The 57,671-nt window shown below is 59.2% G+C and carries 45 protein-coding genes (2 of these 45 cut by a window edge); 23 read left to right on the top strand and 22 right to left on the bottom strand.

The annotated features are described in order from the left end of the window. The 3 genes in view from AC1RP7_RS13870 to AC1RP7_RS13860 are tightly spaced (at most 1 nt apart) and all read right to left on the bottom strand, a layout consistent with a single transcriptional unit that may run on beyond the window. Window positions 1-747: the beginning of a glucosyltransferase domain-containing protein gene (locus tag AC1RP7_RS13870; RefSeq protein WP_218495010.1), read on the bottom strand. It extends 762 nt beyond the left edge of the window; 747 of the gene's 1,509 nt are visible here — the first part of the coding sequence; its start codon is at window positions 745-747; its stop codon lies off the left edge, out of view. Window position 748: 1 nt separating this feature from the next. Beyond that, window positions 749-1,690 (bottom strand): glycosyltransferase family 2 protein, encoded by a 942-nt coding sequence (locus AC1RP7_RS13865; RefSeq protein ID WP_340315414.1) that lies wholly within the window; start codon window positions 1,688-1,690, stop codon window positions 749-751. Beyond that, window positions 1,687-2,061, bottom strand: coding sequence for a GtrA family protein (locus AC1RP7_RS13860; protein ID WP_057716240.1), 375 nt, complete (start codon window positions 2,059-2,061; stop codon window positions 1,687-1,689). The genes AC1RP7_RS13865 and AC1RP7_RS13860 overlap by 4 nt, the downstream gene beginning before the upstream one ends. A gap of 244 nt (window positions 2,062-2,305) precedes the next feature. On the opposite strand from AC1RP7_RS13860, the gene AC1RP7_RS13855 reads away from it, so the two are divergent. After that, on the top strand, window positions 2,306-3,430 hold the full coding sequence (locus AC1RP7_RS13855; protein WP_493181967.1) for an OpgC family protein: 1,125 nt from the start codon (window positions 2,306-2,308) through the stop codon (window positions 3,428-3,430). A gap of 240 nt (window positions 3,431-3,670) precedes the next feature. Here AC1RP7_RS13855 and AC1RP7_RS13850 read toward each other — a convergent pair whose 3' ends face one another. After that, window positions 3,671-5,092, bottom strand: coding sequence for an amino acid permease (locus AC1RP7_RS13850; RefSeq protein ID WP_429520719.1), 1,422 nt, complete (start codon window positions 5,090-5,092; stop codon window positions 3,671-3,673). A gap of 529 nt (window positions 5,093-5,621) precedes the next feature. Here AC1RP7_RS13850 and AC1RP7_RS13845 point away from each other — a divergent pair. From AC1RP7_RS13845 to AC1RP7_RS13835, 3 genes are all read left to right on the top strand, one after another. After that, window positions 5,622-6,080 (top strand): REP-associated tyrosine transposase, encoded by a 459-nt coding sequence (locus tag AC1RP7_RS13845; RefSeq protein ID WP_218495120.1) that lies wholly within the window; start codon window positions 5,622-5,624, stop codon window positions 6,078-6,080. 292 nt (window positions 6,081-6,372) lie between these two features. Then, window positions 6,373-9,486, top strand: coding sequence for a transglycosylase domain-containing protein (locus AC1RP7_RS13840; protein WP_493181966.1), 3,114 nt, complete (start codon window positions 6,373-6,375; stop codon window positions 9,484-9,486). A 171-nt stretch (window positions 9,487-9,657) separates the two neighbouring features. Beyond that, window positions 9,658-14,334 (top strand): NEL-type E3 ubiquitin ligase domain-containing protein, encoded by a 4,677-nt coding sequence (locus tag AC1RP7_RS13835; RefSeq protein ID WP_493181965.1) that lies wholly within the window; start codon window positions 9,658-9,660, stop codon window positions 14,332-14,334. 145 nt (window positions 14,335-14,479) lie between these two features. Here the strand turns inward: AC1RP7_RS13835 and AC1RP7_RS13830 are convergent, their stop codons facing one another. The 6 genes from AC1RP7_RS13830 to AC1RP7_RS13805 form a co-directional block, all read right to left on the bottom strand. Then, window positions 14,480-15,682: a hypothetical protein gene (locus AC1RP7_RS13830; protein WP_493181963.1), complete on the bottom strand. Its 1,203-nt coding sequence runs from the start codon at window positions 15,680-15,682 to the stop codon at window positions 14,480-14,482. 264 nt (window positions 15,683-15,946) lie between these two features. After that, window positions 15,947-16,435, bottom strand: coding sequence for a CS1 type fimbrial major subunit (locus AC1RP7_RS13825; protein ID WP_057716247.1), 489 nt, complete (start codon window positions 16,433-16,435; stop codon window positions 15,947-15,949). A 63-nt stretch (window positions 16,436-16,498) separates the two neighbouring features. Continuing rightward, complete coding sequence (locus AC1RP7_RS13820) at window positions 16,499-17,242, bottom strand: molecular chaperone (protein ID WP_407514222.1); 744 nt, start codon at window positions 17,240-17,242, stop codon at window positions 16,499-16,501. Between the two features lie 59 nt (window positions 17,243-17,301). Beyond that, a complete protein-coding gene (locus AC1RP7_RS13815) occupies window positions 17,302-18,492 on the bottom strand; it encodes a hypothetical protein (RefSeq protein ID WP_241781145.1) in 1,191 nt (396 codons plus the stop codon). Window positions 18,493-18,593: 101 nt separating this feature from the next. After that, on the bottom strand, window positions 18,594-21,116 hold the full coding sequence (locus tag AC1RP7_RS13810) for a CS1-pili formation C-terminal domain-containing protein (RefSeq protein ID WP_493181962.1): 2,523 nt from the start codon (window positions 21,114-21,116) through the stop codon (window positions 18,594-18,596). A 108-nt stretch (window positions 21,117-21,224) separates the two neighbouring features. Further along, entirely contained in the window at window positions 21,225-21,713 is a 489-nt protein-coding gene (locus AC1RP7_RS13805; protein ID WP_057716250.1) for a CS1 type fimbrial major subunit, read from the bottom strand. A gap of 501 nt (window positions 21,714-22,214) precedes the next feature. Here AC1RP7_RS13805 and AC1RP7_RS13800 point away from each other — a divergent pair. Continuing rightward, complete coding sequence (locus AC1RP7_RS13800) at window positions 22,215-22,790, top strand: PadR family transcriptional regulator (RefSeq protein ID WP_057716251.1); 576 nt, start codon at window positions 22,215-22,217, stop codon at window positions 22,788-22,790. Next, the gene (locus tag AC1RP7_RS13795) at window positions 22,787-23,572 is read left to right on the top strand and encodes a siderophore-interacting protein (RefSeq protein WP_489339806.1); all 786 of its coding nucleotides are present in this window, start codon (window positions 22,787-22,789) and stop codon (window positions 23,570-23,572) included. Before AC1RP7_RS13800 ends, AC1RP7_RS13795 begins: the two co-directional genes overlap by 4 nt. A 171-nt stretch (window positions 23,573-23,743) precedes the next feature. Here the strand turns inward: AC1RP7_RS13795 and AC1RP7_RS13790 are convergent, their stop codons facing one another. Together AC1RP7_RS13790 and AC1RP7_RS13785 are read right to left on the bottom strand one after the other, a co-directional pair. Continuing rightward, window positions 23,744-24,388 carry a Pr6Pr family membrane protein gene (locus tag AC1RP7_RS13790; RefSeq protein WP_218495004.1) on the bottom strand — a complete coding sequence of 215 codons (645 nt, stop codon included), beginning with the start codon at window positions 24,386-24,388 and terminating at the stop codon, window positions 23,744-23,746. A 2-nt stretch (window positions 24,389-24,390) separates the two neighbouring features. Continuing rightward, entirely contained in the window at window positions 24,391-24,621 is a 231-nt protein-coding gene (locus AC1RP7_RS13785; RefSeq protein ID WP_007985772.1) for a VF530 family protein, read from the bottom strand. Window positions 24,622-24,978: 357 nt separating this feature from the next. On the opposite strand from AC1RP7_RS13785, the gene AC1RP7_RS13780 reads away from it, so the two are divergent. From AC1RP7_RS13780 to cmoB, 10 genes are all read left to right on the top strand, one after another. Then, on the top strand, window positions 24,979-26,361 hold the full coding sequence (locus tag AC1RP7_RS13780) for a carbohydrate porin (protein WP_407514227.1): 1,383 nt from the start codon (window positions 24,979-24,981) through the stop codon (window positions 26,359-26,361). A gap of 224 nt (window positions 26,362-26,585) precedes the next feature. Beyond that, window positions 26,586-28,997: a glucose/quinate/shikimate family membrane-bound PQQ-dependent dehydrogenase gene (locus AC1RP7_RS13775; RefSeq protein ID WP_493181959.1), complete on the top strand. Its 2,412-nt coding sequence runs from the start codon at window positions 26,586-26,588 to the stop codon at window positions 28,995-28,997. Window positions 28,998-29,295: 298 nt separating this feature from the next. Beyond that, window positions 29,296-31,713: an endopeptidase La gene (gene lon, locus AC1RP7_RS13770; RefSeq protein WP_493181957.1), complete on the top strand. Its 2,418-nt coding sequence runs from the start codon at window positions 29,296-29,298 to the stop codon at window positions 31,711-31,713. A 194-nt stretch (window positions 31,714-31,907) separates the two neighbouring features. Then, the gene (locus AC1RP7_RS13765) at window positions 31,908-32,366 is read left to right on the top strand and encodes a hypothetical protein (protein ID WP_493181956.1); all 459 of its coding nucleotides are present in this window, start codon (window positions 31,908-31,910) and stop codon (window positions 32,364-32,366) included. Window positions 32,367-32,556: 190 nt separating this feature from the next. Next, window positions 32,557-32,949 carry a protease inhibitor I42 family protein gene (locus tag AC1RP7_RS13760; protein WP_493181954.1) on the top strand — a complete coding sequence of 131 codons (393 nt, stop codon included), beginning with the start codon at window positions 32,557-32,559 and terminating at the stop codon, window positions 32,947-32,949. Between the two features lie 2 nt (window positions 32,950-32,951). Beyond that, entirely contained in the window at window positions 32,952-33,587 is a 636-nt protein-coding gene (locus AC1RP7_RS13755; protein WP_349733818.1) for a lysoplasmalogenase, read from the top strand. A 137-nt stretch (window positions 33,588-33,724) separates the two neighbouring features. After that, entirely contained in the window at window positions 33,725-35,188 is a 1,464-nt protein-coding gene (locus tag AC1RP7_RS13750; RefSeq protein WP_493181952.1) for a M66 family metalloprotease, read from the top strand. Further along, entirely contained in the window at window positions 35,142-35,867 is a 726-nt protein-coding gene (locus AC1RP7_RS13745; protein ID WP_493181951.1) for a TagA domain-containing protein, read from the top strand. Before AC1RP7_RS13750 ends, AC1RP7_RS13745 begins: the two co-directional genes overlap by 47 nt. Window positions 35,868-36,154: 287 nt before the next feature. Next, window positions 36,155-36,898 carry a carboxy-S-adenosyl-L-methionine synthase CmoA gene (gene cmoA, locus AC1RP7_RS13740; RefSeq protein WP_008053199.1) on the top strand — a complete coding sequence of 248 codons (744 nt, stop codon included), beginning with the start codon at window positions 36,155-36,157 and terminating at the stop codon, window positions 36,896-36,898. Beyond that, on the top strand, window positions 36,895-37,851 hold the full coding sequence (gene cmoB, locus AC1RP7_RS13735) for a tRNA 5-methoxyuridine(34)/uridine 5-oxyacetic acid(34) synthase CmoB (RefSeq protein ID WP_154947054.1): 957 nt from the start codon (window positions 36,895-36,897) through the stop codon (window positions 37,849-37,851). Before cmoA ends, cmoB begins: the two co-directional genes overlap by 4 nt. Before the next feature lie 106 nt (window positions 37,852-37,957). Here cmoB and tadA read toward each other — a convergent pair whose 3' ends face one another. Both tadA and AC1RP7_RS13725 read right to left on the bottom strand, forming a co-directional pair. After that, window positions 37,958-38,455 (bottom strand): tRNA adenosine(34) deaminase TadA, encoded by a 498-nt coding sequence (gene tadA / locus AC1RP7_RS13730; RefSeq protein ID WP_492625036.1) that lies wholly within the window; start codon window positions 38,453-38,455, stop codon window positions 37,958-37,960. Then, window positions 38,455-39,831 carry a multicopper oxidase family protein gene (locus AC1RP7_RS13725; RefSeq protein ID WP_493181949.1) on the bottom strand — a complete coding sequence of 459 codons (1,377 nt, stop codon included), beginning with the start codon at window positions 39,829-39,831 and terminating at the stop codon, window positions 38,455-38,457. Before AC1RP7_RS13725 ends, tadA begins: the two co-directional genes overlap by 1 nt. Before the next feature lie 190 nt (window positions 39,832-40,021). On the opposite strand from AC1RP7_RS13725, the gene AC1RP7_RS13720 reads away from it, so the two are divergent. After that, window positions 40,022-44,731, top strand: coding sequence for a membrane-targeted effector domain-containing toxin (locus AC1RP7_RS13720; RefSeq protein WP_493181948.1), 4,710 nt, complete (start codon window positions 40,022-40,024; stop codon window positions 44,729-44,731). A 190-nt stretch (window positions 44,732-44,921) separates the two neighbouring features. Here AC1RP7_RS13720 and guaA read toward each other — a convergent pair whose 3' ends face one another. The 8 genes from guaA to AC1RP7_RS13680 all read right to left on the bottom strand — a co-directional run bounded on the left by guaA (window position 44,922) and on the right by AC1RP7_RS13680 (window position 52,508). Next, window positions 44,922-46,499 carry a glutamine-hydrolyzing GMP synthase gene (gene guaA / locus AC1RP7_RS13715; protein ID WP_008053207.1) on the bottom strand — a complete coding sequence of 526 codons (1,578 nt, stop codon included), beginning with the start codon at window positions 46,497-46,499 and terminating at the stop codon, window positions 44,922-44,924. 99 nt (window positions 46,500-46,598) lie between these two features. Further along, the gene (guaB, locus tag AC1RP7_RS13710) at window positions 46,599-48,068 is read right to left on the bottom strand and encodes an IMP dehydrogenase (protein ID WP_008053208.1); all 1,470 of its coding nucleotides are present in this window, start codon (window positions 48,066-48,068) and stop codon (window positions 46,599-46,601) included. A 239-nt stretch (window positions 48,069-48,307) separates the two neighbouring features. Beyond that, on the bottom strand, window positions 48,308-48,856 hold the full coding sequence (locus tag AC1RP7_RS13705) for a sugar ABC transporter ATPase (protein WP_154861742.1): 549 nt from the start codon (window positions 48,854-48,856) through the stop codon (window positions 48,308-48,310). A gap of 195 nt (window positions 48,857-49,051) precedes the next feature. Continuing rightward, on the bottom strand, window positions 49,052-50,233 hold the full coding sequence (gene purT / locus AC1RP7_RS13700) for a formate-dependent phosphoribosylglycinamide formyltransferase (protein WP_046040988.1): 1,182 nt from the start codon (window positions 50,231-50,233) through the stop codon (window positions 49,052-49,054). A gap of 77 nt (window positions 50,234-50,310) precedes the next feature. Further along, window positions 50,311-50,778 carry a VUT family protein gene (locus AC1RP7_RS13695; protein ID WP_057716267.1) on the bottom strand — a complete coding sequence of 156 codons (468 nt, stop codon included), beginning with the start codon at window positions 50,776-50,778 and terminating at the stop codon, window positions 50,311-50,313. 322 nt (window positions 50,779-51,100) lie between these two features. Beyond that, window positions 51,101-51,316: a DUF1289 domain-containing protein gene (locus AC1RP7_RS13690; RefSeq protein ID WP_090453267.1), complete on the bottom strand. Its 216-nt coding sequence runs from the start codon at window positions 51,314-51,316 to the stop codon at window positions 51,101-51,103. Next, the gene (locus AC1RP7_RS13685) at window positions 51,313-51,837 is read right to left on the bottom strand and encodes a gamma carbonic anhydrase family protein (protein ID WP_493181945.1); all 525 of its coding nucleotides are present in this window, start codon (window positions 51,835-51,837) and stop codon (window positions 51,313-51,315) included. Before AC1RP7_RS13685 ends, AC1RP7_RS13690 begins: the two co-directional genes overlap by 4 nt. A gap of 71 nt (window positions 51,838-51,908) precedes the next feature. Further along, on the bottom strand, window positions 51,909-52,508 hold the full coding sequence (locus AC1RP7_RS13680) for a CoA pyrophosphatase (protein ID WP_150813638.1): 600 nt from the start codon (window positions 52,506-52,508) through the stop codon (window positions 51,909-51,911). A 147-nt stretch (window positions 52,509-52,655) separates the two neighbouring features. Between AC1RP7_RS13680 and AC1RP7_RS13675 the strand changes: the two genes are divergently transcribed. The 6 genes from AC1RP7_RS13675 to ptsP all read left to right on the top strand — a co-directional run. Continuing rightward, the gene (locus AC1RP7_RS13675; protein ID WP_057716272.1) at window positions 52,656-53,207 is read left to right on the top strand and encodes an NUDIX hydrolase; all 552 of its coding nucleotides are present in this window, start codon (window positions 52,656-52,658) and stop codon (window positions 53,205-53,207) included. Between the two features lie 121 nt (window positions 53,208-53,328). Beyond that, window positions 53,329-53,832 (top strand): L,D-transpeptidase family protein, encoded by a 504-nt coding sequence (locus AC1RP7_RS13670; RefSeq protein WP_007982819.1) that lies wholly within the window; start codon window positions 53,329-53,331, stop codon window positions 53,830-53,832. Between the two features lie 296 nt (window positions 53,833-54,128). Continuing rightward, window positions 54,129-54,860 carry a GntR family transcriptional regulator gene (locus AC1RP7_RS13665; protein ID WP_057716273.1) on the top strand — a complete coding sequence of 244 codons (732 nt, stop codon included), beginning with the start codon at window positions 54,129-54,131 and terminating at the stop codon, window positions 54,858-54,860. Window positions 54,861-54,899: 39 nt separating this feature from the next. Continuing rightward, a complete protein-coding gene (gene nagA / locus AC1RP7_RS13660; RefSeq protein ID WP_493181942.1) occupies window positions 54,900-56,006 on the top strand; it encodes an N-acetylglucosamine-6-phosphate deacetylase in 1,107 nt (368 codons plus the stop codon). Then, window positions 55,987-57,009 (top strand): SIS domain-containing protein, encoded by a 1,023-nt coding sequence (locus AC1RP7_RS13655; protein WP_489845296.1) that lies wholly within the window; start codon window positions 55,987-55,989, stop codon window positions 57,007-57,009. Before nagA ends, AC1RP7_RS13655 begins: the two co-directional genes overlap by 20 nt. A gap of 156 nt (window positions 57,010-57,165) precedes the next feature. Beyond that, window positions 57,166-57,671, top strand: the 5' end (the start) of a protein-coding gene (gene ptsP / locus AC1RP7_RS13650) for a phosphoenolpyruvate--protein phosphotransferase (protein WP_493181940.1). The gene runs 2,011 nt beyond the window's last position; only the first 506 of its 2,517 coding nucleotides appear in the window; its start codon is at window positions 57,166-57,168; the stop codon falls past the right edge of the window.

Raw genomic sequence — 57,671 nt, 5'->3', positions numbered from 1 at the left:
GACCCGGCCAATGTTGATCTGGATCTGCAATGAGGGATGCGCCGTCCAATCGAGCAGCAATGTGCGGTTGGAGCCCATGAAAGGATAAGCACTGACGCTGTAGATCAACCCGCCGAGGATGACCTGAGCGGCTTTCCAGCCCAGTAGGTCGCGCCATGGTACCGGGGTGGTTTTATCGTTGGCGGCCCTGAGCAACTCCAGGCAACACAGACCCAGGAACACATTCAGGCTGACTTGATACAGCCCCAGCGCCAAGGCAATCAGGAACGACGGCACCAGCCACTGCACGCCGCGCCAAGGGTGGCGAAAGGTGATCGCATAGATCACCGCCACCAGGCTCAGGGTCGTGGTGGGACCGTCGTATTGATAAGACAGGTTCTGCAGGAAGAACGGGTTGTACCAGAGCGGCAACAGCACCAGGCAGCAAGCAACGGTGGGCTGACGGAAGTAATGGAACGTCAGGCTTGTCAGCGCCGACGCCATGGCCAGCGTGGCGATCAACAAGGGCAAGGGAAAGATGTTCGGCGCGGCATGGCTGAAGGTCAGCGCGTTGTAGAAAAGCTGGGCGAAGAGTCGGCCCTGTTCGGCCCAGGCCATGCCCGCCGCCAGCGAGCGCCAGTTGTCATCGATGTAGGGATAATCGGCGAGGATCAACGGCAGGACATACACCAGAGTAGCGGCCAGAAAAAACCGCCAGACCTGATGCCGGCTGAGCTCGCGAACGAAGACGTCGCTGAACCGCCCCATTCTAACGCCCGCCCCGGTCTTTACCGCCGACGATGTCCTTGATCACATAACGCGGCCGGTGCTTGGCCTCGATATAGATGCGACCGATATACTCGCCGAGGATGCCGATGCCGATCAGTTGCACGCCGCCGAGAAACAGGATCGCAGTCATCAGCGACGGATAACCGGGAACGCTGTTGCCGAAGAAAATCTTGTCCAGCACCATGTACACCGCATAGAGCACCGCGAACATCGAAATGCCGCCACCGACGTAAGTCCACAAGCGCAGCGGCACGGTACTGAACGAGGTCACGCCTTCCAGGGCCAGGTTCCACAGTTTCCAGACATTGAACTTGCTGCTCCCCACCACCCTTCCCGGCCGCTCGAACTCCACCACCACGGTGTTGAACCCGGCCCACGACAGCACGCCTTTCATGAATAACTGGTGCTCCGGCAAGGAACGGATCACATCGACCACCTTGCGATCCATCAGCCGGAAGTCCCCGACGTTTTCCTCGATGCGGGTGTAGGCGATGCGATTGAGCACATGGTAGAAAATCGACGCGCTGTGGCGCCTGAGGTAGCCGTCGGCGGCCCGGCTGCGGCGCTTGGCGAGTACCACGTCGGCACCCTTTTGCCATTGCTCGATCAACAACGGAATGACGTTGATCGGGTCCTGCAGGTCGACATCCATGGGAATCACGGCATCGCCGCTGGCATGCTCCAGGCCGGCAAACAGTGCCGGTTCCTTGCCGAAGTTGCGCGAGAAATTGATCAGCATGACCTGATCATCCGCCTGGGCAAGTGCCATAGCCTGTTCGGCCGTGTTGTCGGAGCTGCCGTCGTTGATGAATACGATCTCGACTTCGGTGTCGCCTAATCTCAACTCCCTTCGCACCGCCTGATAAAACAGGTTGATGGACTGCTCTTCGTTGAAGACCGGGACAATGAGCGAGATTTTCATTGATCACGTCCGCGAAACACCACGTATTTGGAATATAGAAAACCGAACACCAGGCTCAACGCCGAAAACAGGACCACCGTGAGCAAGCCGTGCAATCGCCAGAGGTCACCCAGATGGCCGATACCCAGGCTCAGTGCCCCCATGCCCAAAAGAAACAGCAGATAACCCGCGACCGTGGCACTGGCGGCGAAAGTAAATTGCGCGTTCATGTAGAAGGAAAATGACGCAGCCACGCAGAAGGCGGCCAGGTTGCTGATCGCCTGACTGAGGCCGGCTGCCACGCTCAACAGGAAAAAGATCTGCCAGTGAATCAGGGTATTGGCGACCCCGATCACCGTGTAACTGGACAGCCCTTTCCACAACAGTCTCATGTGAGGCTCCCGTTTCAAGAACGTTGCACTTATTGATATTTGAGCCTGTTTACTGTCATAAATCGCAGGTCAAGCGGTCTTTCAGACCAGCGGTTGAGCCTTGGGGCAATGCCCGAGACATCCGGTAATATCCCGGTTTTGCAATTGCCCGCGAATCAGTCCACCCTGCGCGCCGCCGATTGGGCGCGTGGCCTTTGCGCCAGCGACCAATCCCATTTTTACCCGCTGTTACGAGCCTGCTGTCATGACCTTAGCGCGCGATCACCGGATCGACTTTTTTCGTGGTCTGGCACTGATCTTCATCTTTTGGGATCACGTGCCCCACAACCCTTTGGGGCAAATCACCCTGCGTAACTTCGGTTTCAGCGATGCAGCCGAGGTCTTCGTGTTTCTGGCAGGTTTCGCATCCGTATTGGCGTACGGCAAAGTCCTGGCGCGCGAAGGCTTTCTGATCGCCTGCGTAAAAATCCTGCGCCGGGCGTGGGTGCTCTACGTGGTGCATATCTTCCTGCTGGCGATGCTGATGGGCATTGTGTTTTTCGCCAACAGCCACGTGGAAACACGGGATCTGGTGGAAGAAATGGGCATGCATCATTTCATCAGCAACCCGCAGCAGGCCCTGATCGATGAACTGCTGTTGCGCTTCAAGCCGAACCTGATGGACCCGTTGCCGCTGTACATCGTGCTGTTGGCGGGCCTGCCCCTGGTGCTGCCGCTGCTGGTGCGCAAGGCCTGGGTGGTGGTCTCGATGTCATTGGCGCTGTACCTGATGGTGCCGCTGGCTGGCTGGAACCTGGCGGCCATCAAGGACGGCGTGTGGTATTTCAACCCGGTCGCCTGGCAGCTGCTGTTCGTACTCGGCGGTGCCGCTGCGATTCACAGCCAGCGCCCGCGCCTGCCCCAGACCCGCCCATTGGTTCGCCAGCCGTTGTTTGTCGGTGCGGCGCTGTATGTCGTGGTCGCGGGTGTGTTGACCGTGCTGTGGCGTTGGCCGGAGCTACACGATGCCGTGGTGCCGGCGAGCCTGCAAACCATCCTGTACCCCATCAGCAAGACCGACCTTTCCCCCGTGCGCCTGCTGCACTTCCTGGCACTGGCCTACGTCACGGCGAAACTGATTCCCGACAGCGGATGGACACAAAACTGGCTCGCGCAGCAAAGTTGCCGCATGGGCCGTTTCTCGCTAGAGATTTTCTGTCTGGGCGTTCTGCTGGCGCCATTGGCGGACATGGTCAATGCGTTGACCGACGATGCTTTTTCCATGCAGATCTTCACGGCGTTGGTGGGTGCCGGGTTGATGGCGTTGCTGGCGACCTGGCTTGAGTTCAACAAGCGGTTGACTGGTCCAAAGCAGGTGGTAGTCGCTTGACTGATACCTGTGGCGAGGGGGCTTGTCGGATCGCCGCACCGCCCCGTTCGGCTGCGACGCAGTCGCAAATCCGATATTTGCGGTGTGTCTGGCACAACTTTAGGGCCTGATCTAGGGACTGCTTTGCAGTCCAACGGGGGCAAGCCCCCTCGCCACAAAAGCCCCGGTTCGCAGATAAATGACTTTCAACAAAAAGCCCCGGCCAATCGACCGGGGCTTTGGCTTTTCAAGCGTTACAACTTACGAAGCCGAACGCGCCGCACCTTGCGAAACATTGGTCGGTTGCAGCTTGAACACGTAGAACAGCACCGTCAGCAGCACCAGGAACGCAGGCCCCACATACAGCGCCACGCGGGTGTCCGGGAAGTACGCCATCAGGCCGACCACCAGCACCAGGAACGCCAACGCCAGGTACGAACTGACCGGGTACAGCCACATGCGATATTTCAGGCCGGCCGCTTCGCTGGCGCTCAGGCCTTTGCGGAACTTCAGCTGGGCCAGCAGGATCATCACCCAGGTCCAGATCGCGCCGAAGGTGGCAATTGCCGTCACCCAGACAAACACCTTTTCCGGCACCAGATAGTTCAGCAGTACGCCCAACAGCAACGCGCCAATCGACAGCAGCAATGCACGACGCGGCACGCCGTTGTTCGAGGTCTTGGCAAAGCCCGCCGGAGCCTGGCCGTTCTGCGCCAGGCTGTAGAGCATGCGACCGGTGCTGAAGATGCCACCGTTGCAGGACGACAACGCCGCGGTGATCACCACGAAGTTGATGATGCCGGCGGCGGTCTTGATGCCCAGCCGCTCGAACGTCATCACGAACGGGCTGCCCTGGGTGCCGATTTCGTTCCAAGGGTAGATCGACAGGATCACGAACAGCGCACCGACGTAGAACAGCAGGATGCGCCAGAACACCGAGCCGATCGCGTTCGGAATGGTCTTCTGCGGGTTCTTCGCTTCACCGGCGGTCAGGCCGATCATCTCCACGCCCAGGTAGGCGAACATCACCATTTGCAGCGACATCAACACCCCCTGTACACCGTTGGGCATGAAGCCGCCGTGGGTCCACAGGTTGGAAATACCCAGGGCCACGCCGTCGTTGCCGAAACCGAAGGCGATGATGCCGATGCCGCCGAGCACCATCGCAATGATGGTGACGATCTTGATCAAGGCAAACCAGAACTCGAACTCACCGAAGGCCTTGACCGCGATCAGGTTGATCGAGCCCATGCTGATCAACGCAGCGAGCGCCCAGATCCAGCGTGGTACATCGGGGAACCAGATACCCATGTACACCGCCACGGCAGTGATTTCCGCGACGCAGGTCACCAGCCACAGGAACCAGTAGTTCCAGCCGGTCAGGAAGCCCGCCAGCGGGCCGAGGTAGTCTTGGGCGTAACGGCTGAACGAGCCGGCGACGGGATTGTGCACGGCCATCTCACCGAGAGCGCGCATGATCACCAGGATCGCCAGACCGCCAATGATGTAAGACAGCATGATGGCCGGACCGGCCATTTCAATGGCCTTGGCCGAGCCCAGGAACAGGCCGACGCCGATACAGGCACCGAGTGCCATCAGGCGAATATGCCGCTCGCCGAGTTCACGTTTGAGCGGACCGCCCTGAGCGGTCTCGCCTTGGGGCAGGTGATTGCCTACGGGCATGGGGGACAACCTCGTCTTGTTATTGGATATGACCACCGAGTGGCGAAGCGCTGACCGATAAGCCATCGCGTCCCGAACCGGTTCTGCTTCGTGGGCAGAGTCGTCTTGTAGGAAAAACCCGCAAGATCAGTGGGAAAAACGGCGCCGAGTATTGCACAACAATGGTGCATCGTCATGCCCCTGCCAAAGTCGTACTTACCCTCGAAAAGGCTCTACTTCAGCCATTACAGACCGCCCCCTTTCTCCAGGTGCGATCACAACTGTGGCGAGGGGGCTCGCCCCCGTTCGGCTGCGCAGCAGTCGCAAAACAGGAAAACGCTGTGTGCCAGACAACCACCAGTCGCAGGTTTTAGCGCCGCTTCGCAGCGCAACGGGGGCAAGCCCCCTCGCCACAAAAACAACAACAGGTTTCTCACGCCGTCATTCCTTCACAGGTATCAGAGCTTTGACTCAACACATGCAGATCTACCCTGGACAACCGGGTACTAGCCTTGAAGGTGCAATTGATCCCCTCAAGGGAAGCAATGGAATGCCAACTCAACCCAACTCCCACCGCTTGCGTCTGGGCCGATATTCCGAGAGCGGTCGGGCATATCTCGTCACCGCCGTTGTTCATGGTCGCCAACCGATCTTTTCGGATTGGCATTTGGGACGCTTACTTGTTTCAGAACTACGTCGAGCTCATGAAACCAACGTAGTGAACTCCATCGCATGGGTGGTCATGCCCGATCACTTTCATTGGCTGATGCAGTTGGAGGAAGGCAATCTTGGGCGTGTCATCGGAGCCATCAAGTCACGTTGCACCCGTGAAGTGAACGAAATCACTGGCCGCCGTGGCCCACTCTGGCAAACCGGCTACCACGACCGGGCCATTCGCGATGGAGAAGATCTTCTGCCGTTCGCTCGCTACATCGTTGCCAATCCACTCAGGGCGGGACTTGTGGATAAAATTGGCGACTACCCGCTCTGGGATGCGTGCTGGCTGTAAACAGGCAGTCCATACGCCGAGCGTTTTGTGGCGAGGGGGCTTGCCCCCGTTGGACTGCGAAGCAGGCCCCTCAATCAGGCAACCACTGTTGTATCAGACACACCGCAAATACCGGATTTACGACTGCTTCGCAGCCGAACGGGGGCAAGCCCCCTCGCCACAAGTGCTTCAATCAGCCTGATTATCGGTGCGTCCGTGCATCATTTTGCCCTTCACATTTTCTTCACCCTCGCCAACCACCGTCTAAGCTTGAGTCAAGTCCGATCAATCTGCGTGAATGGATCAGTCGACTATGGGCGCTTTGTGGCAAACAGATTCGAGTAAAACCGTGGTTCCGAATGAAAGTGAGGATGAAGCGCCGTTACCTGAAAAACCCCGTCGTTCCAGACACGGATGGGGTGCGTTCTGGCTATTGCTGTTGATTATCGCGATTGTCGTGGGGCTGGCCGCCATGAGGGAGATGCGCACCTCGAAGTTCCAGGCCCAGGAAGTCAGCAAATACGCCGCGTCACTGAGCTATGAGCTCAAACCCGGCCCCAGCGATGCGATTCGCTATCCGGGGGAAGGTCCATTCGATCGGCGCCTGGGCTACAGCTCATTGGGTGAGTTCCTGCCGCGCCTGATCAAGCGCAATTTCATCGTTGAGGCGCAAACCCGCTTTTCTCCGGCGTTGCTGAAGTACAGCGACAAGGGCCTGTTCGTGCCTTATGCCGAGAAAATCCAGGCCGGGCTGTCGATCACCGACTGCCGCGCAGCGCCGCTGTACCAGTACCACTATCCGCAGCAGCTTTATTCAACCTTTGCCTCGATCCCGCCGGTGGTGGTCAACAGCCTGCTGTTCATCGAAAACCGCTTCCTGCTCGACCCCAGGCAACCGCTGGCCAACCCGGCGGTGGACTGGCCGCGGTTCGGCATGGCGGCGTGGTCCCAGTTGGCGAAGATGTTGCACGTGCCCGGCCAATCCGCCGGTGGCAGTACCCTGGCCACGCAGTTGGAGAAGTACCGGCATTCCCCCGATGGCTTGACGGTCAATGGCGCGGAAAAGATTCGCCAGATGGTTTCCGCCACCGTACGCGCCTATCAGGCCGGGCCACAAACCCTCGAAATCCGGCAGAACGTGGTTCGTGACTACCTCAACAGCGTGCCGTTGTCAGCGGTACCGGGCCACGGTGAAGTGCACGGCATGGCTGAAGGGTTGCGCGTGTGGTACGGCTCCGACTTCAAACAGGCCAACGAAGCGCTGTCCAGCACCGCTACGGATCCAAAAACCATGGCGGAAAAAGGCCTGGCCCTGCGTGAAATGCTGTCGTTGATGATTGCCCAGCGCCGCCCGTCGCACTACCTGACCAAGGGTCACGATGAACTGGCCGACCTCACCGACAGCCATATACGTCTGCTGGCACAAAACCATGTGATCGACGCCGAGTTCGCCGCCGCCGCCCTGGCCAGCAAAGTGATCTACCGCGACTGGGCCACCCAGCCGACCATTCAACCGATTGAAACCAACAAGGGCATCAGTGTCGCGCGCAGCCGTCTGGCCGGCATGCTCAATCGCCCGCTGTATGACCTCGACCGCCTTGACCTCTCCGCCACCAGCACCCTGCAAGGCCAGTTGCAAAGCGAGGCCACCGAGTACCTGAAAAAACTGGCCGACCCTGAGTTTGCCACGCAAATCGGCCTGATCGGCGAACGCCTCCTGACCCCCACCAGCACCACCCAGGTACGCTACAGCTTCACCTTGTTCGAACTGACCCCGGACGGCTCGCGGGTGCGGGTGCAGACCGACAGCACCGACCAGCCATTCGATATCAACGAAGGCAGCAAACTGGAACTGGGCTCCACCGCGAAAATGCGCGTGCTGACCACCTACCTGCAAATCATCGCCGAGTTGCACGACAAATACGCCGGCATGGCCGTTCCGGAACTGAAGAAAGTTGACGTGCCGGATCAGGATCGCCTGAGCCGCTGGGCGGTCGACTACCTGATCGAAAACAAGGACCGCGACCTGCAAAAAATGCTCGGCGCCGCCCTGGACCGCAAATACTCCGCCGGCCCCGGCGAGGCGTTTTTCACCGGGGGTGGCCTGCACACGTTCCACAACTTCCGCAAGGAAGACAACGGCCGGATACCGCCCCTGCGCGACGCTCTGCGCGAATCGATCAACCTGCCGTTCATTCGCCTGATGCGTGATCTGGTGCGCTACACCACCTACTCCGGCCCGAACAGCAGTGCCGAACTGCTCAAGGATGACCGCAACCCGCGGCGTCAGGAGTACCTGGCCGAATTCGCCGACCGCGAGGGCACTTCGTTCCTGCTCAAGTTCTGGAAGAAGTACAAGAACAAGGACACCCAGGACCGCCTCGACACCTTCCTCGACAGCATGCGCCCGACCCCGATCCGCATGGCCGCCGTGCACCGCTACCTGCTGCCGCAGGCCAGCCAGGAAAGCTTCAACGCCTTTGTGCGCTCGCACCTCAAAGGCGCCAAGCTCACGGAAAAGCTCACCGACGAACGTCTTGTGCGGCTCTACGAGGCCTACGGTCCAGGCTCCTACGACTTGCCGGACCAGGGCTTCATCGCCAAGGTCCACCCCCTGGACCTGTGGCTGATGGGCTACCTGCTCAATCACCCCGACGCCAAGTGGAGCGACATCGTCAAAGCCAGCCAGTTCGAGCGCCAGGAGGTCTATAGCTGGCTGTTCAAAAGCCGGCACAAGGGCGCCCGCGACAGTCGCATCCGCACCATGCTGGAGATCGAAGCGTTCCTCGACATCCACCAGCGCTGGCAGAAAGTCGGCTATCCGTTCGACCACCTGGTACCGTCGCTGGCCACCGCCATCGGCAGCTCCGGCGACCGTCCCGCAGCCCTGGCCGAATTGATCGGCACCATCCTCAATGATGGCGTGCGCATGCCGACCCTGCGCATTGACAGCCTGCACTTTGCCGCGAACACCCCCTTTGAAACCCAACTGATCAATGACCCGGACGTCGGCAAACGGGTGATGCCGTCCGAAGTAGCCACCGCCATGCGCGAGGCCCTGTCGCAAGTGGTCGACGCCGGTACCGCCAAACGCGTGGCCGGCAGTTTCAAACTGCCCGACGGCAGCCCGCTGGCGATGGGAGGCAAGACCGGTACCGGTGACAACCGCATCGAGGCCATCGGGTCCGGTGGGCGAATCTTGAGTTCCAAATCGCTCAACCGCACGGCGACCTTCGTGTTCTACATAGGCGATCACCATTTCGGCACCCTGACGGCGTTCGTGCCAGGCCGCTCGGCGGAAAGCTTTACCTTCACCTCGGCGTTGCCGGTGCAGGTGCTCAAGGGCATGGCACCGATCCTCACGCCTTACCTGCAACCGGGCACCCACACGATGTGCCAGCCAACCGAGGTGGCGGCGAGCCGCTAAGCCCGACTCAACGAAATGGAACGATGGCGGTACATATGTATTTTTCACTCTTTGATTTTTGGAGAATCGAGTCGCACCCGGCACCTTTAACAACCAATCTTTGCGCTTTTTTTAGGCAACATGCTTACCTAGGCTGGTCGTCCCCGGTACTGATCAAAGGACGATCAAACAATGCCCATTACCCCCTCGGCGATTCAAGGATCAGACCCGATCGCCATCGCCCCATTCGATAAAAGCATTCACTTCCATCAGGTCAGAAAGGCGATTCCGTCCTGGCTGTTGAACACCTCCCCATCCCGTGTCGATGCGCTGAAATCTGTCAGGCTGACGCTGCCCGACTGGCACAGGACCGCGTCGACAACCGCTCACCGCAAGTTGAAAAAAGCCAACCAGCTTAACTGGACCTCGCAGAACACCGTGGATCAGGCCCTGCGCGATCTGCTGGATATTTCAGCCTTTGCCAAACCCCTGCTGCAGCAAAAGCTGAGGGACCGCTTCGGCGTCGAAGACGATGTCGAGGAAACCTGGTTGCGCCTGTATGCCCCGGTTAAGACGGCCTGGTGGGTCCATGACTTTTCCGCAGGAACCACCAGTCGCACCATCTCGCTGCTGGATGCCGCGCTGCACAACTTTTCCCAAGACGAGGCGTTCACCCAAGATTCCGAATTCATCACCCGCCCCGACGCACGCGGGCATTTCAACGTCAAACAGCTCAAGCACAAACTGAGCATCGAGCAGTTCAAGTCCGTGTGTCGCGAACTGGACATCGGCGCCCGCTATCAGCAGCACCTGCAAGACACTTTAAAGCCGAGCGACAAGGCAGCGAGCAATGTCCTGCGCCAAAAAGTCGTTCTCAGCCAGAAAAGCGCACTGAATGTCGCCGCGCAAATGGCCCTGATGAAGCACGACATCGACCAGGATGCCTATGACGTGGTGCAAGGCATGCTCGAGGATCGTTCACGGCTGAAGTGGAACGGCAAACCCGTCGACTATTACAACCTGGCGATGATGGACACGCGCCTGAGCGGCATCATCCTGATCGCGGCGGATACAGCCAGTGCCAGCGGCCCGGTCCCGGTGATTGCCTATGTGCCCCATGACCCGCAGCACCCGCTCAAGCAATACCCTTCGTCTCTGGAATTCATGGCGGAACTGACACGCCAGTTGCGCGATGGCGCATCGGTTAAAAGCTATCAACAGTTCTTCAGCCAGTTCGTGCCCCATGAGCAACGCGGGCATTTTTTTGCCGGATTGAACGCGCGTCTCAGCACGGTGAAATGGCAGCCGGTTGCCGCCGGTTCCAGCTTGCCGAGCTGGCGCGAAACGCCTGTGGATAAACCCGATCTGCATTTCAGTGTGTCGAGCATCAAGACCGACCGCGCGACGACCTTCAACAATGACCTGTGGGGCTACCGCTACCGGCAGACCCTCAACAAGATTTTCAACGATGCCCGGGAGATCGCCATCTCCACCGAATACGCCGACCGCATGGCCCGCTGGGCCTGGTGGGACAACCTGGAAAAAATGCTCTCGGACATCCTCACGATCGCCTTGCTGGTGGCGACCCCATTTGTGCCTGTCCTGGGCCCACTGATGCTGGCATACACGGCCTATCAATTGACCGATGGCGTGGTCGAGGGCCTTGTCGACCTGGCCGAGGGACGCTTGGCCGAGGCCGGCGAGCAGACCCTCGGCGTCCTGGAAAGCGTGGTCCAGTTGGGCGTGTTCGCGGCGGCAGGCGCCGTCGGCAATGTTGCGCAGGCGAAACTTTCACCGTTTTTCGAAGGCCTGAAACCGGTGCAACTGGCAAACGGTGAGACGCGATTGTGGAACCCTGATCTCAACCCTTATCAACGCACCGACGTGGAATTACCCGCGGATGCCCGGCCTGATGATCAGGGCATTCACCAGCACCAAGGCCGGCGCATAGTGCGCCTGAACGATCAACACTTCGAAGTGCTGGAAGACCCGGTGACCGGGCAACAACGCATCCGCCACCCGCAGCGTTTCGACGCTTACGCACCAACCCTGCGCCACAATGGCCGTGGGGCCTGGGTCTGCGAAACGGAGAACCCACGGGAGTGGGAAGGTTCGACCCTGATGCGCCGCCTCGGCCACAGCACCGATGGTTTCAACGACGAACAACTGGAGCAGATTCGCCAGATCAGCGGCACCGATGAAGCCGAGCTGCGCCGGGTGCACGTTGAAAGCGCACCACCGCCAGCGCTGCTGACCGATACCCTGCAACGCCTGGCTTCACCGCCAATCGCGCCCGCCGCGGTACCCGCTGAAATCGCGCCGCTGTTCAGCGATTTCCCCGAGCTGCCGGCGACCGTTGCGGAACAAATCCTCAAAGGGGCCAGTGCCACGGAAAATCAGCACGTCACCCAGAAAAAACGTCTGCCCCTGCGCCTGAAAACCCAGGCCCGAGAGCTGCAATTTGAGACCCAGGCGGTGCGGGCGGCCCAGGGCTTGTACCCGAGCGCGTCAATCACTCCCGATACCGAGCGCCTGGTGCTGGGCACCTTGCGCTTTAACACCGATACCTTCGGCGACCTGCGTCTCGAGATTCGCCAGAGCACATTCGATGGCGAGTTGCGTTACAGCGTCGGCCCCGAAGACGCCACGCGGGTGCGGGTGCTGATTCGCGACGAGGCCGGGCAATATCAGGTGCGTAATGGCGAGGATCAGCCGATCCACGAAGCCGATGACTTTTTCGAAGCTGTCCTGCAGGCCACACAGGAGAACGGACAAAACAGCCTGGGCTACAAACCGGGTGACGGCGACAGGTTCCGCCAATGGGTCATGGTCAAATCGGCCCCGCCCAGCGAACGCCGGACCGTACTCGCCGACCCGCCCGTTCGCCCGGTGGCCGAGCATGAAACGATGTTGTTGGTGCGTGGCGGTGGGCTGAGCAGGGAGGCGAGAACCTTGCATGAACGGATACAGGATCTGCATCCGCACTTCAGTGAGGTTGAGGTTGATACGTTCGCCAATGCCCTGATCGAACAAGGCCAACCGCTGAGTGCCATTGAGCAGCATGAAGATGATCTGAACGAACTACGGATCATCCTGAATCGTTGGCGAAACCAGCAACCACCAACCTGGGGACCCGACTCAAAGGGCTTCCTGAACGGTGGTGGCGACCGCATTGCTGAAGGCCTTATCCAATGTTTCGAAAGAACAAACACCGATCTTGGCAGCCGCACTGATCCATCAAGCTACGGCCTCGACCTCTCCGGCGATCTGTTACCCATCAATCTGGAAAACTGGTGGTCGCAACGTCCCGATCTGAGGAAATTTCTGGACCGCATCACCCTTCTGAAACTCGACAACACACGCTTTTCCTCCAAGGCAAACGGCTTGCTGAAAGATTTTCCCAACCTGCGCGAACTCAGCGCCAGAGGATGCGAACTGACGAGCCTGCCGGAAAACATCGGCGCCATGCAGCGGCTCGAACGACTGAGTTTGATTGACAATGAAATCGTGCTGGACGCCGCCGCCGTCGAGCAACTGAAGCATCTGGACTACCTGGAAATTCTGCGTCTGGATGAAAACCCCTTGGGCAGGGTTGTCGACATCTCAAGCATGCCCCGGCTGAAGGTTGTCGGGCTGCGGGACACGGTCATTACCACCTGGCCTGAAGGTACGTTGAGCAAAACCAGGCCTCGCGGCTTTCTGCTGGATCTTCGGGATAACCCAATCAACCTGATTCCCGAAGTGGTCCCAGGCTCACCGCAGGCATGGGTCGTGGCGCGTACCCGGCTGGATGTCGGCAATCTGTCGGAATCCAACCAGGGTCGCTATCAGGCAATCCGTCGTTCGGTGCAACTGCCCCCTGAACCCATCGTGCCCTCCAACAGTCTGGCCGAGTGGGTGGTCAACTCGGACTACAGCGCGAAACACTGGAGCGACGTACCCGGTTGGGGCGTCAACCGTGCCAATCTCTGGTCGGAGCTGGCCGATGAGCCTCAGGCACAGGGCTTCCTGAAAGTTTTGCTTGATACCCGCCTGAGCCGCGACTTCCAGAACCCCGGCCCGGCCCGGGATCAACTGGTGCAACGTGTCTGGCGCATGCTCGATGCCGCATACGTCGATACGCCTCTGCGGGAGAAGCTGTTCACCATGGCCGTCGCGCCGGTGGATTGCGCCGACGCCGGTGCGCAGTTGTTCAATCACATGGGCATTGATGTGCTCGCCTACGAGGCCCACGCGTATTCCACCGACCCAGTGCAGCTGGAGCAGAAGCTGGTGACCCTGGCCAAAGGCGCGGCGCGGCTGGAACAGGTCAACGACATTGCCCGTGCCGATGTCGCCAGTCGTGGCGGCAACCCGGACGAAGTCGAGGTCTACCTGGCCTATCAGACCGGACTGGCAGAGCGCCTCGACCTGCCCTGGCAATCGAAGGGCATGTTGTTCCGGCCGGTGTCCGGCGTCACTGACGCGATGATCGATCAAGCCTATGACACGGTGCTGGCCCTGGGCGAAGGCGATGGTCTGGTCGACCGAATGCTCGAACAGGATTTTTGGCAAAACCATTTGAACGAGCGCTATGCGACTGACATGGAAGCCAATAAACGTCGCTATCTGGGCCTGTCGGATCAACTGGACACTTTGCGCACGACCCAGCGCGAATGGGCTGAATCGACGTCGGATACTCAGCGAGCTGCCCTGCGCAGCCGGCTCAGGGAACTGATGAACGATCTGCCGGCGCCGGACACGGTGGTCTTTGCCGATGAGCCATTGAGTGATGGAATTTTCGATCGCCTGCTGGTCGACCTCGGTGACGCCGAGAAAGAACTGTCGAGGCGCTTGACCCGTCAAGCCATGAAGCGCGCCGGCCAGTAAAAAGCATAAACATTGATGCTGGATGTGCCTGCCTCATCGCGAGCAAGCTCGCTCCCACAGGGGATCGGTGGTCGCCACAAGATCTGTGTACGACACCCATCCACTGTGGGAGCTGGCCTGCCAGCGATGGCGGCAGCCCCGAGCCTCAGACCTCGGAATCCCAGATCACGGTGACCTTGCCCCTGTAGAAAGGACCGGCACCCGGTTCGAGCATGAATGCCATTTGACTCTGGGGCACTTCAAAGTGCAGAACACCCGGCGCCCTGTCGACGTAGAAACCCGGCTGGAAATACAACGCATTGGCGGCGCCCGATCGCATTCGCATGTGCCTGACGGGTTGCCCGCTCATGTCGGTCAGGCCATTGGGCAGAGTGACAAAGACCTGCAGCTCCACCCCACGCTTGGAGGCACGGTCATCGAGCATGCAGTCGTAGGCAGTGCTCCACTCACACTCCATGTACATCTTGAAACGCGAGGAGGCCGAGATGTTGAAGGTCTGGTCACGGAACAACCGCACCGGTTTGCGCCCCGCCTGCAACCAGCTCTGCCAGCCACCGGCCGGTACCAATTGGACTTTCTCACCACCGGGCGGAATATCGACCTTGAGGGTGTGTTGAACGTCGAGGTTGAAGTTCATGGTCAACACCGGACTGCTCGGCAGCATGACATCGCCGAAATCGAAGTCGCCGTTGGGACCGACCGTATAGGTCAGCGAGCCTGTGTAATTGCCTGCCAACATGCCCAATGGATTGGGCGTGACCAGTTCATAGGAAAAATCCAGATGGTCGTAGCGCAACCAAGGGACATCGAACTTCGCCTGTTTATTACACGCGGCCTGCTCCGGTGCTTTCCAGAAAAAACCATAGGAGGTGGGGCGGTAGTAACCCACACCGCTGTAAACACACGGCGACGGCGCGTACACCCAACTCTGCCCCCACAACAGGTTATGCGCATTCCGGGAGTCATCGTTGGTGTCCCCTGTCAACGTCCGAACATCCTCAGTCACATACTTGGAGCCCACCCCGGTAATCCGCATTCTTACCTGTTCCACCGCTCCGGATTCATGACGCACTGACAGCTCACGCCATTGCGCTGGCACCGTGATTGTTGCGCCCTGGCGCGGTGATGCATGGTTGGCCGGAATCGCGCGATTGGATTCGAATCGAATCGGAACTTGCAGGCTGAACGTCTTGTTTTCCTCACATTGCTCCGGATACAGCTGACAGTAGCCACTGGGCGGCGTGGTGTTCTTGAATTGGTTGATGTGCGGATACGCTGAATCGGGCTTGAACAAAGCTGTAATTGATACGTCTTGCGCCAACGCCTGGGGCATCAGCCACCACACCATTAAAAGGCTCCATAACCAAAAAAGCCTTCTTGAAAACAAAACACCTGTGACATTCATCTGTATCCATCTCCGAAAAGCCGCCCTGCTCCCTGGGTGGCGATATCCACTCGACATTCAAACGCTGCAACACCCGTTAGCACCGAGAATCACTGTGGGAGCGAGCTTGCTCGCGATGAGGCCGGCACCTTCAGCATCCATGGCGCCTGACACTCCGCCATCGCGAGCAGGCTCGCTCCCACATTTTTGATCCATGCCAAAAACAGATCAGGGTGCCGCGGCACTGAAAATCAATTGCACCGTTCCGTAGTAAGTGCCGGGCTTGTAACCACCGACCGGCTCTTTCGGCTGGACTTCCAAAGCAAAGCGCCCGCCTGCCATCGCCTGCGCCGCCGACACCACTTCGCGCGGCGTCGCCTCGTGGCTCAACTCCTGGCCATTGAAGGTGACCCGCAAGTAGATGTTCTGGTCCTCCCGCCCGTTGAACAGATAGGGCTCGGCGTCCAGCCGCGCTTCGATCGCACTGGTGTCGTGCTTGACGTCGAAATTCTTGCGCAACCCTTCGAGCTTCGACGTGTTGCGATTCCACGGCAGGGTCTGTTCCAGATGAATCCAGTTCGTCTCGGCCGGTAGCACGTAAAAGCCCAGGGTCGGAATATCCGCCCACACTTCGAACGTGCGCTCTTCCCGTGCCGCGAAAACCTGGGCACACGTCATCACGCCCACACAGAGGGCGATGGCCGATTGCTTGATCATGTCAGTTACCTGTTGCGAGAAAAAAAGCGGCGAGTCTTCCAGGGCGACCCGCCTTTGGCGGTGTTACTGGCTGGCAACGCGCAACGCTTTTTTGTCGGCGCCTTCAATCAGGTTGAAGCGGTATTCGCGACCGGGTTTCTTCTCGAACTCGAACGACTTGCCCGCCAGAACGTGATGCTTGGTGGTCGGCTCGCACTCGGTTTCATTCTTCAGCGAGCAATTGCGAAACTCATCGATCACCACCACGGTGTTGCCGTTGTTGCGCAGTCGATAAACACCGGCGCTGTCATCGATCACGCTGTCGAAACGGCTGTTCTTGGGACGGACAAAAAACACCGTGCCAAACCCGGTCATCACGTTGACCCCCGCCGACAGGTTCTCCTTGTAGGTTTCGCGCTCTTCACTGGACACCGCGAAGTCGTCTTCCTTTTCCGGTACCACCGGCACAAAACGCACGCGGAAATAACGTTCGGTGTCACGAGCGCCCAAGTGCAGCAAACGCGTACCCTGCATGCCATTGGCCGGCACGATCAGCCGTGCGGGGCTGGCCATCAAGCCATCCCGACCGCTGCCATCCGCTTGCGTTGCGACGGGTACCTCGCGGTGGCTGCCATCGGCGTCATAGATGATTTCCAGGATGTTGACCTTGACGAACGCGGTGCTGTCGCCGCTGTTGAATACGCGTTTGAGGTAGGTGCTCTTGTCGCCGTCCAGATAGTCGTACACCGTTCCCACGTTGATCTGCGGACCGGCCTGAACCGCCAGAGAAAACCCGCTCAAACCCAACAGCAACCACAGACGTTTCATACCTTTGAACCTCATGACATTGAACACAACACAGGCGCGGTCCATCGATAGACGGCCCATCAGATTTCCGAATCCCAGATCACGGTGACTTTGCCCTTGTAGTAAGGACCGGCACCCGGTTCGAGCATGAATGCCATTTGACTCTGGGGCACTTCAAAGTGCAGAACACCCGGCGCCCTGTCGACGTAGAAGCCCGGCTGGAAATTCAACGCATTGGCCGCGCCCGCTCGCAAACGCATGTGCCTGACGGGTTGCCCGCTCGTGTCGGTCAGGCCATTGGGCAGGGTGACAAAGACCTGCAGCTCCACCCCCCGCTTGGAGACGCGGTCATCGAGCATGCAGTCGTAGGCAGTGCTCCACTCGCACTCCATGTGCATCTTGAAACGCGATGAGGCCGAGATGTTGAAGGTCTGGTCACGGAACAACCGCACGGGTTTTCGCCCCGCATGCAACCACCTCTGCCAGCCGCCAGCCGGGACCAGCTGAATTTTTTCACCGCCGGGGGGGATGTCGATTTTCAACACATGTTCAACGTCGAGAAGAAAATCAAGAACGATGACGTTGTCCTGAGGAATCATCACATCGCCCAAATCAAAATCCTGGCTTGGCCCAACTCGAAAAATATGCTGTCCGGTGTATTGCCCCGAAACCATGTCTTGGGGATTGGGAGTATCAAGCTCATAAGTAATGTCGAACGTTTCATATTTGAAGGGTTGTGGAATATCGAAAACAGCCTTCTTGGCGCAAATCTCGGCGCTAACCGGGTGCCGCCAGAAACTATTGAAACCAATGTCATTACCCGCACCCATTAAACCGGTGCACGGTGGACCGGCATAACTCCAGGTACCGCCCTCAAACAGATAGTTATGGCCTAACCCGCCGGTCAGTTCGGGTGCCGGCAGAGGTAATTTGTAGGCCACGCCCATGCCGGCCACCCGGAACCTGACGGTTTGAGGGGGCGCCGTTGGGTGGCTGACGGTCACGTCTTGCCATTGCGAAGGAATGTTAAACATCGCCCCCAAACGCTTGTTGGTATGACCGCCCACAATGGTTGCATTCGAGTAAGAGAGAATAGGCAGGCGTAAGCTGAACAGGTTTTCAGCGTGGCATTGAGGTGGGTTATCCAAGCAAAAACCACTTAACGGCGTTCTATTTTCGAACTTATTGAATTGAGGGTTAGATGCATCAGGGTAAAACACTGCCCTGATTTGTTGGGTGACCGCTGCGGCTGAAGCAGGGAACAGCGCCACGACTACTCCAACAACAGCGGCTGCATATATGGCTGACCTTTTAACTTGTGAAATATCTAACATTTGACATGACCTCAAAAATCCCTTGAACCGGATATCCGTCATCCCGCCGTCTCAGCCGTGCGATTGGCGTCCGCCAAGGTGTCCGGCGAACAGCGCAAATCACCGATCATCAGCACGTTGTTTTCATTGCGGTGTTTGTCGGTATCGAGACGGAACTGGCAGAGCAACTGGTCGGCATATCGCACTTGCAGGGTCGGTGAACCCGCGTTCATTTCCATCGAGAAGAAACCGTCGACCTCGCTGACCCCACGGCTGGCGTGGTTGATCACGTGGTGGCCCTTGAGCGGCCGCCCCTGCGGATCGATCAGGCGCCCGAGCACGGTCAGGGTTTTCATCACCCGCACCTTGCGGTACTCCACACCGCCCTTGTTCAGGTGATAGCGAGTGCGCGCCGGTTCGATGCTGGCCGCCGGCACGTGATTGCCTTCGAAGTCGAAGCTCACCGAACTGTTTTTGTAGGCCGTGAGCGGAATGAAATTGCGCCCCGGCCGCAGCGCCGCGCTGCCACCACTGAGGTCGTCGGCGCGCAAGGCGATACCGTCGATGTCGGACTCGACGTCGACAATCATCCCGGCACCGCGCCCTTGATGCTGGCTGGTCAACGCCATGCGCTGCGCGCCGACCACCAGGGTGCTGTCGAGGTTCACGCCACCGGTGAAGTTGTCGTTGAACGAAGAGCGTTGAATGAAACCGTCGCCGTTGATTTCGTCGGTACGAAAATTCGCCAGGCTCGACAGGCCGACGCCATAGGTGTCGGTGAGCGCAGTCACCGAGACGCTCTGCAACACGTGGTCTTGCAGGTCCTTGCGGTAACCGAGCGAGGCGTTGTTGTCGCGACCGCCCTCACGGGCGGTGCGGCTGCCGATGCTGCCGGAAATCTGCTGGCCCGGACCGCCGAGCGCCATGTTGATGCTCAGGTCGACCCCGCGATTGCGCGCATCGCCGCTGCTGTAGCTGCCCGGACGGTCGAACAACGACAGGCGCCAATTGGCATCGCTGCCAAACAGCTGGGTCCGTTGGGTCCAGCCGAGGTCGACGCCGACGCCCTCGACATTGCCCTCACTGTGGGACACCCGCGCGTTGAGCGAACTCTTGCGACTGATGCGGTGGTTCAGCGCCAGCGACGAGTTGCTGGTCTGGCCGGTGAACACATTGCGTTGGCGTACGCGGGTGCCGTCGGGCAGGGTGTCATAAGTGTTGGTGGTGTCGAGCCAGCTACGGTTGTGGCTGATCACCAGACTGCCAGAGCCGTAGTTGTACAGGCCTTGCAGATCGGCGCCGGTGCCGTGGTCTTCGGTCTGGTAAAGATTGGCGTAGACGCTGGTGCTGTTGCCCAGGGCCCAGTCAATGGAGCTGCCGTACTGGAGTTTTTCGCGCACCTGGCGTGCCGACAGTCCGAGAATCACCCGTGGGTGCAGCAGGTAATTGATCGAGGCGCCCGCCGTGGCATCGCCACTGCTCTGTTGATCCCAGTTGCTCAGCAGTTTGCTTTCCTGCCCGGCGAACAGATTGTAGCGCCAGCGCTCATCGTGGTTGCGCCAGTTGTTCGGCTTATAGATCAGCTCCTGGGTGGTCGAGGTGATTTGACCATCTTCGATCAACCGCACTTCCACCTCGTAAATACCGCCCGGCAATGGCCGTGTGTCGAGGGTCTGCAACCCGGCTGGCACTGACTGTGTATTGATCAGCAGGCCATCGCGATAGATTTCCACGGAACCCTGACGGTTGGCCGTGACGTAAACCGGGTACACGCTGGGTTTCGGGCTGTCGATCGCCAGACTGTCGGAGCTGCCATACATCACGCCCACGGCGGTATCCGGGCTGCTGCCGAATGAGCGTGGCTGACGTGTCAGGCCTTCGGAGTTCGGGGTGAAGTACCCCAGCCGGAAAAAACTGCCCTCCAGTTCGCGCTGGGTGAAGAGCTCATGCACGGCGTGATAGGTCTTGTCGTCCGGTCCACCCAGACGCGCCAGTTGCATGTTGAAGGTCTGGCTCCAGTTGCCCAGGCTGCCGCTGGCTTCCAGACCGAAACGACCGCCCAGGTCTTGATCCTGGCCGCCGTTGAGATTGAGTTGATTGCGCACCATCAGGCCGCTGCTGCCGCCTTCAGGCTGATCGTAGAAACGCTTGGCTTCGCTGTCGCGCTCGGCATTTTCGGTGACGATCGACAGCAATGAATTTTCCAGGTTGTAGTGCACCGCCAGCATCTGCTCCGGGCATTGACCGCTGCAGGCGCCCAGCGCCACGCCGGGTTTGAGGATATCCGCCCAAGTCTCGCGTTCGCTGGCGCCGAAGCGGCTTTCACTGGTGTCGGTGAAATCGAGCAACGTCACCCGGTCATCGCGGGACAATACAATCATCGCCTCGCCCAACGGTTGCTGATCGAGTTCGACCCGGACCGCCAACGGAACGTCGAAAAAATGCTCCTCGAACTCTGCCGGCAAGCCTTTGGCCTGGGCCAGCAAACTTCGCGGCGTATTATCAACGGAAGCGGGCGCCGCAAATGCGCTGCTACATAACAGCAACGCAAGCGCTGCCGCGATGGGCGTCATCGGGAACATGAACGAATACTCTAATATCAAAGAAGTTGAAACCCGACCGGCAACTTTTAATATTGCCGATCGGTCACGTTACTTATACAAGTAAGCGCTTATGACTCTTGATCAAGTTCAAAGAGCAACCGGAGGAACAGCGTCGAACATCATGGTGACGGCACCGGTGTAATCACCTGGTGCAAAGGTGGTGCCTTGTGCCTTGATGTTGAGTGGGGCACGGTAATTGACATTCGATTCGGTCTCGCCAACCACCATTTGCGGAGTCGTGGTGAGCACTACATTGTTGAGTGCCACTTGCAGGCCAATTTTGGATGCACCACTGATCAGCTCCGGCACGCTTTCAAGGCTGGCATGCACCGAGCCGTTGTTGTTGCGTACGTCGAAGAAACCGTTGACCTCATCCATGGTGCCCTTGCTTGGAATGTAATCCATTCTCTGATCCTTGTTGACCAGATCCGGATCGACCGGTACCACGTAGAAACCGTTGGTCGGTACATGCGCGACAAGGTTGATGGAGTGACGGGCTTCACCCGCGGCAAATACGGCGGAAGAACTCAGAGCCAGAACAGCCAGAGGAGCAGCAAACGCGATTTTCTTGAACATCTTTCAGTACCTGTCTTTTAAAAGGATAAGCGCAGAAAGTTCAAGTTGAGCAAAACCGTCACGAGCAGCTATTTGCTCAGCTGAACTTTCAACGCCGAAAGATGATCGATCAATTTATCTGGAAAGTAAGCAGGAACGTTCCTGCAAGTGCGTAGCCAAAGTGCTATCACCCGGGAAAGAAAAAACCTGAAATAACTTAAAAACCAATGTCTGACTGTAAGAGAAATACTACAAACCGCACACTAACGGCAATGACAAGCAGAAACTAACGAAGTTACTTCTGTAAGACCAATACCACAAGCCCCGCATTTAACAGGCCAAAACCCAACATTAGAGAGTTAACACTAATTTCAGGTTTTTCACCCGCACTGATTACCACTATTTTTGCGGTTTTGGCGGGGTCATCGGCTCGTCGCTCGGGACGGCCACCGGTCAGGGGGGCTTGCTTTCTCGTTAAGATATATCTTAAGTTGTATCTAAACACGACGAGAGAAAGCAGAAATGAGAGACCATCATTCCCCCCACCGTGAACACGGCGACGGCCGCGACGGCTTCGAGAAACGCCCCGGACGTGAGCGCGGTGGTCGCGGCCCCCGGGTCTTTGCCCCCGGTGACCTGAAATTGCTGTTGTTGGCACTGATCGCCGAACAGCCTTGCCACGGCTACGACCTGATCCGCCAGATTGAAGGCATGTTCGACGGCGCCTACAGCCCCAGCCCTGGTGTGATCTACCCGACACTGACCTTTCTGGAAGAGAGCGAAATGATCCAGGGCGACGCCGAAGGCGGAAAAAAACGCTACAGCGTGACCGACGCCGGACGTCTGTCCCTGAAAGAGCAAGCCATCGCCCTTGAAGGTGTGCGGGTGCGCATCGATGTCAGCAAACGCTCGCTGCGCGGCCATGATCGCCCGCCCGAAATTCACGAAGCCGTGCATAACCTGCGCCACGCGCTGCAACTGCACCACGGCCGCTGGAGCAAGGAAGAAATCCGGCGCGTCGCTGTCCTGCTCAACGACACCGCCAAAGCCATCGTCGACGGCCCCGCCGTTCAACCCGTTCAGGAGAACGCCGAATGACTGAAGTCATCGCCTCAACCATTCACCGTGTCATGCACGAAATCAAACGCCGTCGCCTGGAAGTGTTGCGGGTGGTCGACCTGACTCCGCGCATGCGCCGGATTACCTTGGGTGGCCCTGAATTGGCAGGCTTTGTCAGCCTCGGCACGGACGATCACGTCAAACTGTTGTTCCCGCAAAATGCCGAACAGGCCGCGGCGCTGGAAACCCTGGTGCTGGGCGCCGGCAAGGACAATGGTCCGCTGCCTGAGATGCGCGACTACACCCCGCGTCGCTACGATCTGGACGCCCTGGAACTGGACATCGACTTCGTACTGCACGGCGACGGCCCTGCCTCGACCTGGGCCGAACAGGCCAAACCGGGGCAGTTCCTGCACATCGGCGGGCCACGGGGTTCGATGATCGTGCCTGACATGTTCGACAGCTATCTGCTGATCGGCGACGAAACCGCCCTACCCGCCATTGCCCGACGCCTCGAAGGCTTGGCAGCCAATCGACGCGCATTGGTGATTGTCGAAGTGGAAAACGGCAAGGAGCAGCAAGTGCTGGAGAGCGCTGCCGAGGTCAATGTGATCTGGGTGCTGCGCGAAGGCGGCAAAGATCATTTGTTGAGCACGGTGCGCCAGATCCAGGTGCCAGCCGGCAGCCTGTACGCATGGGTGGCGACCGAGAGCAAAGTGTCGCGGCAGATTCGTCGGGTGCTGCTGGATGAGCACGGGCTGGACGAGCAGTTCGTCAAGGCGGTGGGTTACTGGAAACTGGGGGACAGTGTCGAGGAGTGATCTGCTCGCTCAATCGCTGGTTAAAGACTTTGTGGCGAGGGGGCTTGCCCCCGTTCGGCTGCGAAGCAGTCGTAAAATCTGCTGATGCGGTGTTTCAGATAAATACTCATTGCAGCTTTTAGCACTGCTTCGCAGCGCAACGGGGGCAAGCCCCCTCGCCACAATCAGCGTTCACTTCCGGGCGGCACGCCACCGATCCAACCCAATCACCAGCAAGGCAATCACCACAAACCCCGTCAACAACCCGCCGGCATTGATGAACACCTGTGGATAACCCAGTTTCTCGACATCAATGAACGGGTAGGGATAAACCGCCAGCAAATGCCCGCGCAGCAGCGAATAGGCGAAGTAGACCAGCGGATAGATCACCCACAACCCGATGTGTCCCACCCGCAGCCTGCCCTTGGGCACGCAACTCCACCAATACACCAGAAACAGCAGCGGCATGACGTCGTGCAACAGTTCGTCGGCCAGCCATTGCCAGCCCTCGGGATGCCACAAGTGGCGCAGCAGCAGGTTGTAAGCGAGGCTCACCACGGCGATGCTCACGGCAATGCCACTACTGACCCACGGCTGCAAGAACCAGCGACGCGCCGCCGACTCGCGGGATGTCACTGCACAGGTCAGCACGGTCGCCACCAGGGTGTTGCTCAGCACGGTGAAATAGCTGAAAAAACTCACCAGCCCACCGATCAGGCTGGCGCCCAGCGTCCAGCGCGAATGGAAAATCAGGTACATCTGGATGCTCAACCCCGCCCAGCCGAGCATGGCAGCCACGACCACAAAACGACGGTGTAACGCAGAAGGGTTGACCATGTTCAAAGCGGTCGTTTGGTGCGCATCAACTTCACATACAGGCGTTCGACCTTCTCCCGCGCCCACGGGGTTTTGCGCAGGAACGTCAGGCTCGACTTGATGCTCGGGTCGCTCTTGAAGCAGCGGATATCGATGCGCTCGGCCAGCCCCGACCACTCGTAGTGTTCAACCAGCGCGTTGAGGATCTGTTCCAGCGTCACGCCATGCAGCGGATCAGTGTTGTGTTCGGTCATGCCGGGCCTTCAGCGATGTTGGAATGGGAAAGCCGCGCACCTTAGCCGAGGGCTTCTTCGGGTGGAAGCGGTCTGTTAAATGTAGGTGATCTTGGGATCCTGTAGGAGCGAGCTTGCTCGCGAAAAACGCAACGACGCCGCTGGGTATCTGGTTTGACGCGTTATCGTTCACGACCATCGCGAGCGAGCTCGCTCCTACAGGAGAACACTGTTACCAAAATTGAAAGGATGCATGTCATCAAAAGCCCTTTCTCTATCTGTAACAGAACATTATCCTTGCGCACGCTTTAGCTGAAACGCTTCTGCCAGTCACTTCTTCCGCTCATCCCCCAGAAAAAGATCAAGAATTTCTTCCCTATGCCTGATTTGCGATTTTCGAAAGACAGCGCTGTCTTTAAGACTGTCTCTTGCCACAACGCCCTCAAACTGATCGGCGGGTTCACCGCGTTCGGCCTCGCCACCTGTGTCCAGGCTGCTCCGGCATTCGATAGCGACTCACCGTGGATGCTCGGCGACTGGAACGGCACACGTACGGAGCTGGCGGAAAAAGGCTATGACTTCAAACTGGATTACACCGGCGAAATGGGCAGCAACCTTCACGGCGGCTACGACCACGACCGCACCGCGCGCTACAGCGACCAGTTCGGCCTGGGCACCCACCTGGACTTGCAGAAGATCCTCGGCTGGGACGACGCCGAATTTCAGCTGACCATCACCGAACGCAGCGGCAACAACATCAGCAACGACCGCATCAACGACCCGCGTGTCGGTGGCTTCACCTCGGCCCAAGAAGTCTGGGGCCGCGGCCAGACCTGGCGCCTGACGCAGATGTGGTATCAGCAGAAGTTCTTCGATGAAAAGCTCGACATCAAGGTCGGCCGCTTCGGCGAAGGTGAAGACTTCAACAGCTTCCCCTGCGACTTCCAAAACCTGGCGTTCTGCGGCTCCCAGGTCGGCAACTGGGCCGGTGACATCTGGTACAACTGGCCGGTCAGCCAGTGGGCGCTGCGGGTCAAATATCACCTGACGCCAGAGTTGTACGCGCAGATCGGCGCGTATGAGCAGAACCCGTCGAACCTTGACCGCGACAACGGTTTCAAGCTCAGCGGCAGCGGCACCCAGGGCGCAGTCCTGCCGGTAGAGCTGGTGTGGACGCCGAAACTCAACGGCCTGCCGGGTGAATACCGCGCCGGTTACTACTACAGCAGCGCCAACGCCACCGACGTCTACAAGGACAGCAATGGCCAGCCTGCCGCCCTGAGTGGCGAAGCCTATCGCAGCGCGTCGAGCAAACACGGCGCGTGGCTGGGCCTTCAGCAGCAGGTCACCAGCCTGGCCAGCGACCACTCCCGCGGCCTGAGCCTGTTCGCCAACGGCACGATGCACGACAAGAAGACCAACGCCATCGACAACTACGTCCAGGCCGGCCTCGTCTACAAAGGCCCGTTCGATGCGCGCGCCAGGGACGACATCGGCTTTGCCATGGCCCGCGTCCACGTCAACCCGGCCTATCGCAAGAATGCCGAGGCGACCAACCAGGCCAATGTCGTTTTCGACTACGACAATCCGTCCTACCTGCCGCCCCAGGACACCGAATACAGCGCCGAACTCTATTACGGCGTGCACGTGACCAACTGGCTGACCGTGCGCCCGAACCTGCAATACATCCGCCATCCCGGTGGCGTGGACGAGGTCGATGACGCGCTGATCGGCGGGATCAAGGTCCAGTCGTCGTTCTAAAAAACACCACAACCCCCCTGTAGGACCGAGCTTGCTCGCGATGGACGTGAACGATAACGCTTGGAGCCTGACACCCCGCGGTGTTCTCAGGCTTCTCGCGAGCAAGCTCGCTCCTACAGGGACTGCGTCAGCCAAACCCGTTTTATATGAACCCTGCCCGCACAAGATCGTCATCTACAGTGAACTTGCGCGGGACTACTTGAAACGTCACGGAGAATCACACTATGAGCACTGATGGTGCCTTGAGCCGAAGCCGTCTATTGCCGACCCTGCTCGGCATATTGCTTCTGCTGATGGGCCTGGCCATGCTGGCCGGGGGGATCAAGCTGAGCATGCTTGGCGGCTCACTGTATTACCTGCTGGCCGGTATCGGCATCGCGCTGAGCGGCGTCCTGCTGATCGCCGCCCGCCGCGCGGCGCTGGGCCTGTACGCGCTGGTGCTGTTCGCCAGCACCCTGTGGGCCCTGTGGGAAGTCGGCCTGGACTGGTGGCAACTGGTGCCGCGCCTGGCGCTGTGGTTCGCCCTCGGTGTGGTGATGCTGCTGCCGTGGTTCCGTCGTCCATTGCTGATCAACGGCCCTGCCCCTATGGGTACTGGTGCCTTGAGCGTGGCCGTGGTCCTGGCCGGCGCCACCGCCGTGGCCAGCCAGTTCACCCATCCGGGCGAAACCTTCGGCGAACTGGGCCGCGACACCGCGGACATGACCAGCACCGCGCCGCAGATGCCCGAAGGCGACTGGCAGGCCTATGGCCGCAGCGAATTCGGTGACCGCTACTCGCCGCTCAAGCAGATCACCCCGGCCAACGTCGGCAAGCTGCAAGAAGCCTGGCGTATCCAGACCGGCGATCTGCCAACCGCTGATGACCCGGTGGAACTGACCAACGAAAACACCCCGCTCAAGGCCAACGGCATGCTCTATGCCTGCACCGCCCATAGCAAGGTGCTGGCGCTGGACCCGGACACCGGCAAGGAATTGTGGCGTTTCGACCCGCAGATCAAGAGCCCGGTGGGCTTCAAGGGCTTCGCCCACATGACCTGCCGTGGCGTGTCGTACTACGACGAAGCGGCCTACGCCAAGTCTGAAAGCGCTGCCTCCGCAGTGATTTCCGAGGCCGGCAAAGCCGTTGCCCAGGCTTGCCCGCGTCGCCTGTACCTGCCAACCGCCGATGCACGCCTGATTGCGCTCAACGCCGACACCGGCAAGATCTGCGAAGGTTTCGGTAAAAACGGTGTGGTTGACCTGACCCAAGGCATCGGCCCGTTCACCGCCGGCGGCTACTACTCCACCTCGCCAGCAGCGATCACTCGTGATCTGGTGATCATGGGCGGCCACGTCACCGACAACGAGTCGACCAACGAGCCATCCGGTGTGATCCGTGCCTTTGACGTACACGACGGTCATCTGGTGTGGAACTGGGACAGCAACAATCCCGACGCGACCGAACCGCTGCCAGAGGGCGAGCACTACAGCCGCAACTCGGCCAACATGTGGTCGCTGGCCAGCGTCGACGAAAAACTCGGCATGGTCTACCTGCCACTGGGCAACCAGACCCCTGACCAGTGGGGTGCAGACCGCACTCCAGGCGCCGAGAAATTCAGCGCCGGCCTGGTCGCGCTGGATCTGGCCACCGGCAAGGTGCGCTGGAACTACCAGTTCACTCACCACGACCTGTGGGACATGGACGTCGGCAGCCAGCCAACCCTGCTGGACATGAAAACCGCCGACGGCGTGAAACCTGCGCTGATCGCCCCGACCAAACAGGGCAGCCTGTACGTCCTCGACCGTCGTGACGGCACGCCGATCATCCCGATCAAGGAGATTCCGGCTCCGCAAGGTGCCGTAAAAGGTGACCGCACCGCGCCGACCCAGGCTCGTTCGGACCTGAACCTGCTGGCCCCGGAACTGACCGAAAAAGCCATGTGGGGCGCCAGCCCGTTCGATCAGATGCTGTGCCGCATCCAGTTCAAGGAACTGCGTTACGAAGGCCAGTACACCCCGCCGTCGGAACAGGGCAGCCTGATCTATCCGGGTAACGTCGGCGTCTTCAACTGGGGCGGTGTTTCGGTCGACCCGGTTCGCCAGATGCTGTTCACCAGCCCGAACTACATGGCCTTCGTCTCGAAGATGGTGCCTCGCGCCGAAGTCGCGGCCGACAGCAAGCGCGAGAGCGAAACCGCGGGTGTGCAACCGAACACGGGCGCACCTTACGCGGTGATCATGCACCCGTTCATGTCGCCGTTAGGCGTACCGTGCCAGGCTCCGGCCTGGGGCTACGTGGCCGGCATCGACCTGACCACAAGCAAAGTCGTGTGGAAACGCAAGAACGGCACCAGCCGCGACAGCTCGCCATTGCCTATCGGCCTGCCACTCGGCGTGCCAAGCATGGGCGGCTCGATGGTCACCGCCGGCGGCGTCGGCTTCCTCAGCGGTACGCTGGACCAGTACTTGCGCGCCTATGACGTCAACACCGGCAACGAGCTGTGGAAATCGCGCCTGCCGGCTGGCGGTCAGGCTACGCCGATGACCTACACCGGCAAGGACGGCAAGCAGTACGTGCTGTTGGTCGTCGGTGGTCACGGCTCACTGGGCACCAAAATGGGTGACTATGTGATTGCTTACAAACTGTCCGAGTAAGTTTTAGCGGCAGTCAGAACAAAGGCGACGTCCTCACAGGCGTCGCCTTTTTATTGCCACCACCGCCGTCCCCTGTAGGAGCGAGCCTGCTCGCGATGGTGTGTCAGCCAAATTGATGCCGACTGACACACCATCGCGAGCAGGCTCGCTCCTACAGGGGGCCGGTGTCGTGCCGAAATCCAGCTAACCTGTCTCTGCGCTGAACACACCTGCGAAACACCGCGTCGCAGAAAATGACCGTTGAAACCACCGCCAACCTGCCCCATCTAAGACCCATACCCATTGCGCAGGTGCCCCCATGAGCGACCAGCAGGAATTCCCCGAAGACCCGAGCGAATACGCCGATCCGGAAAACACCCAGCAGCACAAACCTGGCAAAGGCCTGGCCCTGCCGGGCCAGAACCTGCCGGACAAGGTCTACGTCATCCCGATCCATAACCGACCGTTCTTCCCGGCCCAGGTGCTGCCGGTCATCGTCAACGAAGAACCGTGGGCCGAAACCCTCGATCTGGTCAGCAAATCCGATCACCACTCCCTGGCCCTGTTCTACATGGACACGCCCCAGGAAGACCCGCGCCATTTCGACACCTCGGCCCTGCCGCTCTACGGCACGCTGGTCAAGGTGCACCACGCCAGCCGCGAAAACGGCAAGCTGCAGTTCGTCGCCCAAGGCCTGACCCGCGTACGCCTCAAGACCTGGCTCAAGCATCACCGCCCGCCGTACCTGGTGGAAGTCGAATACCCGCACCAGCCCACCGAGCCGACCGACGAGGTGAAGGCCTACGGCATGGCGCTGATCAATGCGATCAAGGAACTGCTGCCGCTCAACCCGCTGTACAGCGAAGAGCTGAAGAACTACCTCAACCGCTTCAGCCCCAACGATCCGTCGCCGCTGACCGACTTCGCCGCCGCGCTCACCTCGGCCACCGGCAGCGAGTTGCAGGAAGTGCTCGACTGCGTGCCGATGCTCAAGCGCATGGAAAAAGTCCTGCCGATGCTGCGCAAGGAAGTCGAAGTCGCGCGCCTGCAAAAAGAGATTTCCGCCGAAGTTAACCGCAAGATCGGTGAACATCAGCGCGAGTTCTTCCTCAAGGAACAACTCAAGGTTATCCAGCAGGAGCTGGGGTTGACCAAGGACGACCGCAGCGCCGACCTCGAACAGTTCGAACAGCGGCTGGTGGGCAAAGTCCTGCCGACGCAGGTGCAGAAACGCCTCGAAGAAGAAATGAACAAGCTGTCGATCCTCGAGACCGGCTCGCCGGAATATGCGGTGACCCGCAATTACATCGACTGGGCGACCTCGGTGCCGTGGGGCGTGTACGGCGAGGACAAACTCGACCTCAAGCACGCGCGCAAGGTGCTGGACAAACACCACGCCGGCCTCGATGACATCAAGGACCGTATCCTCGAATTTCTCGCGGTCGGCGCCTACAAAGGCGAGATCAGCGGTTCCATCGTATTGCTGGTGGGCCCGCCGGGCGTGGGCAAGACCAGCGTCGGCAAATCCATCGCCGAATCCCTGGGCCGGCCGTTCTATCGCTTCAGCCTCGGCGGCATGCGCGACGAAGCCGAAATCAAGGGCCATCGCCGCACCTACATCGGCGCGCAGCCGGGCAAATTGGTGCAGGCGTTGAAAGACGTCGAAGTGATGAACCCGGTGATCATGCTCGACGAAATCGACAAGATGGGCCAGAGCTACCAGGGCGACCCGGCCTCGGCGCTGCTGGAAACCCTCGATCCGGAACAGAACGTCGAATTCCTCGACCACTATCTGGATCTGCGGATGGACCTGTCGAAAGTGCTGTTCATCTGCACCGCCAACACCCTGGATTCGATCCCCGGCCCGCTACTGGACCGGATGGAAGTGATTCGCCTGTCGGGCTACATCACCGAAGAAAAAGTCGCCATCGCCAAGCGTCACCTGTGGCCCAAGCAGCTTGAGAAAGCCGGTGTGTCCAAGGGCAGCCTGAGCATCAGCGACAGCGCGCTCAAGGCGCTGGTCGACGGTTATGCCCGTGAAGCCGGCGTGCGCCAGCTGGAAAAAAACCTCGGCAAACTGGTGCGCAAAGCGGTGATGAAACTGCTCGACGATCCAAAAGCCGTAATCAAGCTCGGGCCGAAAGACCTGGAGGCTTCACTCGGCAAACCGGTGTTCCGCAACGAGCAGGTGCTCGCGGGGGTCGGTGTGATCACCGGGCTGGCCTGGACCAGCATGGGCGGTGCAACCCTGCCGATCGAAGCCACGCGCATCCACACCCTCAACCGTGGGTTCAAGCTCACCGGGCAATTGGGTGATGTGATGAAAGAGTCGGCGGAAATCGCCTATAGCTATGTCAGCTCGCACCTGAAGTCCTATGGCGGCGATCCGAAATTCTTTGACGAAGCCTTCGTCCATCTGCATGTGCCGGAAGGCGCGACGCCAAAAGACGGCCCGAGCGCCGGCGTGACCATGGCCAGCGCCCTGCTGTCGCTGGCACGCAATCAGCCACCGAAAAAAGGCGTGGCCATGACCGGCGAACTGACGTTGACCGGGCATGTGCTGCCAATTGGCGGGGTGCGGGAAAAGGTGATCGCAGCGCGGCGGCAGAAGATTTTCGAACTGATTTTGCCGGAGGCCAACCGGGGGAATTTCGAGGAGCTGCCGGAATACCTGAAGGAAGGGATTACCGTGCACTTCGCCAAGCGCTTTGCGGATGTGGCGAAGGTGTTGTTCTGATTAAACAGTGTGATTTCGAAATGGTCAGGCTCGTAACCTGACCATTTTTTCGAGGCCAGCAATAACTAAAAATAAATAATTAATTAATTAATAGGTTTGTAATCCCATCAGAACAGAGAGTACATCCAGGCACTTCGGCTCTATATCCTCAAGGTTCAAATCATTCGTGCGAGAAGCACAAAGGAGAGAACCCCATGGATATCAAACTACGAAGAAATCTTGTCGACGAGCGCATTAATGACAATGTCAAATTTCGCCGTTGCTGCCCAAACAACCACTTGAATGCAACCCTTCAGAATCGTGAAGACTTCCGGTCCGAAGAATTTTTCGCCAGCGTCGGAAACAGGGAAATCCTCGCTATTTTCAAGGCCGGAGAAAAAAACACCCCACTCGACCGGGTCTTTGACATTTACATGCCCAAGCATATCGAGACGGGAATCTACACACTGAACTCTCCGGACCATTTGATAGAAATTTCCTATACCGAAAACTTCCCTGCCTACACCAGCCATTGGGCATTGGAAGGTGTCATGAACTTGACCGTGAGTAACGAAACACAACAGTACTCTGGCAACGTCGTTATGAAGTTCAAAGATCTGCATGGCATCGAATTTACATCAGAAAGCGATTTCTGTTTTTCTCTTGTGAGTTAACCGTTAAGCACTACCAGTAAATATTTTCTTTATCCCGAGCAGGTCGCTCTCATGAGGTTACCTCTACCCCCTGTGTGTGGCCCGCTCGCGATAGCGTCAACTCTTGCACCCCCATTGCGGGCGACTGTCACACTTTGTCTCATCTCGGTTATGCTCGCCGTTCGTCGTGAACGCCGGAGCCACTGACCACATGTCCCCCATTCGCCTGCTTGTCCCCCTCGCCCTCGCCTTGCTGGCCGGATGCGCCACGCAACCTGCGCACAACGTGACAGTGGAAAAACAAAGCGAATGTCCGGTTCAGCTCAGCAACGGGCAAAACCTGATCCTGACCCTGCCGAGCAATCCGACCACGGGCTATCGCTGGGCGATCCAGGATTCGGCTGGTGGCGTCTTGCACACCCTGGGACCAGAGGTTTATCGAAACCCGGAAGATGCCGGCATCGTCGGCGCGGCCGGAGTCTCGACCTGGCGCTTTCAGGCGTTTGCGACCGGCACCGGCCGTTTGCGCCTGACCTCGCAACAGCCGTGGGCGCCGGAAGTACTGCCGGTGGATTCGTTCGACTGCGCGATTTCGGTCAACTGACCGTGGGCTGGCTGATTCTGGCGCTGATGGGCGCAGTGACCTTCCTTTATGGCCTGAGCGTGCATGCGTCCCTGCTGTGCCTGCTGGTCAAGCCGCTGCCGGTGCTGGCCCTGCTTGGCTGGTTGCATGACGCACCACCAGGCGAATATCGGCGCTGGATCAGCCTGGGGTTGATTTTCTCCCTGGTCGGCGACGTGTTGCTGGCATGGCCGGGGGATTTGTTCGTGTTCGGCCTTGGGGCGTTTCTGGTTGCGCATCTGGCCTATCTGAAAGCGTATTTGAGCGATTGCCGGCGCCTGGCATTGCTGCCACTGGTGCTGGCCCTCGGCGTCGGCGCCGTCCTGCTGGGGATTCTGATTTCCAACGGCCTCGGGCCATTGTTGGTGCCTGTGATTGTCTATGGCACGGCGATCAGCGCCATGCTCTGGCGCGCCCTGGCCCGACTCGGGACCGATGTGCCCAAACGCTCGGCGCTACTGGCGGCGGCGGGCGCAGTGGCATTCGTGTTCTCCGACAGCGTGATCGGCATCAGCCGCTTCGTGGTGCCGTTCGACGCGGCGCCGTACGTGATCATCCTCAGCTATTGGCTGGGGCAATGGGGGATTACGGCGTCGGCGTTCGGCAAAAAACTTAAATAATAGACAGTCATCAGGTCTGGTTAAACCTATCAGAACTGCTAGTAGACAGATGCATGTAATCTCGCTGAAGCTCATTCAGCGCGAACACTCACCTTCCTTATCCAACAACCGTCGCGCCCCCTCGATAAGGGCATACCATGAAACTCGACAAGCAAAAAAATCTTGGTGAGGTTATTCAATCACTAATCAAAAGAGGACTGACACCAACCAGTAGCTCCGTCTCTTTGTTAATGGGGAAGCAAATCAGTGCGGCGGCCATCCAAGCGTATTTAGACCACGCGAATTTCCCACACGAAGCACCTATCAAACATGAAACTTCGACAGATGGATGGCCTACACCTTATGACTTTTATACCAGCCCGATCCCTAGAAACAATCTCATAGGTAATCTGGGCGGAGAAGTTGTATTTGTACAAAACCAAACAATAACCATCCCACCACAAACTGAATCACAGAAACTGGTTTGCGGCAGAACCGCACTATTGACATTCATCCCCCTTAGCACACTCATCACCAATATAGAAGTTCGCTCGCAATTTGGAACCTTGATTATGCGTCAAGCAGATGAATCACGCTTCGACACGGATCAACCATCAAATACTAATCGACCAAAGGTCCGCCACTCTGCAAATCGCAGGATGGTAATGTTACCCGCCCATTGGATGGTTCCCGGGCTGGAGTTAACTTTTTGGTACGCGTCTGATCTATTTGGGACACTTACTGCAGATAAGCTGGATTTTGGCCCACCGGCTGAACTCGTACTGCAAAACATCCGAATTGGAATGCTGACTCCACCCAGGGAAGGGCATAAATTCGAAGAACAGCCTTTCTTAAAGGGAATAGATTATTTCCAGAAAATTCCTGTGGCAAAATTGGTTGTAGCACAATACGAAGCTGTACATTTTCAGGCCTTACGGATGCCTGACGGCGAACTTTATACCAAAGCCAGCAAAACCGAGGGTGGAGTGTATGACGGAGACATGCGCCAGTTTATAGGTAAGGAAATGGTCTCCGTTGGTATTAACCTCGCCAATTATGGCATTCACGAATCGCCTGGTTTTTCCGAGGCAAATCCTCAGCATTATATGCAAATCGTCGTACATACCAGCAGAGGCAACTATACCAACGGCGTTGTCGATCACGGATTAAGCGGTGGCGGCGGAATGTGCACCCTCTGGGAAACTGATGGAAATGAATTTTCACATGAAGCAGGGCATAACTACCACCTGGGGCACCACGTAGGCGGAGGTCAGGGGTCTATCCAGCACCCAGGTCCTGGCTGGGGTTTTGATTTTTACAGACAACGATTTATTGCCAATATCATGTGGACCCATCCTGCTGAGGACTCGGTGCTTCGAGAATTCCCTGATTACCGAGTCAAGCCTTTCTCCGCAGCATTCAAATATAATTTCGACGCAATGGCAGGTGGAGCGCCAGATGGAAACATATCAAGCTTCACCCACCACACAAATTATGTAGCCAAGCGAATACAGTCGTTCTTTAGCGACAAGGCTGTCATCGATCCGAATAGTCCTTCTGGCTATATGAAGTGGAATGATTCATCAAAAAAAAATGATCCCCCACTACGCGGCATGGCCTAAGCCGGTACAGTTTGGTGTCCCAGTTTTTACTATTGTCGGATACATTGATCCAAACAACGTTATCCTCCCTTCATTTCACGTACTTTATGGAAATTACGGTCACGTGTATCCTGTGCCAGAAACCAGCGCTAGCTCCGGAAAATACTATTTGGAAGTAGTCTGTATTAATTCAACCAAGAAAATACCTTTATCCGGCATCAAGCTGGGTCAAGCGATCATGAACAAAATTCACTTCAATATACCGTACACCGAGCAACCAACGAAGATTATTTATAGAACAGGACCTCATGACGAAGAGATTATCTTCACTCAGGAAGTAGAAAATAGCATTCGCACCCTGCCCCCTCCCGTTATCATTGGCGGTGACCATTGGGAGGAAAACGCTGTTCAACATATTCCTGACTTTACTAAATGGTCACCAAGTTCAAAAAATATCTCCTCGCTCGATGAACTGGAACAGCAATTAGCCCTCACCTACGGTCCTATTCACGACTACTCAGCCACTGAACAAAATAATCGCACCCCTGGAGAATTTTTCCGACATAAAAACCCGTCAACCGAAAAACATCAATATTTCGCACTTAAACAACGTCAATACTCAGAACTTCCGACTGACAAATCCGATAATGAATGCTGGCGCTACCTGGGAGATGCGGAGCAATTCGTTCCGAATACATAATAATTATCTTTTATGCCAGCAAACCTTGACTTTCCTACGTGCGACATCAAATACCAGCGTATCGGTATTTGATGTCTTTATCGTTCGCCTACATAATCTGTCTTACGGTTTTCAAAAGCTGCCCCCATGCGCGCCCTCTCACCTAACAGTCAGATAGTTGCTTGAATATCGGATGCCATCCTGTGTACCTGACTGCTTTCAGCATGCATCAGGATCTAAAATAATCGCGACCTTGCTGACTCCTAAGCTAAAATGCCGGCCTTTCCACCTACACCGCTGGAACCGCCGTGAGCAAAGAACCCGATCGCCTTTTCGCCCAGCCTTTGGCCCAGGTGCCTGACTTCGCCTTCAACGAGGACGTGGTGCGGGTGTTCCCGGACATGATCAAGCGCTCGGTGCCGGGTTATCCGACCATCGTCGAAAACCTCGGTGTGCTCGCCGCGCAGTTCGCCCAGCCGGGTAGCGTGCTGTATGACCTGGGCTCGTCGCTGGGTGCCGTGACCCAGGCCTTGCGCCGGCACGTGCGCACCGATGGCTGCCGGGTGATCGCTGTGGATAACTCCGCAGCGATGGTCGAACGCTGCCGCGAGTACCTCAACGGGCAGGATTCGATGTTCCAGGAGTTGCTGCCGGTGGAGGTGATCGAAGGCGACATCCTCGCCCTGGAGTTCCAGCCGGCCTCGGTGGTGGCGCTGAACTTCACCCTGCAGTTCATCGCCCCGGACCAACGCACGGCATTGCTGTCGCGCATCCGTCAGTCGCTGTTGCCCGGCGGCGCCCTGATCCTCTCGGAAAAACTGCGTTTCGAAGACGAGCAGGAACACGCGTTGCTCACCGACCTGCATATCGCTTTCAAACGCGCCAACGGCTACAGCGAACTGGAAATCGCCCAGAAGCGCAGCGCCATCGAAAACGTCATGAAGCCCGACAGCCTCGAAGAACACCGCGAACGCCTGCTGGCCGCCGGGTTCTCGAAAGTCGTGCCGTGGTTCCAGTGTCTTAACTTTGCCTCGTTGATTGCCTTGCCATGATTGATCTGTCCCCCCTCGCCCGCCGTCTGGCCGGCACGCCGCTGGCCGAATGGGCCAACACCCTGCAAGCACAACTCGACAAGAAAATGGAAAAGGGCCATGGCGACCTGGAACGCTGGCAAAGCGCGCTGGACGCCCTGCCGAAGATCCAGCCGAGCGAAGTCGATTTGCTCAATGGCTTGAAGCTCGATACCGATTGCAGCGACGAGACCCGTGCGCAAATGCGTACCGCGCTGATGGGCCTGTCGCCATGGCGCAAAGGGCCGTTCGACCTGTTCGGCGTGCACGTCGACACCGAATGGCGCTCGGACTGGAAGTGGTCACGGGTCGCCCCGCACCTGAACCTGAAAGGCAAGCGCATCCTCGATGTCGGCTGTGGCAACGGTTATTACATGTGGCGCATGCTTGGCGCCGGCGCGGACAGCGTGATCGGTGTCGACCCGAACTGGCTGTTCTTCTGCCAGTTCCAGGCGGTGCAACGCTACCTGTCCGAGCCGAACGCCTGGCACCTGCCCTTCCCGTTCGAAGACCTGCCGCCGAACCTCGAAGGGTTCGACACAGTGTTTTCCATGGGTGTGTTCTACCACCGCCGTTCGCCCATCGAACATTTGCTGGCGCTGAAGGATTGCCTGGTCAAGGGCGGTGAGCTGGTGCTGGAAACCCTGGTGGTCGAAGGCGACAAACATCAGGTGCTGGTGCCGGAGGACCGCTACGCGCAGATGCGCAACGTGTGGTTCCTGCCGTCGGTGCCGGCGCTGGAGTTGTGGTTGCGACGTGCCGGGTTCACGGATGTGAAATGCGTGGACGTGAGCACCACCACGGTCGAGGAACAGCGCGGGACGGAGTGGATGAAGTATCAGTCGCTCAGTGACTTCCTCGATCCGGAAGATCACAGCAAGACCATTGAAGGGTTGCCGGCGCCGATGCGGGCCGTAATCGTCGCCAGAAAGTAACGCAAGAACCTGTAGGAGCGAGCTTGCTCGCGATGGTGTGTCAGTCGACACCACTTAGCCTGACACTCCATCGCGAGCAGGCTCGCTCCTACAGGGGGGCCGGTGTTCAGTCTGAAGGTTTTGCGCGCCGGGCCTTGAAGAATTCGCTCAACACCGCTCCACACTCATCCGCCAACACCCCGCCTTCATACAACACCCGATGATTCAGGAAGCCTTGGGTAAAGAACTGCCCCTGGCTCTGCACAATCCCCGCCTTGGGCTCCAGCGCGCCGTACACCACCCGGGCAATCCGCGAATGCACGATCAGACCCGCGCACATGCTGCACGGCTCCAGCGTCACGTAAAGCGTACTGCCGGTTAGTCGGTAATTGCTGACGGCCTGGGCGGCGGCGCGGATTGCGACCATCTCGGCGTGGGCGCTGGGGTCGTTGCCACTGATCGGGCAGTTGAAGCCGCGACCGATGATTTCCCCATCCTGGACCAGTACCGCGCCCACCGGCACTTCGCCGAGGGCCGCGCCTTGGGCCGCCAGTGCCAGGGCCTCACGCATGAATTCGCGATCACGACTGCGGTCGATGATGGCGGCGGGACGAATCTGACGCATCACGCCACCTCGATAGCGGCCATCAGGCCGGTTTCCATGTGATCGATCACATGGCAGTGGAACATCCATACACCCGGATTATCCGCCACCAGCGCTACCTGCGCGCGCTCGTTCTTGCCCAGCAGGTAGGTGTCGGTGAAATACGGAATGACCTTGTGCCGGTTCGAGGCGATGACCTTGAAACTCATGCCGTGCAGGTGAATCGGGTGCTGATACTGGGTCATGTTTTTCAATTCGAAAATGTAGCTCTTGCCCTTGTCCAGTTTGGCGATCGGGCGGTCGGCACAGGTTTTGTCGGTGATGTCCCAGGCCTTGCCATTGATCTGCCACAGGCTTGGCGGCTTACCATTATCGACGTTCACCGACACCGAACCGACCCATTCGAAATTGAAGTTGAGTTTCTCGGCATTGGCCAGGTCCGGCTCGGCCACCGGGTTGGCGGGCAGCGCGGGCGGCCACTCGGTCGGGGCGTCGGTGTTGGCCACCGAACGCAGCGTACCCAAGCGCACCGGGCCGTTGCGCAGGGACAATTCTTCACCGGCCGGCGGCGCCTTGATCGCCAGGCAGATACGCATGCCGGGGCCGAGCCAGTATTCCTTGCCTAGCGGGCGCGGTTCGATGGGGTTGCCATCGAGCGCATAGATCTGCGCTTCGACGCCGGGAATATTCAGGCGATAGGTCAAGGTGTTATCGAGGTTGAGCAAACGTACACGGGTGATCTGCCCGGCCGGCAAATCAATCACCGCTTGCGCGATGCCGTTGATGGTCGACAGACGCCCCGCCGTGCCGCCACGGGCCGCTTCCCGGGGAATACTGAAGTCGACGAAAGCGCCCTGCTCATCGATGTGCCAGTTCTTCAGGCTCAAGGTTTTTTCGTACTTGAAGCCGGTGGGCTCACGCTCCTCGACAATCAGCGGGCCGACCAGGCCGCGACCGAGTTCCTCGCTGCTGCTCACATGGGGGTGATACCAGTAGCTGCCGGCATCAGGCACGCGGAATTTGTAATCGAAGTATTCGCCCGGCAGCACCGGCAGCTGCGAGACGTAAGGCACACCGTCCATTTCCAGCGGCAGACGGATGCCGTGCCAGTGGATGGTGGTGGCGACCGGCAGGTGGTTGATGAAACGCACCCGCAGCCATTCACCCTGGCGCACCCGCAACTCGGTGCCCGGCGCCGAAGGGCCGAAGGCCCAAGCCTGGGTCTTGTGCCCGGCTACCAGTTCCAAGTCCAACGGCGCTGCGATCAGCTCATAGTCGTGGCCCGCCTCGGCGTCAGCCATCTTGCCCAGCCAGTAGCGCGACGCGCCCCCTGCACCGACACCAACGACAACAAGACCGGCCAGGCCACCGAGGATTTGGCGACGGGTAAACGACATGAACTCAACTACCTCACGTATCAGCGACAGGCCCGGGAGCCTGCAAAAGGCGAATACGATACACCTGCAACTGCGAAACGGTAAGGGTGACCTGTGGCCGCACATCAGCTGTGGGCATAACTATGTAGTGCACTTGCCTTGAAAAAACCGGCCATCCTCGACATCCCGTTTTCTCAAGGAAAGAGAGTGCATGAACCCGAACGAAACACGCCCGCTGCCCAATGCCGCCGACAAGGCCGCGCTCAAGGCGATCGCCACCACCGTCATCCAGACTTGCCCGAGCCTGCAAGACACGGCGCACGAAGTCGCCAGCGACTTACTGAAAAAATCCGGCATTACCGACCTCGATCCGGATCAGGTGTACTTCCACCGTTTCGACACAGCCGAAAGCAGTTCGAAAACGTTCACGGGGTGGGAGCATGTCAAAGCAACGCCGACGTCAACCACGACCCTGACGCAGCTGGTGATCCAGCGCTTTCGCACCAGCGATCAGGACAACGCCGACCTGCTTGACGTCTATGCAGGCTTTTATACCGCCGGCCCGAATGCCGGGAGGTTCAACGAAACCAACGAAGTACGCCTGCACGGCAACGAGGTGCTGAAGGCGTTCTGGAACATCGATTTCAGCACGCTCTATACCGACAAATTGACCGCGTTCTGGAAGCAGTCCGGCACCGACTTCCGAACCCTGGCCAAATGCAATTTTCTGATACAAGCCGTAAAGGCCAGGGACAAACGGCAGTTGAGCGACGATGACTTCCAGTTCGTCACTAACGCCGTAATGGGCCCGATTACCTGGCCCGTCGACCTGCAGATGCTGCGGGCTCAGCACCCTTGCACTGACATTGTTCGAGCTCTGGACGTCGACGGGTACCTTGCCACCAACATCCTGCGTTTCGTCGCACCCAAGGGGCGCCAGATCGTGTACCTGCCCGGTGAAAACGTCGCTTTCAAAGTGCTGGAAACCGCGACGGACATGCACTACTGGATGTTGCAGCAGATGAACGAAGAAGAGGCTCGCCGAGGCTTCATGACGCATTTTTCCTTGGCCGATCGTCAAACCATCGACAAGAACATCACCGATATCATGAACCGGCTGGTCAGCACCTGGGGCAAGTACGACCATCACCTGATCAATCAAAAAAACCAGATCATCACCGGCGACGCATTCAGTTGGTTGAGCAACTCGACCAAAAGCGCAATGTTTGCCGAAGCCGAACTCTCGCTGACGTCCAATGGCGATCTGCGCAAAAAACTGTGGATCGGTTACCTCAGCGCCGGTTTAAAAGTATTTGGCCCCATGGCGGTGGTCGGTTGGCCGATTGCCCTGCCGGTGGTCGGCGCCAGTATCGCCAGCCTGGGTTTGAACATCGATCAGGCGGTCAATGGCAAAACCGCCAAGGAACGCAAGGCCGGCGTTCTTGGCGCCGTGCTCAGCGGTATCGATTTGCTGTTCAACCTCCTGGTGCTCAAAGGTCCGGGATCGCTGGAGGAAATCGGCCCGGACATCGACGCCGCCGAAGCCAAAGAAATGGCTGATCTGATTGAATCAACCACACCTGCCGAAACCGCCGGGTCGAAGGTCGGAACCATCGAAGGAGAATCAGAGGCTGTCACGGGCTCGACTGAGGACAGGCCAGCGTCATCAGTGCCGGACTCCTTCAGGATTAATGATGTGCTCAGCGATGACGCCCTGGTTCGTGAGCCTGGCAAGTTCCAGGGTACATATCGGCTCGCCTCGAATCCTTCGTCCGCCATCAAACTCAACGGCAACGCCTATTACGTGCGTTATGAAAACAGCCTCAACGGGCGTGGGTACTGGGCAATCATCGACCCGGCCAATCCCGACTCCTTTACGGATTCGATTCCAGTACGGTTTATGAATGATTCGGGAGAATGGGAAGTCGTTCCCAAACTGGGCCTCAGAGGCGGGATGCAAGCAGCGGACGCCGCCTCCCCCGCCGTCGAGGAGTGGTCACAACAGCCAGGCGTTCACGTGCCGGGCCTTGACGACCCTGAAATGCGGGCATGGGCGCTGGGTGGACCCGACGTACGCAGCCCGTTCAGACGGATCTGGTCAGTGGCAGACATCGACGTCCACAGCGTACTCATGTCCGATGCCGACCAAGAGGTCATCACCCTCAGCGAATTCGAGATGGCCCAGGAAGAACCTCGTCGCAATCTGGTCAGCGACGCCAGGGCCTGGTACGAGCTTCACCCTCCGACGCTGAGCCAACCGGCGCCCTCTGCACAAGCGTTTGCCACGCCAGGCGAACTGTTTGAAGCGGCCTACGCAGAAAAACCGGGGCTGGTCGTCGGCGAGAGCCGGGGCAGCATCGGCAGCAAACAGTTCCTGATCGAAAACATGCCAACGCTCGCGCAACAGGGCGTCAAGACCCTGTACTTGCAGGAGCTGCTGGCCAACGTCAATCAACTCGAATTGGACACCTTCGCGCGCACCGGTGAAATGCCCGCCGAGCTGGAAAACTACCTGAAAAAACTCGACATCAAGGCCGGCAACGACCCAACAGGCCAATTCAATCTGCTGGCGCTGGTCAAAGCCGCCAATGCCCAACAGATCCGGGTTCAGGCCCTCGACATGTCGACGACCTACAACATCAACAAAGAAGCGATTAACTGGGAATCCGATTACCAGATGGCCAGGAGTTTTTTTGCCAGCGAGGTCATCCGGTTCAACGAAGCATTGAAAGAACCCGCCAAATGGGTTGCCTTGGTCAATCAGGAAAACATGGCGACATTCAGAGGCTATCGCGGCATTAGCGAACAGACCGATGCCCTGAGCATTCGTATCGATGACGTAGCGCCGGGGCAAGCGCAACCCATCAACTCCGATCCGGGGTTGGCTGTGGAGCATGCGGACTATCCAGATTCCCCTGTTTTTTACGTATCTGATGGCATGGACTTCGACAGCGTCCATGCACTGATCAAAGGCGACGTGCGCGTGCAGATGGAAACCCCATGGGCATACAGGACCCCGCAACAACTGCGAGCGCTGCTGCCTGAACCGGGGATGTTCACCTTCCAGCGCTACCGCAGCAGCGTCCTTGTGGTTTATCGCAATGCCAACAACGGGATGGCAGACAGCGTCATCAGATCCACACCGGGTGGAAGGCTGAATCTGGATACCCCGCTTCGGCCAGCCTACGAGTCCATGACAGTGGACAACCTCGAAGAACTCAAGCAAGCGTTGGTTGCAAAGGGCATGAAGCCCATGGGCTGGCCCGTCGAGCTGGCAAGTGAACTCGATTCCCCCTTGTCAGGAACCTCTCAACCCATCGAAATACCGGACCACTGGCAAGCCAATGAACTGCTCGAGGGGCAGACACCCGTGAGTGAAGCCGGAAAATTCCAGGGCATCTATCAACTCGACTCCAACCCCGCCACTGCGATCTTGCTCGATGACAGGGCTTATTACGTGCGCTACGAAGCCGATCCCAACGGAGGCGGCACCTGGGCCATCATCGACCCTGAAAATCCCAACGCGTTTTCAGGTTCACTCCCTGTGCGTCTCAATGCCGAGGGCGAATGGGAGCTGACACCCCAAGCCGGGCTCAGGGGCGGTGGAAACCGGCATCCGGGCGGGTCCCGCGTTCCGCCGTCTACATCTGCTCCGGCCTCTACGCCTGCTCCCGCCTCTGCGTCTGCCTCTGCTCAAGAGCCAACACAGGCCATCCTGCGCCGCCCGGCCACGCAATACGATGCAACTAACCGATTCAGTATCAGACTACTGGCGATGGGCGAGAGAGAAACCCATATCAAACTGGTCCGTCAGCCAGACGGAAGCTTTCGCGCAGAGTCCACTTACGCACGATACGTCGCGGCCCCGCGCGCCACGCTGTCACAAGACGCCCGTCAATTCTTTTCCCGCAGTGGATTTTTCGCTTCATTACCCCCTCGTCCGCAGCTTCCAGTCGTGACGCCATCAACCACTGCCGCAGAACTGCTCCCGAAGATATTTGAAGCGGCACCGGGCCTGGTCATCGGTGAAAGCCAGGACCGCATTGCCAGCATGCGGTTTCTCATCGAGAACATGCCGATCCTTGCCCAACAGGAAGTCAAGACGATCTATTTCCATCGCCTGCTCAACGACTTCAACCAGGTGGAACTCGATCAATTCTTCAAGACCGGGTCAATGCCCGATGATCTCAAGGCGTATTTGCAAAAGCTGAAAAGCGATCCCTCCGGCAGATTCACCCCGCTTGAAGTGGTCAAGGCGGCTCAACAAAATGGTATTCGGATTCAGGCAACCGACTGCCTGGCCAGTTACCGTTTCCCCGGCCCATCACTTCCCGACATGCATGAGCAAGCCATCAAGACCTACCTCACCCACACCATCATGGAGGCCGACAAAACGCTCAACGGAGCGGGCAGATGGGTGGTGCTGACGGATCAGGAAAACATCAACACCTTTCGTGGAATGTCCGGCATCAGCGAAATGCAGGACGGTATTGGTTTGCGTATCGAAGAAGTGCTGCCGGAAGAAAGCCTGCTGATTGAAACGGATCGAGGCATTGAGGTAGGCCGCGGCTTTGCCACCCAACCCGAATTAACCGACGGAAACTTCGACACCTTGCACGCTGACTTGAGCTTGCAGATGCCACTGCCGTTGCTTGAAAAGACACCGGAAGCACTTGATCGACTGCTATATCGGCAAGGCATGTTCACTTTCGAGAAATCGAACGGAAACTGGACACTGATCCATCGCAGCAGAGTCGGTCAACTGGCAAGAACACCGGTCGAGCGCACAGCTGACGGCAGCTACCTGATCAATCGCCCCGCATGGACCGACGTGAATCAGGTGCCTTATGCCAGCATCGACGAGCTGTCCTGGGGTCTTAGCCGTATGGGCATGAACCTCGAAGGGCGTTTGCCGGTATAAATCAAGCTACTCGCGATGGCGGCGTATCAGGCGCGGGAGATGTTGGATGTGCTGGCCTCATCGCGAGCAAGCTCGCTCCCACAGGGGATTTGGGGCGAACACAACTGAAACGCAAGAAGCCCCGGGGCTCACAACCCGGGGCTTCTTTTTGTCGCTATCGTTTTGAGCCTGCGTTCACAGGCTCATACGATCATTCCCACTCAATGGTCGCTGGCGGCTTGCTCGACACGTCGTAGGTGACGCGGGAGATGCCTTCGATTTCATTGATGATACGGCCGCTGACGGTTTCCAGCAGTTCGTAAGGCAGATGAGCCCAACGCGCGGTCATGAAGTCGATGGTTTCCACGGCACGCAGGGCCACAACCCAGGCGTAACGACGGCCATCACCCACCACGCCTACGGATTTCACCGGCTGGAACACCACGAACGCCTGGCTGACCTTGTGGTACCAGTCGGCCTTGCGCAGTTCTTCGATGAAGATGTGGTCGGCGCGACGCAGCAGGTCGGCGTATTCCTTCTTCACTTCACCGAGGATGCGCACGCCCAGGCCCGGGCCCGGGAACGGGTGACGGTAGACCATGTCGTACGGCAGGCCCAGTTCCAGGCCCAGACGACGGACCTCGTCCTTGAACAGCTCGCGCAGGGGTTCAACCAGCTTGAGGTTCATTTCTTCCGGCAGGCCGCCCACGTTGTGGTGCGACTTGATCACGTGGGCCTTGCCGCTTTTCGCGCCAGCCGACTCGATCACGTCCGGATAGATGGTGCCCTGGGCCAGGTACTTGATGTTGTCCAGCTTGCAGGATTCGGCATCGAACACGTCGATGAAGGTACGGCCGATGATCTTGCGCTTCTTCTCAGGGTCGGCTTCGCCGGCCAGGTTACCGAGGAACTGCTCTTCGGCGTTGGCGCGGATCACCTTGACGCCCATGTTCTCGGCGAACATGGCCATCACTTGCTCGCCTTCGTGCAGGCGCAGCAGGCCGTTGTCGACGAACACGCAGGTCAGTTGGTCGCCGATGGCTTTGTGCAGCAGCGCGGCAACCACGGACGAGTCCACACCGCCGGACAGGCCGAGCAGGACGTTGTCGGTGCCGACTTGGGCGCGAACCTGGGCGATGGCGTCTTCAGCGATTTTCGACGGAGTCCACAGGGCTTCACACTCGCAGATGTCGAGGATGAAGCGCGACAGGATGCGACCGCCCTGCTTGGTGTGGGTCACTTCCGGGTGGAACTGCACGCCATAGTAACGACGCTCGTCGCTGAACATGCCGGCGATCGGGCAGCTCGGAGTGCTGGCCAGGATGTGGAAGTCTTCCGGCATGCGGGTGACCTTGTCACCGTGGCTCATCCACACGTCGAGGCCGAACAGGCCGTCAGCGTCGATGTGGTCTTCGATGCCGTCGAGCAGGCGGCTCTTGCCGACTACATCAACGCGGGCATAGCCGAACTCACGCAGCTCGGAACCTTCAACCTTGCCGCCCAGTTGCTCGGCCATGGTCTGCATGCCGTAGCAGATACCGAAGACCGGCACGCCCAGGTCGAAAACGGCTTGCGGGCAGCGAGGGCTGTTGGCTTCGTGAACCGACTCTGGGCCGCCGGCGAGAATGACGCCTTTAGGAGCGAATTCGCGGATCGCATCTTCGTCCATATCGAACGGGTGCAGCTCGCAGTACACGCCGATTTCACGCACGCGGCGGGCGATCAGCTGGGTGTACTGGGAACCGAAGTCGAGGATCAGGATGCGGTGAGCGTGAATGTCGAGGGCCATGATTCAGTCTCGTCTAAAAAATTCGGAAACAGTGGTGATTCAGAAACAACTCGGGGCTGAATAAAACAGCCCCGGTTGCTTAGCTTGTTGCTTGAAGGCTCAACCTACGCGGTAGTTTGGCGCTTCCTTGGTGATCTGCACGTCGTGAACGTGGGATTCGGCCATGCCGGCGCCGGTGATCCGCACGAACTCAGGCTTGGTGCGCATCTCTTCGATGTCGGCACTGCCGGTGTAGCCCATCGAGGAGCGCAGGCCGCCCATCAACTGGTGGATGATCGCGCTCAGGGTGCCCTTGTACGGAACACGCCCTTCGATGCCTTCCGGAACCAGCTTCTCGGCGCCTGCCGAGGAGTCCTGGAAGTAACGGTCGGAGGAGCCTTGGGCCTGGGACATGGCGCCCAGCGAACCCATGCCGCGATAAGCCTTGTACGAACGGCCCTGGAACAGTTCGATCTCGCCCGGCGCTTCTTCGGTACCGGCGAACATCGAGCCCATCATCACGCAGGAAGCACCGGCCACGATGGCCTTGGACAGGTCACCGGAGAAACGGATGCCGCCGTCGGCGATCAACGGTACGCCTGTGCCTTCAAGGGCAGCGGCGACGTTGGCGATGGCGCTGATTTGCGGCACGCCGACACCGGCGACGATACGGGTGGTGCAGATCGAGCCAGGGCCGATACCGACCTTGACTGCGTCAGCGCCCGCTTCGGCCAGGGCCTTGGCGGCAGCGCCGGTGGCGATGTTGCCGCCGATGACCTGCACTTCAGGGAAGTTCTGCTTGACCCAGCGAACGCGGTCGATCACGCCCTTGGAGTGACCGTGAGCGGTGTCGACCACCACCACGTCAACGCCGGCGGCGACCAGTGCGGCAACGCGATCACCGGTGTCTTTACCGGTACCGACTGCAGCACCAACGCGCAGACGACCTTGATCGTCCTTGCTGGCCAGCGGGTAAGCCTTGGCTTTTTCGATGTCGTTGACGGTCATCATGCCCTTGAGGGCGAATTTGTCGTCGACGATCAGCACGCGTTCGATGCGGTGCTTGTGCAGCAGTTCACGTACATCGTTCTTGTCGGCGCCTTCCTTGACCGTGACCAGACGCTCTTTAGGCGTCATCACTTCACGGACAGTGGCTTCCAGACGGTTCTCGAAACGCACGTCACGGGAGGTGACAATGCCGACCAGGTCGCCATTGTGCAGCACCGGAACGCCGGAGATGTTGTGCATGCGGGTCAATTCGAACAACTCGCGCACGGTGGCGTCGGCGACGATGGTGATCGGGTCTTTGACCACACCAGCTTCGTAACGCTTGACCTTGCGGACTTCGGCAGCTTGCTGCTCGATGGTCATGTTCTTGTGGATGATGCCGATACCACCTTCCTGAGCCATGGCGATTGCCAGACGGGCTTCAGTGACGGTGTCCATGGCAGCGGAAACCAGTGGAATATTCAGCTCGATGCCACGGGTAAGGCGGGTCTTGAGACTGACTTCGTTAGGAAGCACCTCGGAATAACCGGGCACTAGGAGAATGTCGTCGAATGTCAGAGCTTCTTGGCTGATACGCAGCATCGCGGGGGCTCCCGAGCGGGAAAATGGAAGCGCGCCATTATAGTCAGACACCCCTTCGGGTTCAATGTAAAACTCTGTCTATTATTGGCATTACTGACATACGGGGATTAAAAGGCGGGATTGCTGCTTTTTTTGTAGGAGCGAGCCTGCTCGCGATGAGCTTGCAGGCAACGCTTGTTTTCAGACAGCACGCGTCATCGTTCACGACCATCGCGAGCAGGCTCGCTCCTACAAGGTCATCAGAGTTCGACTTTCACCCAACTGACCGGCTGATCCAGCCAATCGGCGAATTCATCGATAAAGCTCTGTTTGAACCCGGCTTCGGCCCAGTTATTGAAGATGAAACCGAGGTTGGAGAAGCCGCACTCCTGCAGGAACAGGAAGCCGTTGATGTCGTCTTCATGCCCGCATTCGGGACAGGTGAAGTTGTCGGTACGCCCCGGCATCCAGTCTTCCAGGCTTTCGAACAGGGCTTCACCCACTTCCTTGCGGCACTCGGCGCAGCCCGCTTCGCCAAGAAAACCCTTGGCCGGCGTATAGATGCAGCGCTTGGTGATGATCTCCAGACCGTTGACCGGCTCGCCGAATGGCAGCGCGTCCGGGTGCAGGACCACCTCACGGGCACCCTCGGCGATCGCATGGCCCATGCGATTGCCGGTGCGGCCGCACGTGGTCAGTTCTTCCTGGATGATGTTCTTGCGCACCAGCCAGCGCACAACGGCCCGGGCCCGGGGTTCGTGTACCGGCAGGGTGGAGATTTTCGGGACGATGATGCTTTGGGAATTCATGGGGTACAGGCCTGGAGCGCTGATAAAAGATCGGACGCGAATTACCTGTGGGAGCGAGCTTGCTCGCGATGGTCGTTAACGATAACGCGTACTTTCTGATTGAACGCGTCGCCCTCTAGTCCATCGCGAGCAAGCTCGCTCCTACAAGGATCAGTAGGCGAGCCTTTAGAAGGTATAGGCCCGCCGCAGCTGTTTTTACAGCTCGACAACAACCGCCTGCGAAGCACGGGTCGCCTTGGCGCGGGCGGCTTCGATCGATTCGTCGCGCGCCAGGGCCACGCCCATGCGGCGCTGGCCGTTGACTTCAGGCTTGCCGAACAGGCGCAGCGCGGTATCCGGCTCGCTCAACGCAGCGCCCAGGTTGGCGAAAGCGGTCTGGGTCGACTGCCCTTCCACCAGGATCACCGCCGAGGCCGAAGGCCCGAACTGACGGATCAACGGGATCGGCAGACCGAGAATGGCCCGCGCGTGCAAGGCGAACTGCGACAGGTCCTGGGAAATCAGCGTAACCAGGCCGGTGTCATGCGGGCGCGGCGAGACTTCGCTGAACCACACCTGATCACCCTTGATGAACAGCTCGACACCGAACAGGCCACGGCCGCCCAAGGCCTCGGTCACGGCTTTGGCGACACGCTCGGACTCAGCCAGGGCAACCGGGCTCATGGCTTGCGGCTGCCAGGATTCCTGGTAGTCGCCCTTCTCCTGACGGTGACCGACCGGCGCGCAGAAGGTGGTGCCGCCGACGTGGCGCACGGTCAGCAGGGTGATTTCGTAGTCGAAATCGATGAAGCCTTCGATGATCACCCGACCTTTACCGGCACGGCCACCTTCCTGGGCGTAGTCCCAGGCCTTCTGCACGTCATCGACGCTACGCAGCAGGCTCTGGCCCTTGCCCGAAGAACTCATGACCGGCTTGACCACGCACGGGAACCCGAGGTCTTCAACGGCTTTGCTGTAATCCTCGAAGGTGTCGGCGAAGTGGTACGGCGAGGTTGGCAGGTCCAGCTCTTCAGCGGCCAGGCGACGGATGCCTTCACGGTTCATGGTCAGCTGCGCAGCACGGGCGGTCGGGATAACGGTGAAGCCTTCGGCCTCCAGTTCCACCAGGGTCGCGGTGGCGATGGCTTCGATTTCCGGCACGATGAAGTGCGGCTTTTCGGCTTCGATCACGGCACGCAGGGCAGCACCATCGAGCATGTTGATCACGTGGCTGCGGTGCGCCACCTGCATGGCCGGCGCATTCGCGTAGCGGTCCACGGCAATCACTTCAACGCCCAGGCGTTGCAGCTCGATCACCACTTCCTTGCCCAACTCGCCACAGCCACACATCAATACGCGGGTCGCGGTCGGCGACAATGGAGTTCCGATACGGGTCATCTGAAGGTCCTCAAGGAGCGGATCATCGAGGGAAGCACGCTTCCCATGGGGAGAAAGCGCGGCATTTTACATGAACTTCAGCTGACGACAGCCTGTTTGCGCAGGCGCCAGGCCATGATCAGCCATACGGCGGTGACCCCGGCGAATTTCGAGCCCAGGGCGGTGAGGATCACGCCCGGCGTCAGAGCGTCGATCATGCCGAAAAAGATAAAGGTATCGAGGGGAATGCTCAGGGCCGAACTTATCCACAGGCGATCATGCAGCGGGCGCCGGGTGATGCTGAACACCAACCAGTCGATGCACTCGGAAACGGCGAACGCCGTGGCGCTGGCCAGGGCGATGGACGGATCGGAGGTGACATAGGACAACACCAGCGCCACCAGCATCGCTGCGAGGGCGCCATGCCCGAATCGAGCTTGCACCATGTCGCGCAACACAAACACCAGCCCGCCCCAGGCCGACCAGATGATGTCCAGGTGCGGGGCGGTGGAAAAGGCGTAGTTGATCAGCACGACGCTGCTGATGTAGGCGATCAGGAAGAGCATGGGCGTGGAAGTACCTGTAATTTTGCCGCACAGGATACTGTAGGAGCGAACCTGCTCGCGATGGTCGTTAACGATAACGCGGGACGTCTGGCTCCCCGTGGTGTTCTTGAGTCCATCGCGAGCAAGCTCGCTCCCACAGACGAACGCATTCCCATGTGGGAGCGAGCCCGCTCGCGATGGTCGTTAACGATAACGCGGGACGTCTGGCTCCCCGCGGTGTTCTTGAGTCCATCGCGAGCAAGCTCGCTCCTACAGTCGAACGCATTCCCATGTGGGAGCGAGCTTGCTCGCGATAAAGTGCGAAGCACTTTCTGGGGGCAATTCAGTTATCGGATTTGGAAGGCAACATCCAGATCAACCCGCTGGCCTTGGCCCGCTCATGACACAACCCCAACACCGTGCGGCGCTCGTCGTTGGTCATGCGGCTCCAGCGGGTAATCTCCTCCACCGTGCGTTGGCAACCGGTGCAGATGTCATCGTCGTCCAGCGCACAAATATTCACGCAGGGCGATGCAACCGGGCGTTCGCTGGCGGTCATTCTTCCTGCTCGACCAGGTCGCGGGCATAGCGCTGCGAGTTGTGCACGTAGTGAGCAGCGCTGGCCTCCAGCATCCTGATTTGCGGCTCGGTCAATTCACGCACCACTTTGCCGGGCGAGCCCATGACCAGCGATCCGTCCGGAATCTCCTTGCCTTCGCCGATCAGCGAATTGGCGCCGATGATGCAGTTCTTGCCGATCTTCGCACCGTTGAGAATCACCGCGTTGATGCCGATCAGGCTGTAGTCGCCGACGGTGCAGCCGTGGAGCATGGCGTTGTGGCCGATGGTCACGCCGGTACCGATGGTCAGCGGGTAGCCCATGTCGGTGTGCATCACGGTGCCGTCCTGGACGTTGCTGTTCTTGCCGATCAGGATCAATTCATTGTCGCCGCGCAATACGGCGTTGAACCAGACGTTGGCGCCCTCTTCCAGCTTGACCTTGCCCACCAGCACGGCATTGGGTGCGACCCAGCTCTGTGGATGGGTTTCGACGCGGGCGTCGCCCAGGCGGTATTTCATTGTTGTATTCCTCAAGGCTCAGGCAGGCTTTTTTCAGCAAAACCAGGATTCAGGCCATTCGAACGATGGCTTCAGATATTGATAAAGCTTTTGGGAGGCTGATGCAGGCTGATTTTGGCGTCATACAGCAGGTTGATCAACTCGACGATCATGATCGCCGTCAGCCCCCAGATCTTGTATTCGCCATAGCGATAGCTCGGCACGTACCAGCTGCGGCCCTGATAGTCGATGCGGTGGGTATGTTCGCGAGGGTCTTTACGGAAGAATTCCAGGGGCACGCTGAACACCGCGGCGATCTCGGCGTCGTTGGCCCGGTATTCGACAAAATCCGGGATCACCCCGACATAGGGCGTGACCTTGATGCCATGCAGGCTGATCAGCGGGCTGAGCGGTCCGATCACCTCGACCAACCCGGGCGGCAGGCCGATCTCTTCTTCGGCTTCACGCAGGGCGGTGAAAATCAGGTCGGGGTCTTCGGGGTCACGGCGCCCGCCGGGGAAGGCAACTTCGCCGCCATGGGTCGACAGGCCGCTGGCACGCAGGGTCAACACCAGCTCGGGCTCGTCACTGCGGGTGATGGGCACCAGCACCGCTGCCTCGGGAAAACGACGATCGGTCTCCAGTGTGCGTGGAGTGTGGTTACTAACCCGATGCAGTAGCTCGTCCAGCATGAGTGTTCTCGATTTGTGCCTTACCCGGCATCATGCACCAATCGCTGCGGTCGCCCAACCCCCGCAACCGCCCCATGTCGCGAAACGACAACTTGCCGACCGGCACTGCCGCACGCCAAGATAGGCGCAGCATTCAGGAACCCCAGCATGAAATTTTGCAGCCAGTGCGGTAACCCGGTGACCCAACGCATTCCCGAAGGCGATTCGCGCCTGCGCTTTGTCTGCGACAGTTGTCACGCCATTCACTACCAGAACCCCAACATCGTCGCCGGCTGCGTGGCGACCTGGGGCACCCAGGTATTGCTGTGCCGGCGGGCCATCGAACCGCGACGCGGTTACTGGACCCTGCCCGCCGGTTTCATGGAGAACGGCGAGACCATCGAACAGGCCGCCATTCGCGAGACGGCCGAGGAAGCCTGCGCCCGGGTGCGCAACCTGAACATCTATACCCTGATCGACGTGCCGCACATCAGCCAGGTGCATGTGTTCTTCCGTGCCGAACTGGTGGACCTGGACTTTTGCGCCGGCCCCGAGAGCCTGGAAGTGCAACTATTCGACGAAGCGGACATTCCATGGGATGAGCTGGCTTTCCGCACGGTGGGCCGTACCTTAGAATGCTTCTTCGCTGACCGGCGGACCGAAATCTATCCCGTTCGGTCTGAATCGATCCCGCCGCTTGCTCAGCCTGCCATTATCTGATGTCATCTCGGCATCACCGGGAGGCGCCGAAAGATTGTCCGAATGCGGCCCGAGCCAGCGGCAGCTCCTGCAAAAACTTCTATACATAAATAGTCGCGACACCTCCTGGGGAATCGTTTCAATGCGCTGGTTGCTTGCCCTGTTCTGTTTGTCGTTTGTCACGGTGTCCCAGGCTTCTGCCGTGGAAACCCTGGACGGCAAGGTCATCGAGAAAATCCTGATTCTCAAGTCTTCCCATCAATTGCAATTGATCAATGACGGCAAGCCGCTCAAAACCTATCGCATTTCCCTGGGCAAGCGTCCCAAGGGGCCGAAGCTGATGGAAGGCGACAAGCGCACCCCGGAAGGCTTCTACTGGGTCGACTGGCGCAAGATCAGCGACCGTTTCAACCTGGCGATGCACATTTCCTACCCGAACATCAGCGACTCCGCCCGCGCCCGTCGTGAAGGCGTCGAGCCCGGCGGCATGATCATGATCCACGGCACCCCGGACAGCGAGGACACCCCGGAAGACCTGTTCCACACCCTGGACTGGACCGACGGCTGCATCGCCATGCGCAACATGGACATGCGCGAAGTCTGGAACCTGGTGCCGGATGGCACGATGATCGAGATTCGCCCGTAAATCCCACGACCTTTGGTCGCCCCCGCAAAAAAAATCAAAAAAATTCCAGCCTTCGGCAGCTCCTGCAGGGTGAATACCATTTCCCCCTGTAGAAGCTGCCGAAGGCTGCGATCTTTGCTTTAAATCCTCCCGCCGCTAATACCACTTCAATCCAGCCTCTTTCCACTGCGCCCCATAAGGCCTGTTTACCGCACCTGCAGCCTGAGAAGCGCATTGACATGGTATTCAAGTGGTATTAGTTTTTTGTCCTACAGCGAACAAGTAACTTTCCTACAGACGCGTCGGACAATAATTAAATGAACGACCTTTCAGCCCTGCGCCCCGACGACACCCAACCCACGCCGTTGTACCTGCAACTGGCACGCAATCTGGAAGCGGCGATCCATGCCGGCCAGTGGAAAGCCGAACAGGCCATGCCGTCGGAGCGCAATCTGAGCGAGGCGCTGGGCATCTCCCGCGTCACTGCACGCAAGGCTCTGGAAGTGTTGTTCGAACAAGGCCTGATCCGCCGCAACCAGGGCTCCGGCACCTTCATCACGCCGCGTCTCGAACAACCGTTGTCGCGCCTTTCCGGTTTCAGTGAAATGCTCCGCCTCAAGGGTTTCGTGCCCGGATCGCAATGGCTGGAGCGGGAAATCACCCTGCCGACCCACGAAGAACTGATCCGCCTCGGCCTGTCGCCCAACGACAAAGTCGCGCGCCTCAAACGCCTGCGCAAGGCCGACGACACGGTGATGGCCATCGAGATGAGCACCCTGCCCGCCTCGATCATTCCCAAGCCGCAGGCGGTGGGCGATTCCCTCTACGAATACCTCGACGGCATCGGCAAACCGGTTGTCCGCGCCCTACAGCACATCCAGGCGATCAACGCCTCGGACGAATTCGCAGCCCTGGTGGGCATCGCCCCCGGCACCGCCATGTTGCTGATGACCCGGGTCGGCTACCTGGAAGACAACACGCCCATCGAAGTCACCGACACCTATTGCCGTAACGACTACTACGACTTTGTCGCAGAGCTTCGCCGCTAGAACGCTGCATCGCGAAACCGCCCACCCAGAGAACCGATCATGTCCGAAGACAACATCCTCACCGCCCACGGCTGGGTTCGCGGCCGACTGGTCCATGAGCACGGTAAAGTCGTGTCGATCGAAGGCCAGCCCTGCGATCCGGCGGACAACGATCTGCCGTACCTGCTGCCGGGCTTCATCGACCTTCACGTTCACGGCGGCGGCGGCAAAGACATCATGGAAGGCGCGCCGGCCTTCGAAACCATCACCCGAACCCACGTGCGCTTCGGCACTACGTCGTTGCTGGCCACTACCATGACGGCACCGAGCGAAGAGATATCCAGCGTGCTCCAGGCCGTCGGCGAATTCTGTGAGCAGCGGCCCCAAGGCAGCGCCCGGGTGCTTGGCGTACACCTCGAAGGCCCCTACATCAACCCGGGCAAACTCGGCGCGCAACCCAACTTCGCCCACACCGCGCTGATGGCCGAAGTCGAAGCGTACCTGGCGCTCGCACCGATCCGGGTGATCACCATTGCCCCGGAAATCGCCGGTCACGATGCCTTGATCCGCGACCTCAGCAGCCGCGGCGTTCGCATGCAGATCGGCCACACTCTGGGCAGTTATGAGGAAGGCGTGGCCGCGCTGGAGGCCGGCGCCAGCAGTTTCACCCACCTCTACAACGCCATGAGCCCGCTGCATCACCGCGAGCCCGGGATCGTCGGCGCTGCCCTGGCCCACGCCAAATACGCAGAGCTGATCCCGGATTTGCTGCACGTGCACCCCGGCGCCATCCGCGTGGCCCTGCGTTCGATTCCTTGCCTGTATTGCGTCACCGACTCGACCGCCGCCGCCGGCATGCCCGATGGCGAGTACAAACTCGGCAGCCACACCGTGACCAAATGCCTCGGTGGCGTGCGCCTGCCCGACGGCACGCTGGCCGGCAGCACCCTGACCATGGATCAGGCTCTGCGCAATCTGGTGAAAATCGGCCTGTCTATCGCCGAAGCCTCGCAGCGCCTGTCGCAATTCCCCGCCGACTACCTCGGCATCACCGAACGCGGGCGCCTGCAACCGGGGGCCTGGGCCGACTGTGTGCGGCTGGATCGCTCACTGAAACTGACCGCCGTCATGGTCGAAGGAGAAGACATTGACTTCAAAAATGCTTGAAGAGGCGCTGTCCTCGTTCGAGGCCGTGCAAGCCCAATTACAGCAACTCGACCCGCAGATGATCGAGATCGCCGGGCGCCTGCGTCGTCAGCCGCCGCAAGTGGCCATGACCGTGGCGCGTGGCAGCTCCGACCATGCCGCCAGTTACTTCGCCTACCTGACCATGCAACTGCTGGGCATCCCGGTGGCGTCGCTGCCGATGTCGGTGGTGACCATGCAACAGGCACCGCTGAAGGTCAGCGGCCAGGTGGCATTCGCCTTTTCGCAATCGGGGCAAAGCCCGGACCTGGTCAACAGCCTGCGCCTGTTGCGCAAGCGCGGCGCCTTGAGCATTTCGCTGGTCAATGCGGAAGACTCGCCCCTGGAAGCCGCCTGCGAATTCAGCCTGCCGCTGTGTGCCGGCACCGAAAGCAGCGTCGCGGCGACCAAGAGCTTTATCGCCACCCTCAGCGCCAGTGCCCGGCTGATTGGCCACTGGAAAGAAGACACCGAACTGCTCGACGCCTGCCGCGCCTTGCCCGAAGGCCTGCGTGACGCTGCGCAACAGGACTGGAGCCCGGCCATCGACGCCTTGCGCGATTGTCAGCGGCTGATGGTGATCGGCCGTGGCGCCGGTTTCGCCATCGCCCAGGAAGCGGCGCTCAAGTTCAAGGAGACCTCGGCGATCCAGGCCGAAGCCTTCAGCAGCGCCGAAGTCCGTCACGGTCCGATGGCCTTGATTGGCGACAACTACCCGCTGCTGGTGTTTGCCCCACGGGGCGCCGAACAGGCCGGTTTGCTGAGCCTGGCCGCCGACATGCGCCAACGCGGCGCCCTTGTCCTGCTGGCCGCGCCGGATGACGTGCTTGAACGCGACCTGACGCTGACCCGCGCCGAACACCCGGCCCTCGACCCGATTCTCGCGATCCAGAGTTTCTACGTGATGGCCGCCGGCCTGGCCGTGGCCCGTGGCATGGACCCGGACCAGCCACGGCACCTGAGCAAAGTGACGCGTACGCACTAACCACCCTTGTAGGAGCGAGCTTGCTCGCGATGGTCGTCAACGAAAACGCGCGTTTGCTGGATAAACGCGGCGTTCTTTAGTCCATCGCGAGCGAGCTCGCTCCTACAGAGGGGGGCGTGTTGATCCGAACCGAAGTTTTCCTGATGAGACCGAGCCATGCATAACAACAATAAAGAGCTGACTTTAAGCGCCCCGCTCAGCGGCCCGGTGCTCACGCTCGCCAAAGTCCCGGATGCGGTGTTTGCCAGCGGCGCCATGGGCGACGGGATCGCCATCGACCCGTTGAACGATACCCTTCATGCGCCGTGCGCGGGCGTGGTGGTGCATGTCGCCCGCACCGGCCATGCGGTGACCCTGCGTGCCGACAACGGTGCGGAGCTGCTGCTGCACCTGGGCCTTGATACCGTCGAACTGCAAGGCCAGGGCTTTTCGATGCTGGTCAAGGAAGGCGCGCGCGTCTCCAATGGCCAGCCGCTGCTGCGCTACGACCTGGACAAGGTCGCGCAACAGTGCAAAAGCCTGGTCAGCCTGCTGATCCTCACCAACAGCCAGGACTTTCAGGCACGGCCCATCACCCTCAAGTCGGTAAAGGTCGGCGAGCCGCTGCTACACATCATTCGCCGCCAGGGCGTGGGCGCGCAGGCGGACGTGGAGCTTGCTGG

The organism is Pseudomonas sp. GW822-FHT01E03, assembly GCF_058802985.1.
Note: the sequence above shows the minus strand (reverse complement) of the source record. Positions and strands in the feature narration are given on the sequence as shown.

Excerpts from the sequence above, each read along its gene's own strand:
- AC1RP7_RS13865 (WP_340315414.1), bottom strand. The coding sequence starts at position 1,690 with ATGAAAATCTCGCTCATTGTCCCGGTCTTCAACGAAGAGCAGTCCATC.
- AC1RP7_RS13860 (WP_057716240.1), bottom strand. The coding sequence starts at position 2,061 with ATGAGACTGTTGTGGAAAGGGCTGTCCAGTTACACGGTGATCGGGGTC.
- AC1RP7_RS13855 (WP_493181967.1), top strand. The coding sequence starts at position 2,306 with ATGACCTTAGCGCGCGATCACCGGATCGACTTTTTTCGTGGTCTGGCA.
- AC1RP7_RS13850 (WP_429520719.1), bottom strand. The coding sequence starts at position 5,092 with ATGCCCGTAGGCAATCACCTGCCCCAAGGCGAGACCGCTCAGGGCGGT.
- AC1RP7_RS13845 (WP_218495120.1), top strand. The coding sequence starts at position 5,622 with ATGCCAACTCAACCCAACTCCCACCGCTTGCGTCTGGGCCGATATTCC.
- AC1RP7_RS13840 (WP_493181966.1), top strand. The coding sequence starts at position 6,373 with ATGGGCGCTTTGTGGCAAACAGATTCGAGTAAAACCGTGGTTCCGAAT.
- AC1RP7_RS13835 (WP_493181965.1), top strand. The coding sequence starts at position 9,658 with ATGCCCATTACCCCCTCGGCGATTCAAGGATCAGACCCGATCGCCATC.
- AC1RP7_RS13830 (WP_493181963.1), bottom strand. The coding sequence starts at position 15,682 with ATGGTGTGGTGGCTGATGCCCCAGGCGTTGGCGCAAGACGTATCAATT.
- AC1RP7_RS13825 (WP_057716247.1), bottom strand. The coding sequence starts at position 16,435 with ATGATCAAGCAATCGGCCATCGCCCTCTGTGTGGGCGTGATGACGTGT.
- AC1RP7_RS13820 (WP_407514222.1), bottom strand. The coding sequence starts at position 17,242 with ATGAAACGTCTGTGGTTGCTGTTGGGTTTGAGCGGGTTTTCTCTGGCG.
- AC1RP7_RS13810 (WP_493181962.1), bottom strand. The coding sequence starts at position 21,116 with ATGTTCCCGATGACGCCCATCGCGGCAGCGCTTGCGTTGCTGTTATGT.
- AC1RP7_RS13805 (WP_057716250.1), bottom strand. The coding sequence starts at position 21,713 with ATGTTCAAGAAAATCGCGTTTGCTGCTCCTCTGGCTGTTCTGGCTCTG.
- AC1RP7_RS13800 (WP_057716251.1), top strand. The coding sequence starts at position 22,215 with ATGAGAGACCATCATTCCCCCCACCGTGAACACGGCGACGGCCGCGAC.
- AC1RP7_RS13795 (WP_489339806.1), top strand. The coding sequence starts at position 22,787 with ATGACTGAAGTCATCGCCTCAACCATTCACCGTGTCATGCACGAAATC.
- AC1RP7_RS13790 (WP_218495004.1), bottom strand. The coding sequence starts at position 24,388 with ATGGTCAACCCTTCTGCGTTACACCGTCGTTTTGTGGTCGTGGCTGCC.
- AC1RP7_RS13785 (WP_007985772.1), bottom strand. The coding sequence starts at position 24,621 with ATGACCGAACACAACACTGATCCGCTGCATGGCGTGACGCTGGAACAG.
- AC1RP7_RS13780 (WP_407514227.1), top strand. The coding sequence starts at position 24,979 with ATGCCTGATTTGCGATTTTCGAAAGACAGCGCTGTCTTTAAGACTGTC.
- AC1RP7_RS13775 (WP_493181959.1), top strand. The coding sequence starts at position 26,586 with ATGAGCACTGATGGTGCCTTGAGCCGAAGCCGTCTATTGCCGACCCTG.
- lon (WP_493181957.1), top strand. The coding sequence starts at position 29,296 with ATGAGCGACCAGCAGGAATTCCCCGAAGACCCGAGCGAATACGCCGAT.
- AC1RP7_RS13765 (WP_493181956.1), top strand. The coding sequence starts at position 31,908 with ATGGATATCAAACTACGAAGAAATCTTGTCGACGAGCGCATTAATGAC.
- AC1RP7_RS13760 (WP_493181954.1), top strand. The coding sequence starts at position 32,557 with ATGTCCCCCATTCGCCTGCTTGTCCCCCTCGCCCTCGCCTTGCTGGCC.
- AC1RP7_RS13750 (WP_493181952.1), top strand. The coding sequence starts at position 33,725 with ATGAAACTCGACAAGCAAAAAAATCTTGGTGAGGTTATTCAATCACTA.
- AC1RP7_RS13745 (WP_493181951.1), top strand. The coding sequence starts at position 35,142 with ATGATTCATCAAAAAAAAATGATCCCCCACTACGCGGCATGGCCTAAG.
- cmoB (WP_154947054.1), top strand. The coding sequence starts at position 36,895 with ATGATTGATCTGTCCCCCCTCGCCCGCCGTCTGGCCGGCACGCCGCTG.
- tadA (WP_492625036.1), bottom strand. The coding sequence starts at position 38,455 with ATGCGTCAGATTCGTCCCGCCGCCATCATCGACCGCAGTCGTGATCGC.
- AC1RP7_RS13725 (WP_493181949.1), bottom strand. The coding sequence starts at position 39,831 with ATGTCGTTTACCCGTCGCCAAATCCTCGGTGGCCTGGCCGGTCTTGTT.
- AC1RP7_RS13720 (WP_493181948.1), top strand. The coding sequence starts at position 40,022 with ATGAACCCGAACGAAACACGCCCGCTGCCCAATGCCGCCGACAAGGCC.
- guaA (WP_008053207.1), bottom strand. The coding sequence starts at position 46,499 with ATGGCCCTCGACATTCACGCTCACCGCATCCTGATCCTCGACTTCGGT.
- guaB (WP_008053208.1), bottom strand. The coding sequence starts at position 48,068 with ATGCTGCGTATCAGCCAAGAAGCTCTGACATTCGACGACATTCTCCTA.
- AC1RP7_RS13705 (WP_154861742.1), bottom strand. The coding sequence starts at position 48,856 with ATGAATTCCCAAAGCATCATCGTCCCGAAAATCTCCACCCTGCCGGTA.
- purT (WP_046040988.1), bottom strand. The coding sequence starts at position 50,233 with ATGACCCGTATCGGAACTCCATTGTCGCCGACCGCGACCCGCGTATTG.
- AC1RP7_RS13695 (WP_057716267.1), bottom strand. The coding sequence starts at position 50,778 with ATGCTCTTCCTGATCGCCTACATCAGCAGCGTCGTGCTGATCAACTAC.
- AC1RP7_RS13690 (WP_090453267.1), bottom strand. The coding sequence starts at position 51,316 with ATGACCGCCAGCGAACGCCCGGTTGCATCGCCCTGCGTGAATATTTGT.
- AC1RP7_RS13685 (WP_493181945.1), bottom strand. The coding sequence starts at position 51,837 with ATGAAATACCGCCTGGGCGACGCCCGCGTCGAAACCCATCCACAGAGC.
- AC1RP7_RS13680 (WP_150813638.1), bottom strand. The coding sequence starts at position 52,508 with ATGCTGGACGAGCTACTGCATCGGGTTAGTAACCACACTCCACGCACA.
- AC1RP7_RS13675 (WP_057716272.1), top strand. The coding sequence starts at position 52,656 with ATGAAATTTTGCAGCCAGTGCGGTAACCCGGTGACCCAACGCATTCCC.
- AC1RP7_RS13670 (WP_007982819.1), top strand. The coding sequence starts at position 53,329 with ATGCGCTGGTTGCTTGCCCTGTTCTGTTTGTCGTTTGTCACGGTGTCC.
- AC1RP7_RS13665 (WP_057716273.1), top strand. The coding sequence starts at position 54,129 with ATGAACGACCTTTCAGCCCTGCGCCCCGACGACACCCAACCCACGCCG.
- nagA (WP_493181942.1), top strand. The coding sequence starts at position 54,900 with ATGTCCGAAGACAACATCCTCACCGCCCACGGCTGGGTTCGCGGCCGA.